Origin of the sequence: Enterococcus sp. AZ015 (assembly GCF_050499225.1) — a bacterium.
Taxonomy (GTDB): Bacteria; Bacillota; Bacilli; order Lactobacillales; family Enterococcaceae; genus Enterococcus_D; species Enterococcus_D entomosocium.
On the sequence record NZ_JBMHEX010000001.1, the window covers coordinates 1,685,343 to 1,743,013 of the forward strand.

At 42.0% G+C, this 57,671-nt stretch carries 61 protein-coding genes (2 of these 61 cut by a window edge); 48 read left to right on the top strand and 13 right to left on the bottom strand.

Going from position 1 to position 57,671, the window contains the following annotated elements; all coding sequences use genetic code 11:
- From alaS to cls, 3 genes are all read left to right on the top strand, one after another.
- Nucleotides 1-1,423, top strand: partial view of an alanine--tRNA ligase gene (alaS, locus tag IGK85_RS07865; RefSeq protein WP_005236010.1) — the 3' portion only. The gene continues 1,220 nt to the left of window position 1, outside the view; 1,423 of the gene's 2,643 nt are visible here — the last part of the coding sequence; its start codon lies beyond the left edge, outside the window; the stop codon is at nt 1,421-1,423.
- A 279-nt stretch (nt 1,424-1,702) separates the two neighbouring features.
- On the top strand, nt 1,703-2,845 hold the full coding sequence (locus IGK85_RS07870) for a cation diffusion facilitator family transporter (protein ID WP_008379852.1): 1,143 nt from the start codon (nt 1,703-1,705) through the stop codon (nt 2,843-2,845).
- Nucleotides 2,846-2,869: 24 nt separating this feature from the next.
- Nucleotides 2,870-4,336, top strand: a complete 1,467-nt coding sequence (gene cls / locus IGK85_RS07875; RefSeq protein ID WP_008379854.1) for a cardiolipin synthase — start codon at nt 2,870-2,872, stop codon at nt 4,334-4,336.
- Here cls and IGK85_RS07880 read toward each other — a convergent pair.
- Nucleotides 4,316-4,732: a ribonuclease HI family protein gene (locus IGK85_RS07880; RefSeq protein WP_005236004.1), complete on the bottom strand. Its 417-nt coding sequence runs from the start codon at nt 4,730-4,732 to the stop codon at nt 4,316-4,318. The genes cls and IGK85_RS07880 overlap by 21 nt on opposite strands.
- A 65-nt stretch (nt 4,733-4,797) precedes the next feature.
- On the opposite strand from IGK85_RS07880, the gene IGK85_RS07885 reads away from it, so the two are divergent.
- The 19 genes from IGK85_RS07885 to IGK85_RS07975 all read left to right on the top strand — a co-directional run bounded on the left by IGK85_RS07885 (nt 4,798) and on the right by IGK85_RS07975 (nt 24,079).
- Nucleotides 4,798-5,208 carry an EbsA family protein gene (locus tag IGK85_RS07885; RefSeq protein ID WP_008379857.1) on the top strand — a complete coding sequence of 137 codons (411 nt, stop codon included), beginning with the start codon at nt 4,798-4,800 and terminating at the stop codon, nt 5,206-5,208.
- A 209-nt stretch (nt 5,209-5,417) separates the two neighbouring features.
- Nucleotides 5,418-7,088 carry a formate--tetrahydrofolate ligase gene (locus tag IGK85_RS07890; protein WP_008379859.1) on the top strand — a complete coding sequence of 557 codons (1,671 nt, stop codon included), beginning with the start codon at nt 5,418-5,420 and terminating at the stop codon, nt 7,086-7,088.
- A gap of 228 nt (nt 7,089-7,316) precedes the next feature.
- Nucleotides 7,317-7,724: a hypothetical protein gene (locus IGK85_RS07895; protein ID WP_005235998.1), complete on the top strand. Its 408-nt coding sequence runs from the start codon at nt 7,317-7,319 to the stop codon at nt 7,722-7,724.
- Complete coding sequence (locus IGK85_RS07900; protein ID WP_005235996.1) at nt 7,717-8,424, top strand: CBS domain-containing protein; 708 nt, start codon at nt 7,717-7,719, stop codon at nt 8,422-8,424. The genes IGK85_RS07895 and IGK85_RS07900 overlap by 8 nt, the downstream gene beginning before the upstream one ends.
- Entirely contained in the window at nt 8,421-8,906 is a 486-nt protein-coding gene (gene lspA / locus IGK85_RS07905) for a signal peptidase II (protein ID WP_005226122.1), read from the top strand. The genes IGK85_RS07900 and lspA overlap by 4 nt, the downstream gene beginning before the upstream one ends.
- Nucleotides 8,890-9,798: an RluA family pseudouridine synthase gene (locus IGK85_RS07910; RefSeq protein ID WP_008379864.1), complete on the top strand. Its 909-nt coding sequence runs from the start codon at nt 8,890-8,892 to the stop codon at nt 9,796-9,798. Before lspA ends, IGK85_RS07910 begins: the two co-directional genes overlap by 17 nt.
- Nucleotides 9,799-10,041: 243 nt before the next feature.
- Entirely contained in the window at nt 10,042-10,578 is a 537-nt protein-coding gene (pyrR, locus tag IGK85_RS07915) for a bifunctional pyr operon transcriptional regulator/uracil phosphoribosyltransferase PyrR (protein WP_005231374.1), read from the top strand.
- A gap of 19 nt (nt 10,579-10,597) precedes the next feature.
- Nucleotides 10,598-11,878 (top strand): solute carrier family 23 protein, encoded by a 1,281-nt coding sequence (locus IGK85_RS07920; RefSeq protein ID WP_005235990.1) that lies wholly within the window; start codon nt 10,598-10,600, stop codon nt 11,876-11,878.
- A gap of 47 nt (nt 11,879-11,925) precedes the next feature.
- Entirely contained in the window at nt 11,926-12,852 is a 927-nt protein-coding gene (locus IGK85_RS07925; protein WP_005235988.1) for an aspartate carbamoyltransferase catalytic subunit, read from the top strand.
- Between the two features lie 36 nt (nt 12,853-12,888).
- Nucleotides 12,889-14,172 (top strand): dihydroorotase, encoded by a 1,284-nt coding sequence (locus tag IGK85_RS07930; RefSeq protein WP_008379867.1) that lies wholly within the window; start codon nt 12,889-12,891, stop codon nt 14,170-14,172.
- 1 nt (nt 14,173) lies between these two features.
- Nucleotides 14,174-15,253, top strand: coding sequence for a carbamoyl phosphate synthase small subunit (locus tag IGK85_RS07935; RefSeq protein ID WP_005235984.1), 1,080 nt, complete (start codon nt 14,174-14,176; stop codon nt 15,251-15,253).
- 1 nt (nt 15,254) lies between these two features.
- On the top strand, nt 15,255-18,440 hold the full coding sequence (gene carB, locus IGK85_RS07940; protein ID WP_008379870.1) for a carbamoyl-phosphate synthase large subunit: 3,186 nt from the start codon (nt 15,255-15,257) through the stop codon (nt 18,438-18,440).
- Nucleotides 18,441-18,461: 21 nt separating this feature from the next.
- Nucleotides 18,462-19,238, top strand: coding sequence for a dihydroorotate dehydrogenase electron transfer subunit (locus IGK85_RS07945; RefSeq protein WP_008379873.1), 777 nt, complete (start codon nt 18,462-18,464; stop codon nt 19,236-19,238).
- Nucleotides 19,238-20,161, top strand: a complete 924-nt coding sequence (locus tag IGK85_RS07950; RefSeq protein WP_008379876.1) for a dihydroorotate dehydrogenase — start codon at nt 19,238-19,240, stop codon at nt 20,159-20,161. Before IGK85_RS07945 ends, IGK85_RS07950 begins: the two co-directional genes overlap by 1 nt.
- Complete coding sequence (gene pyrF / locus IGK85_RS07955; protein WP_008379878.1) at nt 20,161-20,880, top strand: orotidine-5'-phosphate decarboxylase; 720 nt, start codon at nt 20,161-20,163, stop codon at nt 20,878-20,880. Before IGK85_RS07950 ends, pyrF begins: the two co-directional genes overlap by 1 nt.
- Complete coding sequence (gene pyrE, locus IGK85_RS07960) at nt 20,877-21,512, top strand: orotate phosphoribosyltransferase (RefSeq protein ID WP_005226111.1); 636 nt, start codon at nt 20,877-20,879, stop codon at nt 21,510-21,512. Before pyrF ends, pyrE begins: the two co-directional genes overlap by 4 nt.
- A 157-nt stretch (nt 21,513-21,669) precedes the next feature.
- Complete coding sequence (locus tag IGK85_RS07965) at nt 21,670-22,347, top strand: carbonic anhydrase family protein (RefSeq protein ID WP_016620153.1); 678 nt, start codon at nt 21,670-21,672, stop codon at nt 22,345-22,347.
- 323 nt (nt 22,348-22,670) lie between these two features.
- Nucleotides 22,671-23,588, top strand: a complete 918-nt coding sequence (locus tag IGK85_RS07970; RefSeq protein WP_008379882.1) for a helix-turn-helix domain-containing protein — start codon at nt 22,671-22,673, stop codon at nt 23,586-23,588.
- Nucleotides 23,588-24,079: a pyridoxamine 5'-phosphate oxidase family protein gene (locus IGK85_RS07975; RefSeq protein ID WP_005235973.1), complete on the top strand. Its 492-nt coding sequence runs from the start codon at nt 23,588-23,590 to the stop codon at nt 24,077-24,079. Before IGK85_RS07970 ends, IGK85_RS07975 begins: the two co-directional genes overlap by 1 nt.
- 254 nt (nt 24,080-24,333) lie before the next feature.
- Here the strand turns inward: IGK85_RS07975 and efbA are convergent, their stop codons facing one another.
- Nucleotides 24,334-26,034, bottom strand: a complete 1,701-nt coding sequence (gene efbA, locus IGK85_RS07980) for a fibronectin-binding protein EfbA (protein ID WP_005235971.1) — start codon at nt 26,032-26,034, stop codon at nt 24,334-24,336.
- Between the two features lie 108 nt (nt 26,035-26,142).
- On the bottom strand, nt 26,143-26,541 hold the full coding sequence (locus tag IGK85_RS07985; RefSeq protein WP_005235970.1) for a DUF1622 domain-containing protein: 399 nt from the start codon (nt 26,539-26,541) through the stop codon (nt 26,143-26,145).
- Nucleotides 26,542-26,667: 126 nt separating this feature from the next.
- Between IGK85_RS07985 and IGK85_RS07990 the strand changes: the two genes are divergently transcribed.
- The 23 genes from IGK85_RS07990 (at nt 26,668) to IGK85_RS08100 (ending at nt 48,206) form a co-directional block, all read left to right on the top strand.
- Nucleotides 26,668-27,243 carry a hypothetical protein gene (locus IGK85_RS07990; RefSeq protein WP_005235969.1) on the top strand — a complete coding sequence of 192 codons (576 nt, stop codon included), beginning with the start codon at nt 26,668-26,670 and terminating at the stop codon, nt 27,241-27,243.
- A 377-nt stretch (nt 27,244-27,620) separates the two neighbouring features.
- Entirely contained in the window at nt 27,621-28,673 is a 1,053-nt protein-coding gene (trpX, locus tag IGK85_RS07995) for a tryptophan ABC transporter substrate-binding protein (RefSeq protein WP_008379887.1), read from the top strand.
- 78 nt (nt 28,674-28,751) lie between these two features.
- Nucleotides 28,752-29,636 carry an ABC transporter permease gene (locus tag IGK85_RS08000; protein ID WP_008379889.1) on the top strand — a complete coding sequence of 295 codons (885 nt, stop codon included), beginning with the start codon at nt 28,752-28,754 and terminating at the stop codon, nt 29,634-29,636.
- Nucleotides 29,636-30,394, top strand: coding sequence for an ABC transporter ATP-binding protein (locus IGK85_RS08005; protein WP_008379891.1), 759 nt, complete (start codon nt 29,636-29,638; stop codon nt 30,392-30,394). The genes IGK85_RS08000 and IGK85_RS08005 overlap by 1 nt, the downstream gene beginning before the upstream one ends.
- A gap of 414 nt (nt 30,395-30,808) precedes the next feature.
- Complete coding sequence (locus IGK85_RS08010) at nt 30,809-31,678, top strand: shikimate dehydrogenase (protein WP_008379892.1); 870 nt, start codon at nt 30,809-30,811, stop codon at nt 31,676-31,678.
- A 40-nt stretch (nt 31,679-31,718) separates the two neighbouring features.
- The gene (gene aroF, locus IGK85_RS08015) at nt 31,719-32,744 is read left to right on the top strand and encodes a 3-deoxy-7-phosphoheptulonate synthase (protein WP_005226100.1); all 1,026 of its coding nucleotides are present in this window, start codon (nt 31,719-31,721) and stop codon (nt 32,742-32,744) included.
- A 36-nt stretch (nt 32,745-32,780) separates the two neighbouring features.
- Nucleotides 32,781-33,836, top strand: a complete 1,056-nt coding sequence (gene aroB / locus IGK85_RS08020) for a 3-dehydroquinate synthase (RefSeq protein WP_005235964.1) — start codon at nt 32,781-32,783, stop codon at nt 33,834-33,836.
- 19 nt (nt 33,837-33,855) lie between these two features.
- Nucleotides 33,856-35,022, top strand: coding sequence for a chorismate synthase (aroC, locus tag IGK85_RS08025; protein ID WP_005235960.1), 1,167 nt, complete (start codon nt 33,856-33,858; stop codon nt 35,020-35,022).
- 45 nt (nt 35,023-35,067) lie between these two features.
- Nucleotides 35,068-36,150, top strand: a complete 1,083-nt coding sequence (locus IGK85_RS08030) for a prephenate dehydrogenase (protein WP_008379898.1) — start codon at nt 35,068-35,070, stop codon at nt 36,148-36,150.
- A 9-nt stretch (nt 36,151-36,159) separates the two neighbouring features.
- Nucleotides 36,160-37,449: a 3-phosphoshikimate 1-carboxyvinyltransferase gene (gene aroA, locus IGK85_RS08035; RefSeq protein WP_008379900.1), complete on the top strand. Its 1,290-nt coding sequence runs from the start codon at nt 36,160-36,162 to the stop codon at nt 37,447-37,449.
- Nucleotides 37,446-37,952 (top strand): shikimate kinase, encoded by a 507-nt coding sequence (locus tag IGK85_RS08040; protein WP_008379901.1) that lies wholly within the window; start codon nt 37,446-37,448, stop codon nt 37,950-37,952. Before aroA ends, IGK85_RS08040 begins: the two co-directional genes overlap by 4 nt.
- Before the next feature lies 1 nt (nt 37,953).
- A complete protein-coding gene (gene pheA / locus IGK85_RS08045; protein WP_008379903.1) occupies nt 37,954-38,835 on the top strand; it encodes a prephenate dehydratase in 882 nt (293 codons plus the stop codon).
- On the top strand, nt 38,810-39,280 hold the full coding sequence (locus tag IGK85_RS08050) for a GNAT family N-acetyltransferase (protein WP_005235950.1): 471 nt from the start codon (nt 38,810-38,812) through the stop codon (nt 39,278-39,280). Before pheA ends, IGK85_RS08050 begins: the two co-directional genes overlap by 26 nt.
- 116 nt (nt 39,281-39,396) lie before the next feature.
- A complete protein-coding gene (locus IGK85_RS08055) occupies nt 39,397-40,671 on the top strand; it encodes an LCP family protein (protein WP_008379906.1) in 1,275 nt (424 codons plus the stop codon).
- Between the two features lie 93 nt (nt 40,672-40,764).
- Nucleotides 40,765-41,613, top strand: coding sequence for a DegV family protein (locus IGK85_RS08060; RefSeq protein ID WP_005235946.1), 849 nt, complete (start codon nt 40,765-40,767; stop codon nt 41,611-41,613).
- Between the two features lie 177 nt (nt 41,614-41,790).
- Nucleotides 41,791-42,333, top strand: coding sequence for a GNAT family N-acetyltransferase (locus IGK85_RS08065; RefSeq protein WP_008379907.1), 543 nt, complete (start codon nt 41,791-41,793; stop codon nt 42,331-42,333).
- The gene (locus tag IGK85_RS08070) at nt 42,326-42,583 is read left to right on the top strand and encodes a TfoX/Sxy family DNA transformation protein (protein ID WP_005235943.1); all 258 of its coding nucleotides are present in this window, start codon (nt 42,326-42,328) and stop codon (nt 42,581-42,583) included. The genes IGK85_RS08065 and IGK85_RS08070 overlap by 8 nt, the downstream gene beginning before the upstream one ends.
- Nucleotides 42,584-42,772: 189 nt before the next feature.
- Nucleotides 42,773-43,252, top strand: a complete 480-nt coding sequence (locus IGK85_RS08075; protein WP_005235941.1) for a DUF6530 family protein — start codon at nt 42,773-42,775, stop codon at nt 43,250-43,252.
- A gap of 18 nt (nt 43,253-43,270) precedes the next feature.
- A complete protein-coding gene (locus IGK85_RS08080) occupies nt 43,271-45,538 on the top strand; it encodes a VWA domain-containing protein (RefSeq protein WP_008379908.1) in 2,268 nt (755 codons plus the stop codon).
- Between the two features lie 136 nt (nt 45,539-45,674).
- Nucleotides 45,675-46,313 carry a hypothetical protein gene (locus tag IGK85_RS08085; protein ID WP_008379909.1) on the top strand — a complete coding sequence of 213 codons (639 nt, stop codon included), beginning with the start codon at nt 45,675-45,677 and terminating at the stop codon, nt 46,311-46,313.
- A gap of 87 nt (nt 46,314-46,400) precedes the next feature.
- Complete coding sequence (locus tag IGK85_RS08090) at nt 46,401-47,069, top strand: hypothetical protein (RefSeq protein WP_008379910.1); 669 nt, start codon at nt 46,401-46,403, stop codon at nt 47,067-47,069.
- Nucleotides 47,070-47,084: 15 nt separating this feature from the next.
- Entirely contained in the window at nt 47,085-47,933 is an 849-nt protein-coding gene (locus tag IGK85_RS08095; RefSeq protein ID WP_008379911.1) for a sce7725 family protein, read from the top strand.
- A gap of 120 nt (nt 47,934-48,053) precedes the next feature.
- On the top strand, nt 48,054-48,206 hold the full coding sequence (locus IGK85_RS08100; protein WP_008379912.1) for a hypothetical protein: 153 nt from the start codon (nt 48,054-48,056) through the stop codon (nt 48,204-48,206).
- A 667-nt stretch (nt 48,207-48,873) separates the two neighbouring features.
- Here IGK85_RS08100 and IGK85_RS08105 read toward each other — a convergent pair.
- Genes IGK85_RS08105 through IGK85_RS08115 form a run of 3 tightly spaced genes read right to left on the bottom strand, consistent with a single transcriptional unit; the run spans nt 48,874 to nt 50,495 of the window.
- Nucleotides 48,874-49,005, bottom strand: a complete 132-nt coding sequence (locus IGK85_RS08105; protein ID WP_256662331.1) for a hypothetical protein — start codon at nt 49,003-49,005, stop codon at nt 48,874-48,876.
- 40 nt (nt 49,006-49,045) lie between these two features.
- Complete coding sequence (locus IGK85_RS08110; RefSeq protein WP_429972217.1) at nt 49,046-50,227, bottom strand: replication initiation factor domain-containing protein; 1,182 nt, start codon at nt 50,225-50,227, stop codon at nt 49,046-49,048.
- Nucleotides 50,220-50,495 (bottom strand): hypothetical protein, encoded by a 276-nt coding sequence (locus tag IGK85_RS08115; RefSeq protein ID WP_142973005.1) that lies wholly within the window; start codon nt 50,493-50,495, stop codon nt 50,220-50,222. The genes IGK85_RS08110 and IGK85_RS08115 overlap by 8 nt, the downstream gene beginning before the upstream one ends.
- A 49-nt stretch (nt 50,496-50,544) precedes the next feature.
- On the opposite strand from IGK85_RS08115, the gene IGK85_RS08120 reads away from it, so the two are divergent.
- Nucleotides 50,545-50,805 carry a hypothetical protein gene (locus IGK85_RS08120; protein ID WP_142973004.1) on the top strand — a complete coding sequence of 87 codons (261 nt, stop codon included), beginning with the start codon at nt 50,545-50,547 and terminating at the stop codon, nt 50,803-50,805.
- Nucleotides 50,806-50,987: 182 nt separating this feature from the next.
- On the opposite strand, the gene IGK85_RS08125 is transcribed toward IGK85_RS08120, so the two are convergent.
- The 6 genes from IGK85_RS08125 to IGK85_RS08150 form a co-directional block, all read right to left on the bottom strand.
- Nucleotides 50,988-51,629: an ATPase gene (locus IGK85_RS08125; RefSeq protein WP_429972218.1), complete on the bottom strand. Its 642-nt coding sequence runs from the start codon at nt 51,627-51,629 to the stop codon at nt 50,988-50,990.
- 182 nt (nt 51,630-51,811) lie between these two features.
- Nucleotides 51,812-52,066 carry a hypothetical protein gene (locus IGK85_RS08130; RefSeq protein ID WP_008379919.1) on the bottom strand — a complete coding sequence of 85 codons (255 nt, stop codon included), beginning with the start codon at nt 52,064-52,066 and terminating at the stop codon, nt 51,812-51,814.
- Nucleotides 52,056-54,533, bottom strand: a complete 2,478-nt coding sequence (locus IGK85_RS08135; RefSeq protein ID WP_429972220.1) for a hypothetical protein — start codon at nt 54,531-54,533, stop codon at nt 52,056-52,058. The genes IGK85_RS08130 and IGK85_RS08135 overlap by 11 nt, the downstream gene beginning before the upstream one ends.
- Before the next feature lie 102 nt (nt 54,534-54,635).
- Entirely contained in the window at nt 54,636-54,785 is a 150-nt protein-coding gene (locus tag IGK85_RS08140) for a hypothetical protein (RefSeq protein WP_008379923.1), read from the bottom strand.
- 25 nt (nt 54,786-54,810) lie between these two features.
- A complete protein-coding gene (locus tag IGK85_RS08145) occupies nt 54,811-55,317 on the bottom strand; it encodes a hypothetical protein (RefSeq protein WP_375853394.1) in 507 nt (168 codons plus the stop codon).
- A gap of 1 nt (nt 55,318) precedes the next feature.
- Nucleotides 55,319-55,558, bottom strand: a complete 240-nt coding sequence (locus IGK85_RS08150) for a hypothetical protein (RefSeq protein WP_008379927.1) — start codon at nt 55,556-55,558, stop codon at nt 55,319-55,321.
- A 124-nt stretch (nt 55,559-55,682) separates the two neighbouring features.
- Between IGK85_RS08150 and IGK85_RS08155 the strand changes: the two genes are divergently transcribed.
- Both IGK85_RS08155 and IGK85_RS08160 read left to right on the top strand, forming a co-directional pair.
- Complete coding sequence (locus IGK85_RS08155; RefSeq protein WP_375853395.1) at nt 55,683-55,943, top strand: helix-turn-helix domain-containing protein; 261 nt, start codon at nt 55,683-55,685, stop codon at nt 55,941-55,943.
- Between the two features lie 926 nt (nt 55,944-56,869).
- A complete protein-coding gene (locus IGK85_RS08160) occupies nt 56,870-57,280 on the top strand; it encodes a hypothetical protein (protein ID WP_008379933.1) in 411 nt (136 codons plus the stop codon).
- Nucleotides 57,281-57,439: 159 nt separating this feature from the next.
- On the opposite strand, the gene IGK85_RS08165 is transcribed toward IGK85_RS08160, so the two are convergent.
- A protein-coding gene (locus IGK85_RS08165; protein ID WP_008379936.1) for a hypothetical protein crosses the window boundary here: on the bottom strand, nt 57,440-57,671 show its 3' portion. The gene runs 155 nt beyond the window's last position; 232 of the gene's 387 nt are visible here — the last part of the coding sequence; the start codon falls outside the window, past its right edge; the stop codon is at nt 57,440-57,442.

A 57,671-nucleotide genomic window follows, 5' to 3' on the forward strand; every position in this document is an offset into this window, starting at 1 on the left:
GACAGAAGAAGTGGCGGAAGACGAAGGGTTGAAAGTGGACCATCAAGGGTTTGAACAAGAAATGGATGCACAACGTGCCCGCGCTCGTGCGGCTCGACAAACGGAGCTTTCAATGGGCGTACAATCCGCTTTATTGACGGATATCAAAGTAGACAGCCGTTTCGTTGGCTATGATTCACTTGAAGCTAACAGTGAATTATTAGTGATCATCCAAGACGAAGCGTTACACGATTCTGTTTCGACAGGTGAAGCAAAACTGATTTTTGCTGAAACACCATTTTACGCAGAAATGGGTGGACAAGTTGCGGACACAGGCACGATCGTAGCAGAAGATGGTACGATCGTAGCGGAAGTGACGGATGTCAAAAAAGCACCGAACGGTCAGTTCTTGCATACTGCTACAGTCAAAGCGCCACTACAAGAAGGCGTGAACTATTTCTTACAAGTGGATCAGCATCGTCGCAATAAGATCATCAAAAATCATACGGCGACTCACTTATTGCATAAAGCGTTAAAAGAAGTATTAGGTAGCCATGCGAACCAAGCAGGTTCATTAGTTGCTCCAGGACATTTGCGCTTTGACTTTAGTCATTTCGGGCAAGTGACCAGCGAAGAACTGAGCCAAATGGAACAAATCGTCAACCAAAAAATTTGGGAAGCCCTCCCTGTTGTGACGATCGAAACGGATATCGATACCGCAAAAGGCATGGGAGCGATGGCACTCTTTGGTGAAAAATATGGGCATGACGTTCGCGTCGTCAATGTTGCCGATTGGTCGATCGAATTATGTGGGGGAACCCATGTGGCAAATACGGAGGATATCGGTATTTTCAAAATCGTTTCTGAATCAGGGATCGGTGCTGGTGTTCGTCGGATCGAAGCCGTGACTAGTCAAGAAGCCTATACGTTATTGCATGAAGAAGAAACGCAATTAAAAGCAATCGCAGGAATCGTTAAATCTGCCCAATTAAAAGAAGTCGTTGCCAAAACAGAACAACTGCAAGCGCAGCTACGTGAATTGCAAAAAGAAAACGAAGCTCTTGCCAGCAAGTTAGCAAATCAGCAAGCAGGGGATGTTTTCAAAGATGTCAAAGAAGTAAATGGTCTGCGTCTAATCACAGCGAAAGTGACTGTTAAGGACATGAACCAATTACGTCAACTAGCCGATCAATGGAAACAAAAAGACCATTCTGATATTTTAGTGTTAGCTACCGCGAATGATGGCAAAGTGAATCTTTTAGCTGCTATGAACAAAGTAGCCAATGAAAAAGGATTGAAAGCGGGCGATTTGATCAAAGAGATCGCACCTAAAGTTGGTGGCGGCGGTGGCGGCCGTCCTGATATGGCACAAGCCGGCGGGAAGAATCCTGAAGGAATCACAGCAGCACTTGAGACCGCAGCAGCGTGGTTAGCTGCCAAGTAAGCACACTATGGTTGAATCTGTACCCGCGAGTTCCTTTCCTTCTAAGAAGATAGGTGAAAGAGGAGCGCAGGTCTTTAGCACAGTCCTTTTTTGAACGAAGATGACGGAGGGGGGAGACCCTTCCGTTATCTTTTTCCTTTTTTCCTACGTGTTATCTGAAAATGCGTTCGATAATTGAAGGGAATTCGCTTTTTTTTCGAAAAAGCGATACGAATAGTTGTTTAATTGAATTCCTTCGGGGTAAAATAAGAAAGATGGTTTTTTTGAGAGGGTGATGATTTGCTAAACTTTTTTTTAAATCGTAGCAAAAAAAATGATGTCTACGAACGCACAGCCATTGGGAAGTTAGCGGGTAGCCTCGGGTTGCTTTCCAACCTCCTATTATTTGCCGGAAAATTTATCATTGGCTTATCTGCACAATCTGTTTCGATTATGGCCGATGCCATCAACAGTCTTTCAGATACAGCCTCGTCTATTTTAACATTGATCGGTTTTCGGATCTCGGCGAAACCAGCCGACAGTGAACATCCATATGGACATGAGCGATTTGAAGCCATCAGTGGGTTTGTGGTATCTTTGATCATCACGTTTGTTGGCGGTCAATTTCTCATCAGCTCTGTGCAACGCATCATGGAACCGACGAGTATCCGTCTTTCACCACTATTGTTTATCGTTTTGGTTTTATCGATTTTGATCAAAATCTGGCAGGGAGCGATGTACCGCAAACTGGCGAACCTGATTGGCTCTCAAACACTTAAAGCCAGTGGGCAAGACAGTCTCAACGATGTGTATACAACGGGTGCGGTTTTGTTTTCAGCGACGATCGAGTGGTTGACTGGCCTACGTATCGATGGCTTTGTCGGCTGTCTGATTGCCTTGTATATTTTGATTAGCGGAATCAAAATGATTCGTTCCTTTATCAACGAATTATTAGGGGCACGCCCAACGCAAGAAGAAGTAGCTGCCATGGAGCAGCGCTTGGATCACTATCCGACGATTCTCGGTTACCATGATTTACTGGTTCATAATTATGGACCGAAAAATCGCTTTGCCAGTGTGCATATCGAAGTGGATGAAACGTGGTCTTTACGAGAAGCGCATGAGGTGATTGATGCTATTGAACAAGATTTTCGCCAATCTTTAAAGGTCGACCTTGTCTGTCATCTTGATCCAGTACCAATTCAAGATCAGCAGTATCGGTATTTAAAAAAAGAAGTGTCAAAGATCATTCGCTTCGTTGATCCGCAGTTACGGATGCATGATTTTCAGGTCAAAGGAGATCTGTTGGCGTTTGATTTAGTGATTCCCGCAAAATCGGCGTATAGTGATCAAGAAATCGAAGAAATGCTGAAACAAAAAATCAAAGAAACACTAGGGGACTATGAATTGAAGCTTGCTTTCGATCATAGTTACCTATTATAGGGTTACAGGATATAGGAGGAAACTATGATAAAAATGGATATGAGCATGATTTCCACGGTATTATTGGCACTTTTGTTTATTAATACGATTGCTGCCTTTATTACTGTTTTTCGGAAACCACGCTCGATTGCAAGTGTCTTTGCTTGGATGATGACGTTGGTATTCATCCCCGGCATCGGGTTTTTGTTGTACTTGTTTTGTGGTCGGGGGATCGACGGAGAAATTATTTATAAATTTAGTGAGCACCACCAAAGTAGGATCAATGAGTTGAATCAAATCATCAAAGTGCACAATTATTCTTTTCCTGAACATCCTTACTCAGATGACAATCATCTATTAGAGCGCTATTTTAAGAACCTTGATGAATCGCCCTTGACTAAAGGAAACAAAGTAGAATTTTATACAGATGGAAAAGAAAAATTTGCAGCATTGTTTGAAGACATGAAGCAAGCAGAAGATAATCTGCATGTGGAATATTATTCGTTTTTTAATGATGAGATCGGTGGCCAATTTCTGTCTATCTTGATCGATAAAGCCCGTGAAGGTGTTGAAGTGCGTTTGGTCTATGATCCATGGGGGTCACCGAAAGCCAATCGGAAATTCTTTCAACCGTTGATTGATGCCGGTGGAAAAGTCGTGCCTTTCATCACTTCGAAGAACCTGATCCGTAACACACGATTGAACTATCATCTACATCGAAAAATCGTTGTGATCGATGGTCAAATTGGGTGGACTGGCGGCTTTAATGTCGGCGATCAATATTTAGGGAAAAAGGCCAAATTTGGCTATTGGCGAGACACCCATGCAAGAATCGTAGGTACTGCCAGTTTTACACTACAAGAGATTTTTATTCGTGACTGGAACGCATCTGTAAAAAAAGAAGAGGATCAACTGGAATACGAGGATCGCTACTTTATTCTACCGCCGAAAGAGCTCTCTGGAAATGTTGATTTGCAGATTGTCGCTGATGGTCCTGAAAGTGAGACCCAAATTCTCAAAGGCGGTTTTGTAAAAATGATCTTAGCTGCCAAAGAATCGATTTGGATCCAAACGCCTTATTTGATTCCTGATGACAGTATGATGAACGCATTGGAAATTGCCATCCACTCAGGTGTAGACGTCCGAATCATGATCCCATGTATGCCTGACCACCCATTCATTTACCGGGCAACACAGCATTATGCCAATTATTTGCATCGTCGTGGTGCAAAAATCTACATCTATAACAATGGTTTCCTCCATGCGAAGACGGTCATGATGGATGATACCATTAGTTCCTTTGGGACGACAAATCAAGACATTCGGAGTTATGCCTTGAATTTTGAAGTCAATGCTTTTGCCTACGATCACGATGTCACGCAAACGTTGAAAGGCTTCTTTGAAGAGGATATGGCGCAATCAACATTACTGACGGATGAAATTTTAGCTAAGCAGTCTTACTGGTTGCGCTTCAAACAAAACTTCTCTCGGTTATTGTCTCCGATCCTTTAATTTCAAAGCCTTTGCTAATCCTTGGCGTGCCAAATGGTCGGCACCTTTGTTTTGGCTCTCAGGGATCCATTGGATGATCGCTAAAGGGAACTGTTTCAACAAGCATTGAATTTCCGTTAAATAATCAGAAAAAGCAGGGTTTTTGGTATAATTCTTGTCGATAGTCTGCGCAACGACTTTGCTGTCGGTATAGAGCATAATCGTCTGTTCCTGTAACCCTTTGTCAATCAGCAGCTGCAACGCGTTTACCATCACAGCGAACTCTGCTTGGTGGTTGGTTGAATCAGGTAGCGGAAACGCAATTTGCTCATGCAGATCAGTACCGACAATGACGATTCCACCGCCACTAGGGCCGGGGTTGCCTTTCGTGGAAGCATCAAGATAAACTTTTAACATTGTCTCACCCTTTTTTGATATGATAAAGATAGTATACTAGAAATTTTATGTTGTGAGGAACTTTTATGAAGCGTAAATTGTATTGGCAACCGGAAGCTGCTACAGCGATCATTTATTGGTCGTTTACTATGATGATATTATTTATCAGTTTGATTCTTTCGTTGGAAAATACCAGACCTTATTGGAAAAGCAACCTCGTTTTAGCCGTCTTTTTCTTTTTTGTATGGTTAGGTATTCACCGAAGCATGCTCATCAGAAATGATTTGCTCCTTATTCGCTATGCCCGCTTATGGAAGAAACGCCTTATTTCTTTACCTGAGATAGAAAAATGGCAAATTAAAAACCGTTTAATCAGCATTACCGATCATCAAAAAACGTATACCTTCACGTTGCGTAAAAAAGATGTGGCATGGTTAGAAACTTTTTTTCAAGAAAAAATCCCTGAAAAAAGGGTGCAGGTCGAAACCAACGAGTAATTCATAGGAATCTAGAAAACAGCGATCACTCCTTTTGGCGGTACAGCCTTAGGAAGGACGTTGTTTTTTGTTTACATAGAGGATTCGGCAAACTTCTTGTAAAAGTGTGGAAAATCTCTCTTTCTTTCTGAATAAAATCAAGTATAATAAGAGCATAGCAAACAAAATACATTTTAAAGTGCTAAATAGTTCGTGAATTGAGGGTAAAAATGAAATCAGATATCGAAATTGCACAAGAATCAACGCCTAAACCGATTATTGAAATTGCTGAACCACTTGGTTTAACAGGGGATGACCTGGAACTTTATGGCAAATATAAAGCAAAAATCGAATGGTCGGCAATCAAAGAAAAAGCAAACAAGCCGTTAGGTAAGCTTATTTTAGTCACAGCCATCAGCCCGACACCAGCAGGGGAAGGTAAATCAACGGTGACCATCGGACTTGCGGATGCCCTGAATCAAATCGGGAAACAAACCGTCATTGCTTTGCGGGAGCCATCATTGGGCCCAGTAATGGGCATCAAAGGCGGCGCCACCGGCGGCGGCAAAGCACAAGTTCTACCGATGGAAGACATCAACTTACATTTCACAGGTGATATGCATGCGATCACGGCTGCCAATAACGCCTTGTCTGCGTTGATCGACAATCATATCCAACAAGGCAACGAATTAGGGATCGACGGACGTCGGGTCACATGGAAACGCGTTGTCGATTTGAATGATCGAGCGTTACGACAAGTGATCGTCGGTCTAGGGGGACCGTTACAAGGCGTTCCCCGAGAAGACGGTTTTGACATTACCGTTGCTAGTGAGATCATGGCGATTTTGTGCTTGGCAACAAGTATTGATAATTTAAAAGAGCGATTAGGAAAGATTTTAATTGGTTATTCTTTTGGGAAACAACCGATTTACGTAAAAGATCTGGCGGTCCAAGGTGCTTTAGCCTTACTTTTAAAAGATGCCCTCAAACCGAATCTCGTTCAAACGATTGAAGGAACCCCTGCGCTGATCCATGGCGGTCCTTTTGCGAATATCGCCCATGGGTGTAATAGTGTCATCGCAACCGAGACGGCTTTGCACGTAGGCGAATACACGGTGACCGAAGCTGGGTTTGGTGCTGACTTAGGCGCAGAGAAATTTCTTGATATCAAAACACCGAATTTATCAAAGGCACCAGATGCGATCGTAGTGGTAGCAACGATCAGAGCACTGAAGATGCATGGTGGGGTCGCTGTCGCTGATTTAGGGACAGAAAACTTAAAAGCATTAGAGCGAGGCTTCAGTAATTTAAAGCGTCATGTTGAAAACATGCGTAAATATGGTATTCCAGTTGTCGTTGCGCTTAATGAGTTCTCACAAGACACAGAAGCAGAGCGGAAATTAGTTGAAACCATGTGTCAGCAAATCGACGTCACCATCGCACGGACAGCCGTTTGGGCAGAAGGTGGCGCCGGTGGAACGGATCTAGCAAAAGCGCTGGTACAAGTAATTGAGGAAAAAACCGCCAACTATCATCGCTTGTATACCGACGATTTGCCTTTAGCGGATAAAGCTTCTTTGATTGTGCGTGAGATCTACGGCGGGGCAGAGGTTGAGTTTGCGCCTAAAGCCAAGGCACAGTTGCAAAGCTTCAAAGAGCAAGGCTGGGATCAGCTGCCGATTTGTATGGCAAAAACCCAGTATTCATTCAGTGATGATCCAAAGCGATTGGGCGCACCAGATGACTTCACAGTAACGATTCGCGAATTCGTGCCAAAATTAGGTGCTGGTTTTATCGTTGCCTTGACTGGTGCCGTGATGACAATGCCTGGATTACCGAAGAAACCTGCGGCTATCAATATGGACGTGACTTCTGATGGCCAAGCGATCGGTCTTTTCTAAAAGAGTGATCACAAGCAAAGAAGACATTCGCTGCATTTGAAACGAAAAAACGGAAAGAGATGATTTGAAAGGACGGATGCAAGCGGCATTCGTCTTTTTCTCGTTCATTAGACGTGATGGAAGATAAAAGTAGGGATTCTTGTTATAATAATCAAGGAAGCAAGCAAAAGTCTATTTTCTTTCTTTTGATAATCAAGTATACTTAACCAATTGAGGTGATCTTTGTCAATGGAGCTACAACTAACTAGGAGGACTGGTTTTTATGGAATGGGCAGTCCCTTAGAGGTCATGCAAGGGAAAAAAAGAATCGCTGCCATCAATCATCAGCAAACGATTTTTTTAGAGTTAGCTGAGCAGACACCGATTCGTGTGCGCATGTTTTTTTTAGAAAGTCAGCCTTTTCAGCTACCACAAGGCCAATCAGCGCTCAAGCTGGAGATCGTGATGAATCCTACGCTTAAAAGATTATATATCGGCTTTTATTTAAGCCTTTTTCTCATGATGGGGGTATTGGGCTTATTCTCTATCTCCCTTTACTCGTTGCTTTTTGTCGGGGTGTATTTGGTGGCATATTTTGTCTTTGTTTTGATTTATTTGAAAAAAGCGTATCTTATCAAGGAGGTTCCTCATGGCTAGTGGTGCAGATCAATTTTTGAGTAGTTTTAATCGAATCGAAAAGCGGCTTCGTGACGAATTGGATAATCCACGGAATATGGGTTTTTCTGAAATGGTTCGTCGCTTGTCAAAAAGCAAAAATATCAATGTTAGAAGAGCAGAAGATGATTTATTACAAATGGCTCAGCTGCGCAATGCCATCGTACATGAAAAAATCGGAGAAAACTTTGTCATTGCTGAACCGAATGAATGGGTCGTCAATCGCATTCAAGAAATTGAACGCTCTTTACTGGCACCTGAAAAAGTCATGCCGCGTTTTGCGAAACGAGTGACTGGTTTTGAAAAGCACCTGCCATTACCAGAGTTATTGAAAATCGTTGCCCAAAAGCGCTATTCACAATTTCCGATCTATGATAATGGTCGATTTTTGGGCTTGATCACTTTGCGGATGCTGGGATACTGGTTAGCGAAAGAAAGCCTCCATGGTGAAATCAAGTTGACAGGCAGAACGGCAGATGAATTATTAGCAGGAGATGGGAAACGATCAAATTATTGTTTCGTGTCGGCTGAAACGACCATCGTAGAAGTGGAAGAATTGTTTCAAAAAAATGCCCTGCTTGAGGCGGTTTTGATCACCAAGGATAAAAATCCGAATGGAAATCTCTTGGGCATCATCCGTCCACGAGATATTTTTAAAGAAGAAAGAGTGGAAAATTTATGATCGCGTTGTTTTTTTTGTTAAGTGCTGTTGTCATTGGCTTGGATCAATGGCTGAAAATTTGGATCGTTGCCAATTATCAACTAGGTGAAACACATTCTCTGATCGACAATGTGTTGTCCCTGACCTATCTTCAGAATACCGGTGCAGCTTGGAGTATTCTAGAAGGAAAAATCACTTTTTTTGCGATCATCACCGTTATCGCGGTTGCCGTCGTTGTTTACCTATTGTTTCGTTACCAAAAAAGCAGTTTGTGGTTTCGCTTTGGATTGGCATTTGTTCTAGGTGGCGCTATCGGAAACTTCATCGATCGCTTGCAGCATGGCTTTGTGGTGGACATGTTCCAGCTTGATTTTATCAATTTCCCAATTTTCAATATCGCTGATATGTCATTAGTGTTTGGGGTAATCTTGATTTTTATTTATGCACTGGTAGATGACGAAGCAAAAGGGAAACAAGGAGAATCAAATGGAAAAGCAAATTGAAGTAATCATTAAAGAAGAAAAAGGGCGGGTCGACAAAGTGTTGGCTGAACGCTTGCCTGACCATAGCCGTTCACAAGTTCAACAATGGCTGAAAGAAGATGCCGTTACTTTAGAAGGTGAAACGGTTCGGGCTAATTATAAAGTAAAAGCAGGCGATCACTTGGTCATCCAAGTGCCAGAGCCGGAAGTAGTAGATTTAGAGCCAGAAAATATTCCTTTGACGATCGTCTATCAAGATGCTGATGTGGCAGTCATCAACAAGCCGCAAGGGATGGTGGTTCATCCATCCGCTGGGCATCCAAATGGCACCTTGGTCAATGCGTTATTGTACCATATGGATGATTTATCCACGATCAATGATGTTGTTCGGCCAGGAATCGTTCATCGAATCGACAAAGATACGTCGGGTCTGTTAATGATCGCCAAAAATGATCAGGCACATGAGTCGTTAGCGAAACAATTGAAAGACAAAACATCGTTACGCAAGTACGTAGCATTGGTTCATGGTACGATCAGCCACGAAAAAGGCACCATCAATGCACCAATCGGTCGATCAAAAGTCAATCGCAAAATGCAAGCCGTGATCGAAAATGGCAAACCCGCTGTCACTCACTTCACCGTGTTGGAGCGCTTCGAGCAGTTCACCTTAGTAGAACTACAGCTGGAAACAGGAAGAACCCATCAAATAAGAGTCCACATGCAGTACATCGGTTTTCCGCTAGCTGGCGATCCGCTATATGGACCTAAACGCACGCTAAAAGGCAATGGGCAGTTTTTACATGCCAAGCTTCTAGGCTTCACCCACCCAACAACAGGCGAGTCGCTGGTCTTTGAAGCGCCATTACCAGAGCTGTTCACGGACACGTTAAAAAAATTGCGAAAAAATGATTGATTTTTTTGTGTGAGAACTGTATAGTAATTGTAACAACTAAATAGCTCCTTTAAATGTAGTCCCGTGAGGCTAAGAAGGAATGAGTAAGCAGACGACTCCCGCGTTGGAGATTCGAACCCTTACTAGATGATAACGTGTACCCAAAATCCACAGAATGGGATTTTAGGCAACGATCGGAAAACATGACTCCTACCTCAAGCAGGTAGGAGTTTTTTTATGTTCAAAATTAGGAGGGAATAACATATGGCAGCGAAAGAAGTAGTAGATGCAGTAACAATGAAACGAGCGTTAACGCGGATCACCTATGAAATTATAGAAAGAAATCGCGGCATTGATAACTTGGTGCTGGTAGGGATCAAAACCCGCGGCATCTATATCGCGCAACGAATAGCAGAACGTTTAAAACAACTAGAAGGCGTAGAAGTACCTGTCGGTGAATTGGACATCACCTTGTACCGAGATGACAAAAAGACAGAAGATGATCCAGAGATCCATTCATCAGACATCCCGACTGCCATTGATGGCAAAGAAGTCATCTTGATCGATGATGTCTTGTTTACAGGACGGACGATTCGGGCAGCTTTGGATGCCATCATGGATATTGGTCGACCAAAAAGAATCTCACTCGCCGTTTTAGTTGACCGCGGTCATCGTGAACTGCCGATTCGGGCAGATTTTGTTGGAAAAAATATTCCAACTGCTTTAAGTGAAGAAATTATCGTGGAGATGGAAGAATCCGATGGTTCTGACCGGATCATGATCAATAAAGAAAACGACTAGGAAGAAGAGTGACAGCAACATGCAGAAGCAAGAATTTCGTAATCCAGACGCAGTTTTAGACATCAAAGATCGGCCCAAAGCACTGCCTTGGTTAGGTCTAAGCTTACAACATCTTTTCACGATGTTTGGGGCAACCGTTTTAGTTCCGATCCTCGTTGGGATCAACCCAAGCATCGCTTTAGTTAGTTCAGGTATTGGAACATTGGTTTACTTGGTCACGACGAAAGGGAAGATTCCAGCGTATCTAGGCAGCAGCTTTGCGTTTATCGCAGCGATGCAGATGCTGATGAAATCTGATGGCTACCCAGCTATCGCACAAGGCGCCATCACGACTGGGTTGGTTTACGTGATCGTTTCGATGATCATTAAACGTGCCGGTGCAGCTTGGTTGGATAAAATTTTACCACCGATCATTGTCGGTCCTGTGATTATGGTGATTGGATTAGGGTTAGCCGCTAACGCCGCCCAGAATGCAATGTACAATGACTCAGTCTACGATTTCAAGTACATTCTGGTAGCTTTGGCTACCTTAGGATTAACGATTTTCTTCAATATGTTTCTGCGAGGGTTTTTAGGATTGATCCCGATCCTTCTGGGGATCGTGGGCGGCTACTTGATCGCCTTAGCAGCGGGGATCGTCGATGTGCAGCCCATCATTGACGCCAACTGGTTTGGCATGCCAAGCTTCGAGATTCCCTTCATTAACTATGAACCAAAACTGTATCTGAATGCAATCACTACGATGGCGCCGATCGCTTTTGTTACCATGACCGAACACATCGGTCATCTGATGGTCTTGAACAAATTAACCAAGCGGAACTTTTTTGAAGAGCCAGGCTTGAACCGAACACTATTGGGAGATGGGTTTGCTCAAATTGCAGCCGGTCTCGTTGGGGGCCCCCCAGTGACAAGTTACGGAGAAAACATTGGGGTTTTAGCAATTACACGGGTCCACAGTGTGTTCGTCATCGGTGGAGCAGCAGTTCTAGCCATCGTACTAGGCTTCGTTGGAAAACTAAGCGCATTGATCTTAAGTATTCCTGGTCCAGTCATCTCAGGGATCAGCTTCCTGCTCTTTGGCGTCATCGCTGCCAGCGGGTTGAAAATTTTGATCGACAACAAAATCGATTTTGATCGTAAGAAGAATTTGATCATTGCGTCAGTGATCCTTGTGGTAGGAATCGGCGGTCTTGTATTCACGGTCGGTACCTTCACATTATCCGCAATGGCGTTAGCAACTGTCCTAGGAATCTTCTTGAATCTTATTTTACCTGACAGCTCTCGCAGCGAAGAAAAATAACTTGTGCCAACTCATCGTTTAAACAGAATCAAAGGAGGAATTCATTCATGATTATTCAATCCGAAAGAATCAGCTTAAAGCATCTTTTGACGGTAGAAGCATTGACGGACCGTGAAGTGATGGGACTCATCCGCAGAGGACAAGAATTCAAAAGAGGGGCGAAATGGATGCCCCAAAAAGAACAATATTTCGCAACAAATCTCTTTTTTGAGAACAGTACCAGAACCCACAAAAGCTTCGATGTTGCTGAGAAAAAACTAGGGATCGAAGTCATCGAATTTGAAGCCTCCACCAGCTCTGTTCAAAAAGGCGAGACCTTGTATGACACGGTCTTGACGATGTCAGCTTTAGGTGTAGACGTTGCGGTCATTCGCCACGGCGATGAAAACTACTACGACGCTTTGATCCAAAGCAAAACGATCCAGTGCAGTATCATCAATGGCGGGGACGGCAGCGGCCAACACCCAACGCAATGCTTGCTAGATTTGATGACGATCTATGAAGAGTTTGGGCATTTTGACGACTTGAAAGTCGCAATCGTAGGTGACATCACCCACTCACGGGTCGCAAAATCAAACATGCAAATGTTGAAGCGTCTCGGAGCGAAAGTCTTCTTCTCAGGTCCAAAGGAATGGTATGACGAAGAATTTGAAGTATACGGTCATTGGCTACCATTAGACGAATTGGTTGCAGAAGTCGATGTTATGATGATGCTTCGTGTCCAGCACGAGCGCCATGATGGAACGGAAAGCTTTTCCAAAGAAGAATACTTAAAAAATCACGGGTTGACCGTCGAACGGGCCGCAAGAATGAAAGAGCATGCGATCATAATGCACCCAGCGCCGGTCAATCGCGATGTGGAATTGGCTGATGCGCTAGTTGAAAGCTTACGCTCACGAATCATCACACAGATGTCCAATGGCGTCTTTGTTCGAATGGCGATTCTTGAAGCGGTGTTGAACGGTAAGGCCTAACAGGCAAAAAGGAAAGAATTAGAGGAGGAAGTTTACATGAAAACACTCATTAAAAACGGTAAAATCATCAAAAAAGACAATCACTGTGTTCCTGCAGCAATTTGGATCGAAGAAGGAATCATTCGTGGGATCGGTACAGCATTTCCCGAAACAGATTTTGACGAAGTCATCGATGCCAAAGAGCAATTGATCACGCCAGGTTTAGTGGATGTTCATGTACACTTCAGAGAACCAGGCTTTGAATACAAAGAAACAATTGAAACGGGCAGCATCGCAGCAGCTCGCGGTGGGTTCACGACAGTTTGCGCAATGCCAAACCTTGACCCAGTTCCCGATACACCGGAAAAATTAACAGCTGTTTACGAAAAAATCAACGCAGATGCGTCAATCAATGTCTTACAATACGCCCCGATCACAGAAAACTTACGCAGTGAAACGTTGACGGATGCAGCTGGAATGAAAGCTGCTGGCGCTTTCGCCTTGACGAACGATGGCGTGGGTGTTCAGACTGCTGGCACAATGTATCTGGCCATGAAGCAAGCAGCCGAAAATGACTTGGCCTTGGTTGCCCATACAGAAGATGACTCCTTACTCTTTGGCGGCGTGATGCATGCTGGTAAAAAAGCAGAAGAACTTGGACTACCGGGGATCTTGAGTGTAACGGAAGCTTCTCAAATCGCTCGTGATGTACTTTTGGCGGAAGCAACAGGTGCTCATTACCATGTCTGCCATGTCTCGACCAAAGAAAGTGTTCGAGTGATCCGAGATGCCAAAAAAGCTGGTATCCATGTGACAGCTGAAGTTTCTCCTCATCATTTGCTTCTAATCGATGAAGATATTCCTGCCGATGAAGGCTTTTGGAAAATGAACCCACCGTTACGTGGGCAAGAAGACCGTGAAGCGTTGATCAAAGGTCTGCTGGATGGCACGATCGATTGTATTGCGACGGATCATGCACCACATGGCTATGAAGAAAAAATGCAAAGCTTTTTAAAAGCACCATTTGGCATCGTCGGATCAGAATATGCCTTCCAATTGTTGTACACTCATTTTGTCAAAACAGGACGCTTTACCTTGCAGCAACTAGTGGATTGGATGACCGTGAAACCAGCATCAATCTTTGGTCTAAGCGCCGGAACGATGATGGTCGGAGACAAAGCCGATCTCGCGATTTTTGACTTAGAATCAGCTTATAACGTGGATCCTAAGCAATTTCTATCAAAAGGAGTCAATACGCCTTTCGGTGGATGGACGTTATATGGGGATACAAGTTATACATTTGTAAATGGAAAATTAGTATGGCAAAAAGGTGGGCAATAATATGAAACGTTGGCTTATTTTAGAAGATGGAACATACTTTGAAGGCGAAGGCTTTGGTGCCAGTATCAATGTTTTTGGTGAGATTGTTTTTACCACCAGCATGACGGGCTATCAAGAAGCCATTACGGATCAAAGCTTTAACGGACAAATCATTACGTTTACGTATCCGATGGTTGGAAATTACGGCGTCAACCGAGACGACTACGAATCAATTTCACCGACTTGTAAAGGGGTTGTTGTGAAAGAACACGCGCGTCTAGCGAGCAATTGGCGGAAACAGCTGACGTTAGATGAATTTTTAAAACGCAAAAATATTCCAGGGATCGCAGGAATCGATACACGCGCGCTGACAAGAAAGATCCGTCAACATGGGACCATGAAAGCGAGTATCGTTGATGCAGGAGATGTCTTTGACCATGCCTTTGATCAATTAAAAGCGGCGGTTTTACCAACCAATCAAGTGGCACAAGTTTCTACCTCAAAACCTTATCCAAGTCCTGGAACGGGTCGCAATATCGTGGTCATCGACTTCGGCTTGAAGCACAGTATTTTACGGGAGTTGTCACGCCGTAATTGCAATCTAACGATTTTGCCATACAATACGACAGCGCAAGAAATTTTAGACCTCGCACCAGATGGTGTAATGCTGACAAATGGACCGGGTGATCCTAAAAGCTTGCCAGAAGCAATTAAAATGATACAAGGGATTCAAGGCAAGGTACCGATCTTCGGGATTTGTTTAGGCCATCAGCTCTTCTCATTAGCGAATGGGGCAGATACCTATAAAATGAAGTTCGGTCACCGCGGATTGAACCATCCGGTAAGAGAGATCGCCACTGGTCGGATCGATTTTACCTCACAAAACCATGGCTTTGCTGTGGATGAAGCATCCATCGATCCTGAAAAACTAATGGTGACACACGTCGAAGTGAACGATGGCACAATCGAAGGGGTTCGTCATCGCCGCTACCCAGCATTCAGTGTCCAATACCACCCAGATGCGGCACCGGGCCCGCATGATGCGGTCCACTTATTTGACGAATTTTTAGAGATGATCGATGCATGGAAGGAGCAGAACTAATATGCCAAAACGTACAGATATCAAGAAAATCATGGTAATCGGTTCTGGACCGATTATTATAGGACAAGCGGCAGAATTTGATTATGCCGGTACACAAGCTTGTTTAGCTTTACGAGAAGAAGGCTACGAAGTGGTGTTAGTCAATTCGAATCCCGCAACGATCATGACGGACAAAGAAATTGCTGACAAAGTCTACATTGAACCAATCACATTTGAGTTTGTCTCACGGATTTTACGTAAAGAACAGCCTGATGCAATTTTACCGACATTAGGCGGACAAACGGGCTTGAATATGGCGATGGAATTAGCCAACTCAGGTATTTTGGATGAATTAGGAATTGAGTTGCTAGGAACCAAATTAGCGGCAATCGATCAGGCAGAAGATCGAGATTTATTCAAACAATTAATGGAAGAATTGGATCAACCGATCCCAGAATCCGAAATCGTATCAACGGTGGAAGCAGCAGTTGAATTTGCGAAAAAAATCGGCTTTCCAATCATTGTTCGTCCAGCATTTACGCTAGGAGGAACGGGCGGTGGCATGTGTAACAATGAAGAAGAATTACGCCAAATCGCTGAAAACGGCTTGAAGCTCTCGCCCGTGACCCAATGCTTGATTGAACGTAGTATTGCTGGGTTTAAAGAGATCGAATATGAAGTGATGCGGGATTCTGCAGACAACGCGATCGTTGTTTGTAATATGGAAAACTTCGATCCAGTCGGCATCCACACCGGCGATTCCATCGTCTTTGCCCCTAGTCAAACACTGTCAGACCATGAATACCAAATGTTGCGAGATGCGTCATTAAAAATTATTCGCGCATTAAAAATAGAAGGTGGTTGTAACGTTCAGTTGGCACTTGATCCACATAGCTTTAATTACTATGTGATTGAAGTAAATCCAAGGGTTTCTCGTTCGTCTGCACTAGCAAGTAAAGCAACAGGTTATCCAATTGCCAAACTGGCAGCGAAAATTGCCGTCGGTTTAACATTGGATGAAATGAAAAATCCAGTCACAGAAACCACCTATGCAGAATTTGAACCCGCCCTTGACTATGTTGTGGCAAAAATTCCTCGCTGGCCGTTTGACAAGTTTGAAACGGGGGAACGTCGATTAGGAACACAAATGAAAGCAACTGGAGAAGTGATGGCCATTGGTCGTAATATTGAAGAGTCATTACTGAAAGCTGTTCGTTCATTGGAAATCGGCACACATCATATCGAAATGAAAGAACTAGAAGCTCTTTCTGACAATGATCTGATGGAGAAGGTCATCAAGGCCCAAGATGATCGCCTGTTCTACGTCATGGAAGCCATCCGAAGAGGGTATACTATCGAAGATTTGAATGAAATGACGAAAATCGATTTATTCTTCTTAGATAAAATGCTTCACATCTTTGAGATCGAACAAGCATTAGCAAACGAACCACATTCCCTTGATGTGTTGAAAAAAGCCAAGCAAAACGGCTTTACGGATAAAAAGATCGCTGAGCTGTGGGAAACCACGGAAGCTGAGATCCGCACGCTGCGTCATGAGCAAAAGATTTTGCCCGTCTACAAAATGGTAGATACATGTGCCGCAGAATTTGAATCAGCAACACCTTATTTCTATAGCACCTATGAGTTTGAGAATGAAAGCAAGCGCAGTGAAAAAGAATCTGTTCTTGTCCTAGGTTCTGGACCGATCCGAATCGGACAAGGGGTGGAGTTCGACTATGCAACAGTGCACTCGGTGAAAGCGATCCAAGCTGCTGGCTATGAAGCGATCATCATGAACAGTAATCCTGAAACGGTTTCGACTGATTTTTCTATCTCCGACAAGCTGTATTTTGAACCGTTGACCTTAGAAGATGTCTTGCATGTGATCGATTTGGAACAGCCAATTGGGGTCATCGTCCAATTTGGCGGGCAAACGGCGATCAATTTAGCCGAACCTTTGGTGAAAGCCGGAGTCAAAATCCTAGGCACCAGCATTAAAGATCTTGATCGTGCCGAAAACCGCGATCTCTTTGAGCAAGCATTACAAGCACTAGATATTCCGCAACCACCAGGCGACACGGCGACGAACGAACAAGAAGCGATCGCCATCGCACAAAAAATCGGCTATCCTGTTTTAGTCCGCCCAAGTTATGTCTTAGGGGGACGTGCGATGGAAATCGTGGAAAACCAAGCCGATTTAGAAGATTATATGCGTCATGCAGTGAAAGCATCACCAGAACATCCTGTCTTGGTCGATCGTTACTTGGTTGGTAAAGAATGTGAAGTCGATGCTATCTGTGACGGCAAAACTGTTTTGATTCCTGGAATCATGGAACATATCGAGCGTGCAGGGGTCCATTCAGGAGATTCAATGGCGGTCTATCCACCGCAAAATCTTTCGGATGAACTAATTGCTACGATCGAAGAATATACCAAACGCTTGGCATTAGGTTTAAATTGTATCGGTATGATGAATATCCAATTTGTCATCCATGAGAACAAAGTGTATGTCATTGAAGTAAATCCTCGTGCTAGCCGAACCGTGCCATTTTTAAGCAAGGTAACAGAGATCCCAATGGCACAAATTGCCACGAAGGCGATTCTCGGGGAAGAGATCACAGCGTTAGGTTATCAAGACGGACTTGCTCCAACACCAAATGAAGTACACATCAAAGCACCTGTCTTCTCCTTTACAAAACTTTTAAAAGTCGATACTTACTTAGGCCCTGAAATGAAATCAACGGGTGAAGTAATGGGATCAGACAAAGATTTGGCAAAAGCACTTTATAAAGCTTTTGAGGCATCAGGCCTGCATATTCCTGAATTTGGAAAAGCACTTTTCACCGTTGCAGACGAAAGCAAAGAAGAGGCAGCAGCACTGGCGGCGCGTTTCGTAGAGGTCGGCTTCACCTTAATGGCTACCAATGGAACCGCTGATTACTTTGAAGAAAAAGGCCTGCAAGTGACACGAGTTGCTAAAATCTCTGATCAACAAGCAGAAGAAACGGTTGTTGATTTGATCCGTAAAGGAACGACCCAAGTAGTAGTCAATACCATGGACAAAGATCGCCAAAATGCAACGGAAGACGGATTTATCATTCGCCGAGAAGCAGTGGAGCATGGTGTACCGACCTTTACTTCTCTTGATACAGCGGATGCAATTCTAAAAGTGATGGAATCCCGCAGTTTTTCAACAAAAGCAATTTAACGCAGATAAAGGAGTTTTTTGATGAAGCAAGAAATCATGACCATCAGCAAACAGCGTCAACTGGCACCACGGATTTTTGAAATGACATTGACTGGTGAATTAGTCAATGAGATGAGGACCCCAGGGCAGTTTCTGCACCTGCGGGTTCCTCAAAATGCCTTTCTTCTTCGCCGACCGATCAGTATCAATCATATCGATGCTGAGAAAAAAGAATGCCGAATCATTTACCGGGTCGAAGGAGATGGCACACGAATTTTTTCAGAAATGACCGTTGGTGATCCAATCGATGTGATGGGGCCGTTAGGAAATGGGTTTCGCTATCATCATTTAAACCAAGGGGACACTGCATTTATCGTAGGTGGCGGTATCGGTGTACCGCCGCTCTACGAACTATCGAAACGTCTGACGCAACAAGGGATCCACGTCATTCACTTTTTGGGCTTTGCCAGCAAAGACGTCATGTATTATGAAGAGGAATTTCGCGCACTGGGAGATACGAGGATCGCTACCGATGATGGCAGCGCTGGTTTACAAGGAAATGTTGGCAACCTGTTATTAGCTGCAGAGCAAACACCTGCGGCAGTCTTTGCCTGCGGAAATAACGGTCTTTTAAAAACCACCGCCCAGCTTTTCGAAGACCTTTCAGATGTTCAATTATCCATGGAAGCGCGAATGGCTTGCGGGATGGGTGCCTGTTATGCCTGTGTTTGCCATACGAAAGATGACGAACAAGGTACAAAAAGTGTCAAAGTTTGTGACGAAGGGCCTGTATTTCAGGCGAGAAAGGTGGTCATTTAATGTCGATCAACGTCGAGCTACCCGGATTGAGTCTAAAAAATCCGATCATGCCTGCCAGCGGCTGTTTTGGGTTTGGTGCAGAATATGATAAATATTATGACATCAGTCAATTAGGTGCGGTGATGATCAAAGCGACCACACCTGAACCACGTTTCGGCAATCCAACCCCAAGGGTAGCGGAAACGCCTAGTGGTATGTTAAATGCCATCGGGTTGCAAAATCCTGGGTTAGAAACGGTCATGAATCAAATATTGCCGGACTTAGCTCAAAAACATCCAGAGTTACCGATCATTGCAAACGTTGCTGGTTCGACCGTCGAAGATTACGTTCTTGTGTGTCAGGAAATCAGTCAGGCAGAAAATGTCAAAGCGATCGAACTGAATATCTCTTGCCCTAACGTCAAACATGGCGGTATCACTTTCGGAACCGATCCTGCGGTTGCTGGTGCATTGACTGAATCGGTCAAAAAAGTCTCGCAAGTGCCGATCTATGTCAAACTTTCGCCGAATGTGACGGATATTGTCCCAATTGCAAAAGCGATCGAAGCAGGCGGCGCCGACGGGTTTACGATGATCAATACGCTTTTGGGCATGCGGATCGATTTAAAAACACGAAAACCGATTTTAGCCAACCAAACCGGGGGCTTGTCTGGTCCATCAATCAAACCAGTGGCGATCCGCCTAATCAAACAAGTGGCGCAAGTTTCTCAATTACCAATTATTGGCATGGGGGGCGTGATGTCAGTGGATGATGTACTTGAAATGTATCTGGCAGGTGCAAGTGCAGTTGCAGTAGGAACTGCAAACTTTACCGATCCTTACATTTGCCCAAAATTGATTGAAGAATTGCCTATCCGAATGGCAGAATTAGGGATCACTTCTTTGGAACAGTTGATAAAAGAAGTGAGAGAGGAGCACGTGTGATGAGTGAACGACCAATTATTGCCTTAGATTTCCCCAACAAACAGGCTATTGAAACATTTTTAGCGCAATTTCCTGCGGGAGAAAAATTATTTGTAAAAGTTGGAATGGAGATTTTCTACCAAGAAGGACCAGCGATCGTCACTTGGTTGAAATCCTTTGGCCATGACATTTTTTTAGATTTAAAATTACATGATATCCCTAATACTGTTGGACGAGCAATGGAGCGCTTAGCTTCTTTAGGTGTTGCTTTGACGAATGTTCATGCAGCCGGCGGGATTGAAATGATGACTGCTGCTAAAAAAGGTCTGCAACAAGGAACCCCCGCTGGAGACAAAGTCCCTGATTTGATTGCAGTTACCCAATTGACCTCCACTAGTGAGGCACAAATGCATCATGATCAGCAGATCATGACGTCACTGCAAGAAAGTGTTATCCATTACGCCACCTGTGCCCAAAAAGCTGGATTAGACGGTGTTGTTTGCTCCGCACACGAAGCAAAACAGATCAAGCAAAGAACAACCGATGCCTTCATACGCTTGACGCCTGGTATCCGACCAGCTGGCAGTGAAGTTGGCGATCAAAAACGAATCATGACACCTGCACAAGCTCGCAATGCGGGGGCTACCATGATCGTTGTGGGACGTCCAATCACCCAGTCTAAGACACCGTATGAAAGTTATCTGCAAATAAAACAAGAATGGAAGGAAGCTAGCCAATGAAAGAACAATCCAATCAAATTGCCAAAGATCTTTTAGACATCGAGGCGATTTTTTTACGACCGAATGAACCATTTACTTGGGCAAGCGGCATCAAAAGCCCTATTTACTGCGACAATCGAATCACTATGAGTTATCCTCATGTACGTCGCGCCATTGCGAAAGGCTTAGCTGCAGTCATCAAAACGACTTATCCCGAAGCAGAAGTGATTGCAGGGACCGCAACAGCCGGGATTCCCCATGCTGCTTGGGTCGCTGAATTGTTAGATTTGCCAATGGTTTATATTCGCAGCAAAGCAAAAGAACATGGCAAAGGCAATCAAATTGAAGGTCGTATTCAGCCAAATCAAAAAATGGTCGTCATTGAAGATTTATTGTCAACAGGTGGCAGTGTCTTAGAAGCTTGTGAAGCAGCCAAAAGAGAAGGAGCCGACGTATTAGGCGTCGCTGCGATCTTTACTTACGAGCTGCCTCAAGTCCAAGAGAATTTTGACCAAGCAGGTCTATCCTATGTGACTTTGACAAACTATACAGCGTTGATCGAGTCGGCTTTAGAAACGGGTGCTATTCAAGAGTCTGATGTTGCCCTGTTACAAGAGTGGCGAAAAGATCCTGCTGCTTGGTTGAGTGAATAAGGAATTGAAATAAGAAACGGATATGTGAGGGAATGACCAAGCATATTCGTTTTATTTTCACCTATTTTCTGATAGCATTGGGAGAAAGTTTTTTTGATAGGAAGGGCTATTCCTTGCTGTCAACTTGAATTAGGAGGCTGTTTTTTTGAAAAGAAATATGGATGTTCCCTGGAGTTATTCCGGAGACAATGGACCTGAACATTGGCACACTTTGTGCGATTGGTATGCACAAGGCGCCGAATTTCCTTACCAATCCCCAATTGCTTTAGTTCACGATGAAACCGAAGAACCTATCGATCAGGACTTGGCTTTTCACTATAAACGAGAGCGGTTCACGGAAAAAGAATTCAAAAATACGATTCACTTCGTTCCATATAACAAAGAAAGTTATGTCACATTTAAAGGGATCAACTACTATTTGACGGATATTCATTTCCACATGCCGTCTGAACATATTATCGATGATGAACAGCAAGAATTAGAGTTTCATCTCGTCCATATGAATGAGGACGGAGAAAACTTGGTTGTGGGCATCTTATTCAAATTGACGGATAAGCTCAACTGGATCTGCAATCAGCAAGACGACAGCATCTGGGACTTTGAAAACCATACGCAATGGTTTGATCCGACTATGTTCTTACCAGAACGCACCCACCATTTCCATTATGTGGGTTCGTTGACGACACCGCCAACCAAAGGGCCAATCAATTGGTTCGTCTTTGACTGGATCGGGGAGATGAGCCGCCGCTTCATTTTGGAATTCCGGGAAGAAGTGTTAGAAAACAATAATCGCCCATTACAAGACCGCAAAGATCGACCTATTTATTTCTATTAATTTATAAAAATAGATCCTTTTACGTAGTGTTTCTCACTGACTTCATTTGATGGTCAGTATAGAAACCACTTCGTAAGGGTAATCAATAAAAATGATGTTAGAATTTTTAGAATGTCATTGACTAGAAAAAGACGAAAACTCTTCGTCTTTTTTTATTTTTATATTCTAGGACCATGAAGGCTATGCTAAAATATTAAATAAGCTGATTCTCGGCAGTTAATGCATTGTGAAAATAAATACAAATATAGTTTTTTTTAGAAAAAGAGCAGACACGGTAAAGCTTTTTTGGCTGAGTATTTTATAGTGAAAGAAAGGAAATCCATATGCATGCATGGGAAGCAATCCAAAAATCCATCGATTTTATCGAAGACAATCTTGCTGAGTCGCTAGAGATCGAAACGTTAGCACAAGTCGCATCACTTTCTGTATTTTATTATCAACGCTTATTTACTCGCTTAGTTAAAATTTCTGTTAGGGAATATATAAAACTGCGTCGTCTGGCCAGAGCCGCTGTTTTATTAAAAGACAGAAAAAGTCGAGTCATTGAGGTCGCTTTTGAGGTTGGTTTTAGCAGCCATGCAGTATTTTCAAGAACCTTTAAGACCGTTTATGGACTTTCACCTTCTCTTTACCAAAAAGCGCCGATCGGCTTGCAAAATTTTGATAAGCCGGATCTATCTTTAGGGTATATTGTCACAGAAGAAGGCAATCCATTGATCAGCGAAGGAGTCGTTTTGGAGATTCAGAAGAAGCAAAATCAGCAACCGCTGGTTTTTTGTGGCGTTGTTGGTTACTATCCATTTAAGTATGGAAAAATGCTGGGCCAACGAACAGGGATTGATCCGATTGATGATATTTGGCATGATTTTTATCAAAAGACTGCCAATCAGCCTCGCACCGATCATTGCCTGATCGGTGTTTCATTTCCGGGAGATGCGCCTGAAGGCTATTCAAGTTATTTTGTTGGTCAAATATCTGATGGTTCGCAATTTCTCAACTGCACTGAATGGACTTTACCAGAACGTGAGTATATTGTTTGCAGTTTTGATACGGTCTCAGAGCAACTGATCATCAATATGGGAAAGGCGATGCGTTATACCCGTTTTTGGCTCAAGAAAAATGGCTGGATTGCTGAGAATTTTTTTCCTGAGCTTTATCGAAAAGGGGAAAATCATGTGGTTCATGTCGAATTATGGATTCCTTTTAAAAAAAGAATTATGATGCAAGGAGGAACAGAATAATGACCCACCAGTATGAAGAAGGAATAAAGCTGCTTGAAGAAAAATTCGGACATTTTAAAGACAATGTGATTGCCCTTGCGACGACAGCTTGTGACAAAACTGTAGAGGGACACATACAACCAGTCGTTCGAGAAGTTGATGCTTTTTATGAAGAGGGCGTTTTTTACGTGTCGACACACGAGCAATCCAATAAAATCAAGCAAATCAAAAAGAACCCAGCAGTTTCCATTGCTGTTAGCGGTGAATGGTTTACTGCGGTCGGTCAAGGGGAGAATTTAGGTTGGGTGCTAGACCCTAAAAATGCAGAATTAAGATGCAAAATTCGCAAAGCCTTTGTCTGGTACGACGAAGTCAACAATGAGAATGATAAAGGCTGTTGCTTTCTAGCAATCCATTTGACCAAAGGAACGTTGAATATCAATCACTGGGAAAAGCTGTATCATTTTGATTTCGAGAAGAAAGTCACTATGGAGGATGGTGGAATTTATTAGCTAGCAGAAGCTACTTTCTCACGGTGATTTTCGAATGCCATTCTATCGGATCTAGCAGATACGTCGATGGCTAAATTCTGAGAAGGCTTGCCTTTTGTGTTTCAAGCTAAGCAAAATTTTCGCTGAAAGAGCAGTAGATAGAAGGAAAAAGCATAAAAACCGATCACAAGCGCGTGTAGTTTCGCAGCGCTTGTGTGGTCGGTTCTTTTATTGATTACACTATGATTTTTTGATCCGAATAGGCTGAGGAGCAGCTAGGACTGTTTTAATCTCAAAATTCCCTCATCAGGTGTCACAAAAAGCGTTTTTTGATTCTCATAAATGACGAATCCAGGTTTGGCACCATTCGGTTTCCGAATATGTTTGACTTGCACATAGTCCACCGGTACTTGGGCAGATTGACGATATTTTGAGAAATATGCGGCAAGCTCTGCAGCTTCCATTAAGGTTGTCTCACTAGGATCATCCGAACGAATGATGACATGAGAGCCAGGAATATTTTTGGTATGCAGCCAGATATCACTCTTACGAGCTGTTTTTAAGGTCAGTTGGTCATTTTGTAAATTGTTTTTTCCAACGAAAATTTCTGTTCCGTCTGAAGAAAGAAATCGTTCTGGTTGCGAAGGAGCGGCTTTTTTACGCTGTTTCGTCCGATTTTTGACATAGCCTTGTGCAATCAGTTCTTCCCGAATAACCGCCAGATCCATTGGAGAGGCGATTTCTAATTGGGCTAACACGGATTCGAGATACGCGATTTCTTCTTTCGTTTCGGCAATCTGCTGATGGACCAATTTGACTGCATTTTTTAATTTCTGATAACGTTGAAAATATTTCTGAGCATTTTGATTGGGAGAAAGAGCGGGATCTAATTTGATCGTCAAAAGCCGATTCTCATCATAGTAATTTTCCAAATCAACTGAAGCAGCACCACGGGGGACTTGATTCATAAAGGTCGTCAAAAGCTCACCTTTTTGACGAAATTCTTCGGCGTTTTCTGAATCGATTAACGTTTGTTGGCGTTTCTTTAACTTCAATTGGTTCCGTTTCAGTTCATTCTCAATCTTCTTTAGTAATTCGCCACCTTGTTGTTTGACCCGATCTCTTTCCGCCTTGTCGTGATAAAACGCATCTAAAAGCTCGCTCAGACTCTGATAAGAGGTGACAGTGGTGGTCGCATCGATCAATGATGGATAGGGAATTGGTGTAAAATATTCCTTTTTCTCTGACTGGAGATAACTTGGTGCTAGCTCCTGGGTAAGCTCTGTAAAGAAAGCTTCCCACTGACGCAGTTTTTCATTGGGATTGGCATTGATTCGAGCGATTAATTCTTCTGCTGTATCGCGGCCTAAGCCTTGGAATCGTTGTTGAAGTTCTTTTGCCGTCAAGGGATCGATGGTCGATAATTCTTCAAAAATTTTGGTGCGAGAGGCTGTAAAAGGATTAAGTGTTGTTTGCTTTGGTGGTGCAATATAAGTAGCACCCGGTAATAAAGTACGATACGTATTTTGTGAATGACCAATGTGTTTGATTGTATCGACAATTTTTCCGCTCGTCTTATTCATTAATAAAATCGTGCTGTGACGGCCCATCAATTCGACAATCAAGACGAGGGATTGTAAATCACCTAGTTCATCTCGTCGAGTAAAATGAAAATGGATCACACGGTCATTGTCGATTTGTTCGATTGATTCTAAGATCGCCCCTTCTAAATATTTCCGCAGCATCATCAAGAAATTCGGTGGGGTTTCTGGATTGCTATAGGCGATCGTTGTGCATTGCACACGAGCATAGGTGGGATGTGCGGATAGCAAAAGTTTATGATTTTTCCCTTGGGCACGGATCACAAATACGACCTCATTTTCATAAGGTTGATGAATTTTGTTCACACGTCCACTGGTTAATTGATTTTGTAATTCTTTGACCATTAAATGGGTAAAAACACCATCAAAAGACATATTGTTTCCCTCTTTTCTTATAAGGATAGTTTGACTGAGGGATTGATCCTTCCAATGTCAAATATTCCTATCTATTATACCGAAGAATCCAAAGAAAAGCCATGGCAGCTAGCTTTCCTTTTTCTTGTTAGGTTGGTGATCGGTGGTTTGCAGTGCACGCTCAATTTCTTTGTTCAAGAAATAAGAGATGACTGTTCGAATAATAACGACTGCAGCTAGACGTACGATGTCTTCGAAAGTAGGGTGGATGATCGTCTCAATAATATCTGCTGCAATCAAGATCTCAAGACCTAATAAGACATAACTCCCTAAATAATTGCGGATAAAATTATTTTCTCTGGCTGCCACCAAACGGTCCTTTTCTGTTAATTCGTAGCGCACGAAATCAATGCCTGCGATCAATACACCCCAAACGATGACGAAAATGGAGAGAAAGTTTAAACAGACAACAATGAAATCGAAGATTGGGTTGGCTCCAGTCATCAAAGAACTAGCTAGATTATGCATAATGACTCCTTTACCGTTTTCTTTTATCTTACCGAATTATCGAAGAAATGTGAAGTTTCTTGACGTTCTAGAAGGGAATTGATAGTATGAATTAATAGTAGGATTTTTAAAAAAGGTGGGCAAATTATGGAACAAGTTAGGAACTTTGTTCATTACACGAAAGAAAAAACAGTGGAAAGCTGGCAGGCTTTGTTAGATGATCTATACCGAGATCAGAAAAAAACGATTTTCACGCTGATCGGAGGCATTCTTTTCGCGCTGGTTTTTGCAGGCTTGATCGTTTTTTCTCAAAATCGCATCAACGCCTCTTTAGTGGATCGAATCGCTTTCGACAAGTTACCTTCGGAAAAAGTACAGCCATTACCATATTTGACAGCTGATAAGACGATTCGCGAAACAAGAGCGATTTCTGTGATGTACAGTAAACCAAATGGCCCACAGCTGGATCAAGTGTTTGATCTGATCCAAGCACAGGAAGACGAAATGAATCGAACATTTTTTTATTATCCGATCGTCTATGACGTGGCATTTTTCTCCAATGAATATGACATTGATCCTGATAAAGTGACCTTTGTCTTCTATGAAGAAGGAGTCGAGAAAAATCGCTTTACTTTTGATTCATTTGAGCAGCCAACGACGGAATTCATCCCAGAATTGAATCGTTTACCCATGTGGACGATTCGTTCTTCTGCCAATGATTGATAAAAAAATCTGACAATTTGACAGAAAATTGTTGACGTTTTTTTATCAATAGGCTAAACTGAATTCAATCAAGAAAGAAAACAAGTTGAGAAGGAGGAACAATCATGAAACTATTTATTCCATTGCAAGTGAAATCATGGCAAAACTGGCGTAGATAGTTGTATTGATGGGACCTCATTCCATAGATACAACTTTTTAGAGAACCTTCTAAAGTGCTGTATCTATGCTGGTAGTTGAATTTATCGCCGCATAGGACAACCTTCTATGCGGCTTTTGCTTACTTGCAATTGCCGTCACATAGGCAGTTGCTTTTTTTGTTCTCAAAAACCGTAAAAACGAAAACACGAAAAACGTAAGCAGAAAAAGGAGAATGAAAAATGAAAAACAAGGGATTAATTGCATCGGTTGCCGTTATTTTATTATTTTTAGGAGCGACCTTTGTCTATCAGTTAGGAATGAGAAGTGGGACCAATCAAGCCAGTGAGACTTCGGAACCAGTAGAAAAAGCTGAAAAAACAGTTGGAATCCTGCAGTTTGTCAGTCATGAAGCGTTAGATGCGATCACCGAGGGGATCAAAGAAGGCCTTAAAGAATCAGGCTATACCGAAGGGGACAACTTGACGATTGTATTCCAAAACGGCCAAGCGGATCAAAGCAAATTGGCAACGATGAGTCAGCAGCTGCTAAATAAAGATGCCGACGTTTTGGTTGGGGTAGCAACACCCGCAGCACAAGCGTTGGCGAATGTCACTCAGGATGTACCAATCGTTTTAGGAGCGGTCACTGATCCAGTTGGGGCAAATCTCGTGGCAGATATGGATCAACCCGGCGGAAATATCACTGGTGTTTCAGATAAAGCACCCGTCGCTGCGCAAATCAAACTAGCAAAAGATTTGCTACCGGAGGCAAAAACAGTCGGCATTTTGTATTCTTCGACCGAAGACAATTCGAAATACCAAGTGGCAGAAGCAGAAGCTGCTGCCGAAGAAAATGGCTTGACCAGCAAATCGTATGCCGTTCCTTCAAGTAACGAAATTGCTCAAATGGTGCAAGTGATGGCACGAGAAGTCGACTTTATCTATATTCCGTTAGATAATACGATTGCAAACGCAATGCAGACGGTAGTACAAGAAGCCAATAAATCAAAAACGCCCATCATCACGTCTGTTGATACGATGGTGGAACAAGGCGGCTTAGCAACGGTTGGGCAAGATCAATTTACGATTGGGGTCGAAACTGGGAAGATGGTGGCAGCAATTCTTGACGGGACGGCCGAACCTGCGACAACGCCGATCTATACATTCAGCGATGGCGAAACGATCATTAATGAAACACAAGCGCAGTTATTGGGAATCACTATCCCAGAAAACCTCAAAGACGAGGCAAAATTGATTACAACGACACCGGAAAGTGAAGCAAGTGATGAGTAACAATTAGGAACAGCAATCACCTGCGATCACCGAGAGAGTCTTGAAAGAGAAAACTTGTAAGAATATGGAGGAAGAATGATGATTGTTTCAGCAATAGGGCAAGGGCTACTTTGGGGAATCCTGGGATTAGGGATTTTTATGACCTATCGTATTTTGAATTTCCCGGATATGACGACGGAAGGGTCCTTTCCGTTAGGCGGTGCTGTCTGTGTGACAGCGATCACCCATGGGGTGTCGCCCGTCTTAGCGACTTTGTTAGGAGTATTGGCTGGGATGTGTGCGGGCTGTGTGACAGGACTTCTTTATACAAAAGGCAAAATTCCCGTGATTTTAGCAGGTATTTTGGTGATGTCTTCATTGAACTCGGTCATGCTGTTTGTGATGCGCTCACCAAACCTCTCTTTATTAAACCAACCGAAAATTCAAGATTTTTTTACTAGAATGAATTTACCGAATTATTATGATACGGTGATTATCGGATTGATCATGGTCTTGTTGATTGGGGGCGTCTTGGTTTACTTTTTCCATACCAACTTGGGTCAAGCTTATATTGCTACCGGGGATAATGAACACATGGCCAAGTCAATGGGGATCAATACGGATCGAATGAAAATCATTGGACTGATCGTCTCCAATGGCGTGATCGCACTCTCAGGCGCATTGATCGCTCAAAACGACGGCTACGCCGACATAAGCAAGGGAATCGGTGTGATCGTTATCGGACTGGCGTCAATCATCATTGGTGAGGTATTATATGGTGAATTGACCTTGCTGGAACGTCTGATCGCTATCGTGATCGGCAGCATTATCTACCAATTATTGATCCTATTTGTGATCAAAGCTGGATTTGATACGACTTACTTGAAGATCTTCTCTGCAATCGTCTTGACGATCTGCCTGTTGATCCCTCAATTTAAACAAGCCTTGCATCTACGCACTGGTTTTGAAACGGAGGATGAATAATGTTAGCCTTAAAAAAAGCCTTTAAAGTTGTCGGCAACGGACCGAATGAGAAAAAAGTGCTCTTGAATAAAATCGATCTTTCTTTAAAACCAGGAGAATTTGTCACGGTCGTCGGAGGAAATGGCGCCGGCAAAAGTACGTTATTCAACTGCATCTCAGGCACCATGCCCTTGACGAGTGGGCAAGTGATGATCGATGATCAAAACGTGACCGCACTTTCGGAAGAAAAACGCGCCCGCTTTTTGGCACGTGTCTTCCAAGACCCGAAAATGGGGACGGCTCCCCGTATGACAGTGGCAGAAAATCTTCTATTAGCACAAAAAAGAGGGGAAAAACGGTCACTAGGTCTTCGACAACTCCAAGGGCAAAGAGAAACGTTCTATGCCCTTTGTAAAGAAATCGGCAATGGGTTGGAAAATCATTTGGATACGCCAACGGGCAGTTTATCTGGTGGTCAACGACAGGCACTAAGTTTATTGATGGCAACGATTCAAACACCAAAACTGTTGTTGCTAGATGAACATACGGCTGCGTTAGACCCAAAGACCTCCAAACAACTGATGCAAATCACAGCAAAACGCGTGGAAGAACAAAATCTAACTTGTCTCATGATCACCCATCGGATGGAAGATGCATTAAAATACGGAGACCGCCTGATCCTGCTCAGAAAAGGGGAAATCGTCAAGGATCTTTCAGCAGATGAAAAAGCTCGCTTAAGTTTACCAGAACTGTTACTGTTCTTTGAAGACGACTTATAAACCCTTGATAGAACAGTGTTTTCAAAAAAAATAATCAAATAAATGAAAAAAATAAGAAAAAATCATTGACATCTTTCAAAGTTAAACCTATACTTAGGTCAATCTTACATCAGTTTGGAGCGAAGGACTATGCAAAAATTATTGCTAACGAACCCCACACAACTGAATAAATATTACTTTAGCTATTTTAGATAGGTTTGTATTCATGAAGGCATGGGTACAAACGCTAAGTTTGTATCTATGATGGCTAGAGCATTTCGTAATGAATTCGCAGCCACGTAGATCGTAAAATCTATAGTGGCTATTTTTTATATTCACATATCTAGCTTTGCCGATATGTAATGTTTGAAGGTGTTCACTGTAGATTCTTAAATTTACGGTGGACATCTTTTTTTGTTGAAAGGAATGAACCAGATGAAACAAATGATAACCGGTCACACACGGTTGGCGGCGCTATTTGCCAAACCAGCCAAACACAGCATCTCTCCAGCGATGCACAATCTTTCTTTTGAAGAACAAGGGATCGACGCCGTGTATCTGGCCTTTGATGTTGAGCCGGATGATTTAGCCGCTAGTATCCAAAGCATCCGTCAGTTGGATCTCTTAGGTGTCAATCTATCAATGCCCCATAAAATGGCAGCAGTACCGTTGATGGATGAATGCTCACCAGCAGCCGAGCTGATCGGCGCAATCAATACAATCGTCAATCAAGAGGGGCGATTGATTGGTCACAATACAGATGGTATCGGCTTTATGCGCGCACTTGAAGACATTCAAGTGTCGATCATTGGAAAAACGATGACTGTGATCGGTGCAGGTGGAGCAGCGACAGCAATCATTAGTCAAGCTGCACTAGATGGTGTCAAAACGATCCGTGTCTTTAACCGCAAGGATGAGTTTTATCCAATCATCCAGGAAAAATTGACACAGATCGCAGAAAAGACCGCCTCTGAGATCACATTAACGGATTTAGAAGATCAGACGGCTCTAAAAACAGCCATCGATCAAAGCAGTCTTTTAGTTAATGCTACTGGCGTGGGGATGAAGCCGAATGATACGGTAAGTCCTCTAAAAGACAAAACACTCTTGCGGGAATCATTAGCTGTCTATGATGTCATCTATAATCCAAGAGAATCGCAGCTTTTGAAAGATGCGAAAGAAGTCGGTGCCAAAACTGCAAACGGCTTAAGCATGTTGCTGTATCAAGGTGCAGCTGCATTTAAACTTTGGACAGGCCAAGAAATGCCTGTTGAAAAAGTAAAAGCACTTATTGAATCCATGTAAAAAATAAAAAAATTAGAAAAAACGAAAGTAGGAAGAAAAAATGATCGTAATTATGAAACCAGGCGCTACGCCAGAACAAGTTGAAGTTGTTGTAACTAGAATCAAAAAAGAAGGCTTAGATGTTCAAGTCAACCAAGGAAAAGAACAGGTCGTTATCGGGTTAAAAGGGGATACACGCCGCATCCAAGATGTTGCTTTTCGCAGCTACGAAGGTGTCGAAGATGCCATTCGGATCTCAAATACTTACAAATTGACCTCTCGTGAGTTCCATCCGCAAGATACGGTTGTGGATGTAGATGGTGTGAAAATCGGTGACGGCAACTTTGTTACGATGGCTGGTCCATGTTCGATTGAAGGATTAGACCAAATTCGTGAATGTGCCCGAATCGCCAAAGCTGGTGGTGCACAAATCTTACGTGGTGGTGCCTTCAAACCCCGCACGTCGCCTTACGCATTCCAAGGGCTTGAAGAAGAAGGGCTAAAATACATTCGCCAAGCAGCTGATGAAACTGGCATGAAAGTCATCACAGAAGTCATGGACGAAGGGCATATCGATATGGTGGCGGAATACAGTGATATTTTACAGATTGGTGCTCGGAACATGCAAAACTTCAAATTGCTAGCTGCCGTTGGAAAAACCGGGAAACCAATTGGCCTTAAACGAGGCATCTCAGGCACGATCGACGAATGGTTGAATGCTGCGGAATACATCGCCGTTCAAGATAAAAGTGAAGTGATTTTCATTGAACGTGGGATCCGAACTTACGAAACAGCAACCCGTAATACCTTTGATCTAAGTGCAGTACCAATCATCAAAAAATTGAGCCACTTCCCAATCATCGTTGATCCTAGTCATGGAACAGGTATTTGGGATCTTGTACCACCAATGGCAAGAGCGGGTGTTGCTGCTGGCGCCGATGGGATGATCGTTGAGATCCATCCAGATCCAGCCAATGCTTGGTCTGATGGTCCTCAATCACTTAACGAAAAAACGTACATGAACATGATGAAAGAAGTCCATATCATGGAAAAAGCGATGAAAGAAATCAAAGCGTTGCAAGACTAAGCGTGAAGACAACCAATAAAAGAGGTGCAAAAATCAATGTTACACATTCACTTAGAAGACCATTCCTATGATATCCTCATTAAACGAGGGGCGTTTCGAAAAGTCGGAACCTGGGTACAACAGTTGTGGGACAAACAGCGCATTGCCGTCATTACAGACAGCAATGTCGCACCCCTGTATGGCGGACAAATCGTTGATTCCATAACCGCTGCCGGGTTTGAAGCGACACTGTTAATCGTACCAGCCGGCGAAAAAAGCAAATCACTAGAGCAAGCAGCTAGTTTATATGATGGTCTTGCCCAATTCGGAATGACCAGAAGCGATGGGATCATTGCCCTTGGTGGCGGTGTGATCGGTGATCTCGGAGGATTTGTTGCTTCTACTTATATGCGCGGCATTGATTTCTTGCAGATTCCGACGACGTTATTGGCACAGGTCGATTCAAGTATCGGCGGAAAAACAGCTGTAAATACTGGCAGTGCCAAGAATCTCGTTGGCACGTTTGCCCAACCAGCCGGTGTGATGATCGATCCAGATTTACTTGAAACTTTGCCGCTTAAACGCGTCCAAGAAGGCATTGCTGAAATCATCAAGTCAGCCGCTATTGCAGATCCTGAACTTTGGCAAACGTTAGCAGGTTTGAAAGATGAAGCCGATTTGTTGGCCCACGCTGAAAATGTGATCACAGCTTCTTTAAAGGTTAAACAAAAAGTAGTGGAAGAAGACCCCTTTGATCATGGTAGTCGTCTGACACTGAACTTCGGTCATACGATCGGTCATGGCTTAGAAAGAACGGCTGCTTTTGAGACTAGTCACGGAGAAGGCGTTGCGATGGGGATGATTATGATTACCCGACATGCAGAAGCCACCGGATTAACACCAAAAGGTACGACCCAGCAGCTTACAGAAATGGTTGAGAAGTTTCACTTGCCGATTACACCAAGGGAAATAGATAAAGAGCAATTATACCAAGCAATCACTCATGATAAAAAAGCCCGCGGGCAACAATTGAAGATTATTCTATTAGAAGCGATCGGACAGGCGAAAATCGTGACGATCCCGACTGAAAAAATCAAAGACTACCTAGTATAAGAAAGGAAGGTAACGGATCATGCGTTATATTACAGCAGGCGAATCACATGGACCAGAGTTGACCGCCATTATCGAAGGGTTACCGGCAGGATTGCCATTAACAGCAGAAGACATCAATTTTGAATTAGCGAGACGACAAACCGGCTATGGTCGTGGGGGACGGATGTTGATTGAAAAAGACCAAGTCCGTATCACTTCCGGTATCCGTCATGGAAAAACATTAGGCTCTCCTGTGACTTTAGTGGTCGAGAACAAAGATTGGAAAAATTGGACCAAGGTCATGGCAATCGAAGAGGTACCAGAAAAAGACCGCAAACTACGACGAGTGGCACGACCAAGACCTGGTCATGCTGACTTGGTCGGCGGTATGAAATACCACCATCAAGATCTACGAAACGTCCTGGAACGTTCATCTGCCCGGGAAACGACTATGCGGGTAGCCATCGGCGCAATCGCGAAGAAAATTTTGAAGGAGCTTGGCATCGATGTGGCAGGTCATGTAACGATGTTAGGCGGCATCAAAGCAGAAATTCCAGAAGGGTTGACCGTTAAAGAAATCGCAAAACGTTCTGAAGCTTCAGAAGTAAGGGTGTTAGATCCGTCAGTCGAAGAAGAAATCAAGCAGTTGATCGATCAAACGAAGAAAAATGGTGATACGATCGGCGGCGTAGTGGAAGTGCTTGTTGGCGGCGTTCCTGCTGGTCTTGGCAGTTACGTGCAATGGGACAAAAAACTTGATGCGAAGATTGCCCAAGCCGTGGTCAGTATCAACGCCTTTAAAGGTGCTGAGTTCGGTGTTGGCTTTGAGGCAGGTGTTTTACCGGGTTCAAAAGTCATGGATGAGATTTTATGGGACGAACAACGGGGCTACACCCGTCGCAGCAACAACCTAGGTGGTTTTGAAGGCGGCATGACGAACGGGGAACCAATTGTGGTTCGCGGGGTTATGAAGCCGATCCCGACCTTGTACAAGCCGTTGCAAAGTGTTGATATCGACAGCAAAGAACCGTATAAAGCAAGCGTCGAACGCTCAGATAGCACCGCTGTACCAGCAGCTAGTGTTGTTTGTGAGAGTGTGGTGGCAACAGTGGTGGCCAATGAACTATTAGAAAAGTTTCCAAGTGATTCTTTCGAAGAATTGACCGCATCTGTTCAGGCGTATCGAGAATACTTGTTAACCTACTGATTAAAGAAACAGCAAAAAATTCCAGTAGAAATGAGGATTCTTTTCATGAGCCAAAATATCTTCGTCGCCGGTCTAGGATTGATCGGCGCTTCCTTAGCAACATGTATCAAAAAGGCACATCCGCAAGTGCATTTGATGGGGTGGGATTGTCAGGAAACCAATGAGATCGCATTAGCAACAAATTTAGTAGACGAAGTGCCCCCTTCATTTTCTGAAGGTGCTGTCCGTGCCGACGTGATTTTGTTGGCATTGCCGGTAGAGATCACCAAAAACTATCTTGCCGAACTGGGGGCACTTTCATTAAAGCCTTCGGTCCTGGTAACAGACACCGGCAGTACCAAAGCGGAAATCACGCAATTTGCCGAGTCCTTTTCCTTTGATTTTATTGGGGGCCATCCGATGGCTGGCTCTCATAAATCAGGGATCACAGCAGCCGATGAGAACCTTTTCGAGAATGCTTACTATATCTTCACACCGACGAAAAGTCAGCGGGTGGAAGAACTACAAGAGCTTTTTCGCGGCACTAGAGCCAAATATGTGGCACTTGCTCCCCAAGAGCATGATCAAATCACAGGGATGTTGAGCCATCTGCCTCATATTATTGCTTCGGGATTAGTCAATCAGGCAGATGCCTTCAACCACGAACACCCTAGAGCACAGCAACTTGCAGCAGGCGGTTTTCGCGATATCACTCGCATTGCTTCTTCAGATCCTCGTATGTGGACCGATATCTTATTGAGTAATCGACAGGAGCTGCTGCAGCTGATCGATGAGTGGCAAAAACAAATGACGACCATGGCTCACTGGTTGCAGAAAAAAGACGAACGGGCGATCTTTCGGTTTTTTGAATCCGCGAAGGAAACACGGGATCAATTGCCGGTTCATCAAAATGGGGCGATCCCAGCATTCTATGATCTATTCATCGATGTACCGGATCATCCCGGCGTTGTCGCTGAAGTGACGGGGCTATTGAGCGAACATCAGCTCTCTTTGATCAACTTGAAAATTCTTGAAACTCGAGAAGATATTATTGGTGTTTTACAGATTTCATTCAAAACGCAAAATGATTTGCTGCAAGCAGAGCAGCTGATTCAAAAAAAGACGACCTATTCATGTCGAAAAAAATAGGAGGCCGTTATGAAACTAAAAAAAGCAACACATCTAAAAGGGACGATAGCAGTCCCTGCTGACAAATCAATCTCGCATCGTAGTATCATGTTCGGGGCGTTAGCCGAAGGGACAACGATTGTCCGTAATTTCTTGCGTGGAGAAGACTGCTATAGCACCCTTCATGCATTTCAATCATTAGGCGTTCCAATCCATGATGACGGTCAGACGATCACGATTGAAGGACAGGGCTTTAATGGCCTTAAGCCTGCCCAAGACCCAATTGATATCGGCAATTCTGGTACAACGATTCGCTTAATGATGGGGATTTTGGCTGGACAGCCATTTACAACCACCTTATTCGGCGATAACTCTTTGAATAAACGTCCGATGAACCGAGTGATGCTGCCATTAAGAGAAATGGGTGCCAATGTGAGAGGGCATGAGCAGACGGAGTTCCCACCGATCACCGTTAATGGTACTGCTTCTTTACAGCCCATCAATTATCAGATGCCCGTAGCAAGTGCCCAAGTAAAATCGGCGCTGATTTTTGCGGCATTGCAAGCACAAGGTACCTCGACGATTATTGAAAAAGAGACAAGTCGCAACCATACCGAAGAAATGATTCGTCAATTCGGTGGTGTCATTACAACACAAGGCAAAACGATCACTGTGACGGGACCTCAAACACTCCAAGGACAAGAAGTAATTGTTCCTGGTGATATTTCCTCCGCTGCTTTTTTCCTAACAGCCGGCGCGATTATGCCAGAAAGTGAGATCGTTTTAAAAAATGTCGGGATCAACCCCACTCGTACAGGAATTCTTGACGTACTAGAGGAGATGGGTGCTTCAATTGCTTTTTCTAATCAAGACGATCAGAATCAATCAGCTGACCTTACCGTTCGAAGTTCTACCTTGCAGGCAGTGACCATCGCTGGCGATATTATCCCACGTTTGATCGATGAATTGCCGATCATTGCGTTGTTAGCCACGCAGGCTCATGGCAAAACGGTGATCAAAGATGCGGAAGAACTAAAAGTAAAAGAAACCAACCGAATTGATGCAACTGCCGAAGAGTTGACAAAACTTGGAGCGGACATCACTCCCACCGAGGACGGGTTGATCATCAACGGTCCAACCCCTTTGCATGGCGGACGTGTGTCAAGTCGGGGGGACCATCGCATCGGCATGATGCTGCAAATTGCCGCCTTATTGACAGATGAAGAGGTAGAATTAGAAAAAGCCGAAGCCGTAGCAGTTTCTTATCCTGATTTTTTTGAGGATGTCGCACGTTTGGCTAAAGGAGGAAACAGCGAGTGAAAAAAGTGATATTAATTGGCTTTATGGGTGCTGGAAAAACCACGATTGGTCGTCTTTTGGCTGAAGAAACGAAACAGTCTCATGTGGATTTTGATGACTTGATCGTTGCTGAGATCGGCATGACCATTCAAGAATTTTTCGACCAACACGGTGAGGAAGCCTTTCGCAAAATCGAAACGGATATTTTAGCTAAAACTTTGGCAAAGGAACAAATTATTTCCACTGGTGGGGGCATCGTATTAAAAGAAGAAAATCGTCAACTTTTAAAAGAGATGCCGCTCGTCGTGTATTTAAAAACAGATCCCGAGGAGCTGATTCATCGCTTAAAGGCGGATAATGGCAGCATTCGTCCCTTAGTCGTCTCAAAATCACCAGAAGAAATATTGGCTGTTTACCGTCCTCGGATCCCTCTTTATGAAGAAACTGCTTCATTGATCGTTGAAACGACGAACAAAGCACCAGAAGAAATCGTACAGGAAATTTTGATCAAAGCGGGTGCATAAAATGAAGATTGGTTATTTAGGACCGAAAAGTTCCTTTACGCATATAGCTGCGCAAGAAGCTTATCCGGAAAATACCTGTATCCCCTATGGATCGATTCCGCTTTGTATTCAAGCGCTAGCTAACGGCGTGATCGATCGCGCGGTCGTTCCGAACGAGAACTCATTAGAAGGGTCTGTTCATGCCACGATTGATACGCTCTTTCGTCAAAATCAGTTGAGCATCGAACAGGAAGTTATTTTACCGATCAATCATCAATTGTTAGTTTCTCAGCAAACAGCAAAAGACAACCGTCCCATCACTAAGATTATTTCTCATCCGCAAGCCTTAGCGCAATGTGCCGACTTCATCGAAGCCCGATTTGCTGGAGCTACTGTTGAGGCGGTTGCTTCCACAACGACTGCAGCAGCCTACGTAGCAAAACATCCAGAAGAAGCAGTTGCGGCGATTGCTTCCAAAGAAGCGGCATTGGCCTATCAATTAACGATCAAAGAAACCAATATTCAAGATGTTGCCTTTAATCAAACCCGTTTTTGGGTTTTGACGAAGAAAGCAGCAAACACCCAGTTACCAGAGCAGACTGCTGAGAAAGCAACGATTTTTGTGACGCTCCCAGCAAACCGACCGGGGATCTTGCACAAAATCTTAGCAACCTTTGGCTGGCGAGAAATTGATTTAAGCAAAATTGAATCGCGGCCTTCAAAAACCACCTTAGGGGAATACTTTTTCGTGATCGATCTGGTGATGGACAAGCCGTGGCAACTGATTGTAAATGCTTTTGAAGAGATTCAGTTGTTGGGTGGTCAAGTCCATCTTCTCGGCGTGTATTCCGTAAATGTTGTTGAGGAAGTGACAAAAAATGACTCAAGTCAAAATAAAATTTAGCCAAGATGAAACCCTTTTAGCAACGTTTCATAAAGAGATCCAAACACAGCACCATCAATGGTACCCAACGATTTTTAAGCCCTTTGATCAGTCAAGATTTGAACAAGCAATCACACAGCAGCTGCAAGAGCCAAGCCACCACTTTTTTATCGCTTGGTTGGCGGACCAGCCTTGTGGCTTTGTGCATCTTCAAGAGGTCTGTTTGCCACAAAATGCGATGATGCATGAACGAAAGTGGCTGGAAATTGCAGCGATCGCTGTTGACCCTCGGTACCAAGGGATGCATATTGGAAAACAATTGTTGGCATTTGCTGAAAACGTTGCGCTGGAAAAAGGCTTCGATGATCTCTCACTAAACTTTTGGTCGGCAAACCAAGTGAAATCATTTTATGAGCAAGCAGGATTTGTGAGCATACGACAAGGTGCATCAAAGCATCTAAGGTAAAATATGAAGAAATTTCCTAGAAAAAGGTTAAAATTTCAGAAAATAGCTTTCTTTCTATAAGGTCTAGGGTATCCTTATAGACAGAGAGCTATTTTTTAGTTGGAGGATCAGAAGCAATGAGCAGGATGGAAAAAAATAAAAAACTGCATGAGCGGCTAGAAAAGGAATCCAGTGAGGCAGCCAAAGAAAGTATCTTTGCCCGCAGAGAAGCCAAAAGAAGAAACCAGCGCGTCAGACCGAGCGATTCTACTCCGTCTGCTGATGAGCGGGTAGGAGACATTTCTTATCAAAACACCCAGCAGTCTAGGGCAAGCGACCCTCGTGTGGCCCAAAGTTTCCGAGAACAGTCACAAGTAGGAGCAAAAAAATCTGAGGGACGAAAAAGCGCAATCCCCCCGCTATCTGCTCAGGGGCCTGCGATGCATCAAAGCCAGGAACAAAGCAAACAAAAACCGCCAAAGCTTAAGAAGACCAAGCAACCCAAACAAAAGAAAAAGCGGAAGCACCCAGTTCTGCGTATTGTGGTTCGGGTACTATTGGTGCTTTTTGCCTATTCATTGATTGCGTTTCTTGTCGGTCAGCAAGTCGCAAGAAGTGACGCTGCTTTTGCTACGACTGATGAAGAGACCTTTAATGGTACGGCCGCTGCAAATGGTGCTCGGAATATATTGCTCATTGGTAGTGATAGTCGTGAAGGAGAAGCTGGACGAGCAGACACTATTATGGTTTTGCAATTAGATGGTCCCAGTAAGCAACCGAAGCTACTTTCCTTTATGCGGGATACTTTAGTTACGATTCCCGGTTATGGCGAAAACAAGATCAATGCGGCTTATGCCTTTGGTGGTGCTGATTTGGTTAGACAAACGTTAGCGGAGAACTTCGGGCTAGAAACCAACTATTATGCAAAAGTTGACTTTCGTTCCTTTGAAAAAGTGATCGACACATTGTTTCCCTCAGGCGTTGCTATCAACGCGGAAAAAGATATGAGTAAAAATCTTGAAGTTGCCATCAAGCAAGGGCAACAACAAATGAATGGGCTTGAGCTGTTGCAATACGCACGCTTTCGGATGGACGAAGAAGGTGACTTCGGTCGTGTAAGACGACAGCAGCAAGTAATGGATGCGATCTTTAGCGAAATGAAAAATCCTTTAGCTATTTTAAAATTGCCTTATGCAGCTGGAAAAGTCTTAGGCTATGCTTCCACCAACCTGCCAATGTCTTTCCTATTAAAAAATACCTTCTCGATTGCTCGAGGGGCGGGAGGAGTCGACAGCTTGACTGTCCCAGTCGCTGACTCTTGGCAATACGGTTCAAGTGCGAGTGCCGGAAGTGTGTTAGTCGTCAATCTTGAAACCAATCAACAAGCGATCAGGAATTTTCTTAATGAGTAAGCAGAATGAAAAGTTCTGAAAACCATTTGAAAGTAAGTAAATTTATGCTATATTATTAATGACGTTTGAAATTTGTTGAAACGAGGAAAAAGAATGAAATTAGCCGTTGTTACTGACAGTACAGCTTATCTGCCGGAACGGATCAAAAACCATGAAGATTTGTTTATCATACCGATCCCTGTTATTTTAGATGGAAAAGTCTACAATGAGGGCATCGACATTGAAGCTGATGAGTATTACGCTTTGTTGAAAAACAGCAAAGAATTCCCAACCACTTCTCAACCGGTATTAGGAGAAGTGTTAGCCTTATATGAGTCATTGAAAGATCGCGGTTACGACACGATCATTAGTATCCACTTATCAAGCGGTATCTCTGGATTTATCGGAACGCTTTATGGAATTACCGATGAAATCGAAGGCGTTCAAATCATTCCTTACGATTCGAAAATCACAAGTATGCCGATGGGGCACATGGTAGAAACCGCTCTTGATCTGTCAAGTCAAGGCAAAACCGTAGAAGAGATCATTTCCCATCTGGACACTATCAGAGACAATACCTATGCCTATTTGATCGTTGACGACTTGAATAACTTGGTTCGTGGCGGTCGCTTAACCAATGGAGCAGCCTTGATTGGCGGATTATTAAAAATCAAACCGATTTTGACCTTTGATCAAGGAAAAATTGTGCTTTACGAGCGCATTCGTTCCAGCAAAAAAGCATTCAATCGCGCGGAAGATATCATTGGTCAACGGGAGCAAGAAATCGCATTGCCTGTTAAATTTTATGTAATCCACGCCAATAATTTAGAAGTAGCGAAAGAAGAAAAAGCGAAGCTACAAGCGAAATACCCAAATGCAGAAATTGAGATTGGTCACTTCGGACCAGTTATCGGCACGCATTTAGGGGAAAAAGCCATTGGCATCGCTATTTCAGCGCAATAATTTTTATTTTTTCTATGTTTATTCACGCCATTATCTCCTCAAGACAATGTATGTAAGAATCAGTTAGACGTTCGTCTAGCTGGTTCTTTTTTCTGCTTTTTTGAGATTCGCTTGTAAAAAATCACACAAACTCGTACAATAGGATCAAAATGAAGGACTGGCAAAGGAGGAATTGCTATGAAGTGTTCCTTAAGAAGGTGGCAAATGAGCGATGCGCAAGATTTAGCCCATGCGTTAAATAATCAATCCATCCACGATTATTTACGGGAGGGGTTGCCATTCCCGTATACGGTCGCAGATGCACAAGCCTATATTCGATCTGTGGAAGAAGCAGAATTTGCCTTTGCAATCACTGTGGATGACCGAGCAGTCGGCAGTATCCGTGCTGTTCGCAAAGAAAATATCCATTATAGAACGGCTGAGATTGGCTACTCTATTGCACAAGAGTACTGGGGAAAAGGTTTGATGACACAAGCCGTTCAACAACTATGTGACTATATATTTACTACTTCAACTATCGTTCGTATTTCTGCTGAATCTTTTGCGAAGAATCATTCCTCTTGTCGTGTGTTGGAAAAGGCAGGTTTTACATTAGAAGGCGTTTTGCGAAAGCATGCGGAGAAAAACCATCAGCTGTTAGATATGAAACTCTATGCGTTGATTCGTCAAGAGGAAGACGGGCAGGATGACAACAATCAAAAAGGAGAAACCTATGAATGAACTGCAAAAGTTACCAAATGTAGGCCAAGTTTTAGCGGATCACCTGGTTCGTATCGGCATCAGTACCCCTGAACAATTGCGCACAAAAACGGCCGAAGCCATTTTTGTGACGATCCGCCAACAATGTGATGCGGGCGCTTGCCTCCATATGCTCTATGGTATTGAAGGGGCGATCCAAGGCATTCCCAAAGCCCAACTTGCAAGTCAGAGAAAGCAAGAATTGCGCCTTTTTTTCAATCAATTGAGCTAGTGAAGTAATGCGTCATAAAAAAGCACTTTTTAAGAGCGTTTGTTTTTAGATACTTCTTATCAAGTGCTTTTTCTATAGACATCTGTCCCTAGCTACTAGAAAAGACCTTTTGCTTGTCCCAAACTAGCTTCCTCATTATACTTACTCTATCTAGTAAATTAGTAATTTACTAAACAAGGAGTGAGAACAATGAAAATACCAGAAAACTTGAAACATAAGCCCGTCATTAAAGTGGAAGACTATGATACTGTTGACGGAAAAAATGCGTTACATACGGATGCAAAAGGCCTTTCCCTCGGATTGGCACAATGGAACGACCGGGGAAAAGTCGATATCTCAGGCAAGGTTTGGCGCCACACAGGTGAAAAATGGTCTCGTCAGTCAGAAGAACTACCGCTCACTAGAATCTTAGATCTAGCAATCTTAGTGGCGCAATCCAGTTTGTATTTTCAAGAGGCTTATCGCCATGAAAAGTTTTACGATCCTGAAAATCCGTTGATCGAGATCATTGGCTTACAAGGAAATCGTATGACCGTTGAAGTAGACACCGAAAATCCTAAGATCGATGAAGACATTCTACTTTTTTATGATTCCTTGCAAAAAGATGGCGAGCTATACGGCGAACGCTTCAAAATCCTAAAGCGGCTTTTAGATGAGCTAGGTTATTAAGAAAAGGAGCAGATTGCCATGACACAAAATCAACCGTCTTTTGTCGTAACGAAAGGACGCGCTTTTAGCAAATTAGAACAAACCATGATTTGGAAAAAACCACAAAGTCATCAGACCAGTGCTGAAGAACTACGAATCGCTTCAGAGATCGCGTTGAATTGGGCGGATCCAGAGATGAAGATTTTCAATGTGTTGCTGGAAGGCGATGCTGGGTCGGGTAAGACTCAGTTGGCAAAGGCACTTTCTGCCGACTTGCAACTGCCCTACACCAAAATCACCTGCTTTGCGGATATGGATAAGTCAGATGTATTTGGTGCTTTATTACCAGTGATCAACACCGACCAAGAAGAGGACAAGGACTTGCTGGATGCGATTTATCAAAGTGATTGTTTTGAAGATGTCTTGGCTTTGATCCAGCGGCATTTTTCCTTGACTCGTGAGCGGGCACGGGCGAAATTTGCGGAACTGATCGAACGGATTGAAACCAGTGATCAGCAACCGACGATTCAATACAAATTTTATCCCTCCGAAATCGTACGGGCGCTGGAAAAAGGCTATTTGCTTGAGATTCAAGAGCCAACGGTCATTCGTGATGCTTCGGTACTAGTGGCACTAAACTCGGCCCTTGAACAAAACGGGATGCTGAATATCCCAACTGGCTTTGTTCGGCGACACCCTGACTGTGTGGTAATCATCACAACGAATCGGAATTACCAAGGCAACCGACCATTGAACGAATCCTTGCGAGATCGGATGCAGCATGCTGAAAAAATGGATTTACCTGAGCTAGCAGTCATGGTGCAGCGAGGCATTGCCAAAACCAATTATCCGGACAAAACGACTGCGGAGAAAATGGCTGAGATCATACGCTTGCTAGACGTGACCGCCAAAGCCAATGCCATCAAAGGAGTGGCGGGCATGCGTTCCTATTTTTATTGGCTAAATGCAGTCAAGCAAGGACAAGATCCCTTTACAGCAATTGATAGCAAAGTGCTATACAAAATCACCACCGATCCGAATGAGCTTTCTCTTTTACAACAGGCGCTAGAAGCTTCAGGGTTATTGGCGCAATTGCGGCTTTTGTTTTCTGGACAACCGCTAAATGCCTTTAAAGAACAAATCAAAGGACGCCGAATCAGCAGCGAAGAGGCGGACCAGCGCAATGTAGTGGAAGAAGGCACGCCCGTCCTAAAAAATGAGCAAGTCCTTGAGACCGCCAATCAAGAAACTGAGGCGGAAACGATGGAAACCAGTGATTCTGACAAACAAGAAGCGAAAAGCGCAGCAACTGAGGCGACGTTTTCAGAAGAACTAGAACGCAATAGTCATGATGGCCAAGCAAAAGCTGGGAGTGAGGCACAAGAGGCAGCTCCTGCTGCTCATTCTTTGTCGATCGAAGCGTATGAAGCCCAGGAGAAAGAAAAGAAAACTACGGCATCAAAGGCAGCACGACAAGCATTGAAAGAATCAATCCATGCCAAAGAAGGGCTGATCGTTCATCGACCACCCGTCGATTTAGAAAAAGCGACTGAAGCCCAACAGCGTTTGCAGCCGTTGCTGCCGATCGTAGAGTCATTGATCAAGCAAACCCAAGAAGTATTGGAAAATGAACAAGCTTCGGCATACAGTAAAGGTAAGTACAGCGGCACACGCTTTGATGCCAGCAAGGTTGCGTATCAAGATTTCCGGACCTTTGACAAGAAGAATCCACCTCATGAACAGCCTTCCTTAGCTCTTGCTTTGCGCATCGATGAATCGGGTTCGATGATTCGAGAAGATCGGATATTGTATGCGCAACAGGCGGTCTTAGCGGTGAATGCTTTTGCCGAACGTTTATCTTTGCCATTGATGATCTATGGCGATACAGCAGACGTGACCGCTCGTGAAAAAACCTCGCTTTTTGCATACAAAGAATTTAATGAAGGCTTTGAATTTGTGCCAGAGAAACTCATGACAATGAAGCCTCGGCAAAATAACCGTGATGGGGCTGTCTTGCGCGTGCTAGCTGAAAAGCTCGCTCATCAGCCGGCAACCACTAAATTACTCTTGAATATCAGTGATGGCCAGCCAAAAGCTCTTCCTGATTATACAGGGGTAAAAGCCAAAGAAGATATTCAGCAGGTGATCGCTGACTATGAACGACAAGGGGTGCTGTTTCTGGCAGCTGCCATTGGCCAAGACAAAGAGGTGATCAAAGCGATTTATGGGGAAGAACGCTTTATTGATCTTTCCAATCTAACAGAATTTCCGCAGCGCTTGTTGCAGCTGCTGACAAGGTATTTGTAGACGTCGATAGCTAAAGGGAAAAGAGTGTGGGCTACGTGCCGCACTCTTTTTTGATCATAATTATATTATGTAAACAAGAAGATGTTTGTCTAAATTTGAAAAGTTCTGTAAAATAGGCGCCAAAAGGAGGGATATCATGAACAAATGGCGGTACTTCTACTATCCTTGCCAATTCGGCTGGCACGCAGCACTTCGTAGGCGCAGTTTGCTGATGAGTGGGGTATTGGCGATTCTTCTACTGATCATTGCCATCTTTGCAGAGCATTGGCTAGTGTTTTTTCATCAATGGCTACAATATGAAACAAATAGCAGTGAGAATCAGATGGATCTCACATATGCCAGTTGGCTTTTCTTTTTGCAATTGCTGCGCTTCGTACTTAGCATTCTAGCTATAGGATTGATCGCCGCCTTTTTATGGCACTGCAATCACATGTATCGTTTTCATTTGATGGGGGAGGAGCAGCAATCTCTGAGTATTCGGTTGTTGTTAGGACAGTCTCCGTTGGTGGTCACCTTAGAAGAGCTTTTCTTTGTAGGCATTCAAAGCATTGTTATTGGTTTGATAGGGCTTGTCAGCGGTTTGTGGCTTAGTCAAAAAGCACTGCAGGATTTTTTTCATTTCTTTCATCTTCCCGCAGGCTTTACTTTTGAATTTCCCTTTAAAGGTCTATTAATCACGCAACTTGGTGTGCTCTTGCTGCTTTTTTTGTTACGATTCCGCGGTACAAAGAGGACGGTTGAAGAGATTCTCGGTAACGGATGCCCGAATGAGTGAGGGGATGATAGGTTGCTTTTATTTCCCTCTTTTAAAATGCGAACATATGTTTTATAATAGGTGAAACAAGATAAAGGTCGTGAATTTGTGAAGACATCCTTAACTTTAGAAATGGAAGAGGCACTTTATTATTATTGTCGTGAAAACAGTGATATTGTGGTAGAAGAGGTAGTCATGCCAGATGATCACGGCATCGTGGATACTTTGAGTTGTCGCTTGACGACTGAAAATACATTTGAATGGCGTTGCTACGAACTCAAAGTTAGTTTGGCAGATTTTCGCTCAAAAGCAAAACTATCCTTTATTGGGAATTATAATTATTTTGTCTTACCCAAGTCATTGTATGAAAAAGTCAAAGATCAGATTGCACCTACAATTGGTGTTTTGGTCTATCATGCATTTCTTGAAAAAGAAACGGGCAGCAAAGGGTATTTCAGTGTCGAAAAGAAACCCCAACGGCAAGAGCTGCAGGTTCCAGAAAATGGCTTATTGTTTCGGTTGATTTCGGCACAAGCGAGAGAAGTCGGCAAAGCAAAACAGACTGCTCGAGGATTGCGGGTATTTTCAACAGAACGTTTGTACCAAGAACTGAAGAAACGCCAGCCTGAGTATGACTTGTTCGGTGGTGGAGTCAATTACTATGATCGATTTATTGAAGATACTCAGCTGCAAGCGATCGAAGCCTTGAAAGAAGAATTGGCCGCTACGAGAGCAGCCTATGAAGCGCTGGAAAAACGTTTTTTATCAGGCGAGTAAGAAGGAGAGAAGAAGATGTACTTCCCGTATATTCGTGGAAAACAATTTGATTTATTGGCATTGAAAGCACTGTTGGAACAAGATCGCTTGTCAGAAGCGATCCAGCCGATCATTGAACCGGTCAAGCAATCAAAAACGTTTTGGACGACCATTGACCTGTTTCAAAGGAAGCAGCATCCTTTTTATCTTGTTCGCAATCCACAGGCTGGGGCTTTTCTGACTGCAGAGGGGTTAGCAGAGTTGCAAAATGTTGCTGCCCCTAAAGCAATGATCGTAGATCGACCCATTGAAACAGTGGAAGAAACGCCTGATCTTTGGATCGTTCATCAAGCGGACCCAGCACTCGCTAGTGATTGGCGGGAAAATACACTGCCGGTGCTGGTAGGCAAAGAGTTTCGTTTGTTAAATAAAATCAACGGCCCGAAACTACTGATGGAAGATCCGTTTACACGTTTACCTAAAAATAGTTTTTATACAGAATGTCCGGACGAAGGGTTTTCAAAAACCCATCATCTTTATCAAAAATTGGGTTATGCTGGGTTTAGTGATTTTTCTGTCGATAGCAAAATTTATTATGAGCACAGTTATCCCTCAAAGCGGTTGGTTTTGCATTGGATCTATCCGACAACTGAGCAAGATTTGCGAATCGTTCACTTATTTTCTGAGGAAGAATTACCAAATCAGAAAGAAAAATTTTTCGAAGTCATGGAAGCTTTGTTACAGCATGAAGAAGAGTATTCTACACAAACAGCTGGGCTGCAGCTATTAATTGCTGCCTATCAGCAAAGGTCGTTTCCAGGTATGGGCGTTATTCGGAAAGCTGCGGTTATGAATCACTTGGAACTCGTCAGTCGTCTTATTTAGTCTCTATACGTATACGATGGTAAGCTCTAACAAAATACTGCCATTTATTGTACAAAACACCTTGATTGCACCCATTGTTTTCAGGATAGTGATAAAATCAGGGAAAAGGAGTTGGCGCTCGTGGGAACAAAAGATAGAGAATATTATCGAAATGAAGGAAAAGAATTTGAAAAAAATAAGAAAAACCTGCTTATTCGACGTTTAAATCAACTAATCATTGTTTTGGTCGTTTTGATCATTGTCTTTTCGGCGATCCTGTATTACATAGTTTGAAACTTTCCGTAGCTGTCATTGCTTTATTAGCAGCAACAAAAAGAAAATTGTACTTAGATGACTGTGATCCCTTGATTAGGACTCGCTATGGGAATTGGATCCGTTTAGGTGAAAACTGAACGCAACTCAACTTTTCTTGTTTATCGTTGCTGGTTTGCCTGTGATCAAGATTCCCATTAGGCTATTTAGTTAGCACAAATTTGGCTGGGTTATGTACGAATCATTACTGATAAAATCGTGAACAGCGATTCATTAAGCACTGAGTGATTCATTGAGATTGGCCAGCAGTTGCAAGCAATGTTTGAATTCAAAGATTCAAGGATCAACAAGATCAAATACAGACAAAGGTACAGATATAATTTGTCAATTGATTTTCTTGTCAGTCGTAAAATAAACAAAAATCTTAAACTATCGCTTAAATAACCGTTTTTTTTGGATTATGCTGGTATTTAGGTTAATTTGAAGGAAATAATCATGAATAAGAGAGAGGAGAGTCGCACAATTACTAGCTAAATACGGTGTTCAAAAAATTTTTTATTTTAGTTTACATAATATATATTATACAAAGTTTATAGTTAAAATCTAAAGGCTAATAAGCTTATTTTTTTTGCTCTTTTTAGCCCTCTCTACGTTATTTAATATATTTGTAACATTTCAAACCCTTTTTTTAGTGCCGATTAATCCAATTTCTGATATTTTCCCACCAATACAAATCAGGATCTTCTTCACTGACTTCCAGTATTTTTTTTAATCCAGCCAAACAACCAAGTATAAATAATCCAATAATTAATGAAACCATGAAATTCCCTCCGCAAAATCATTTACACTAATTATATCAATTAAAAAGTCATTTGTTGCTTTTTTTCATTGTTATATTGAATTATTGTTCCAGCTGTCTGCAACCATTGATTAGTTGCTTGTTGCTTGCTAAAGGATTTCTTTTCTTGGATATAAGAAACCATATCAGCTTTGAGTTGATTTCTAAAATCATCCTTGTTTGCGAACTCTAGAGCCATTTGCAACTGGTGGTCACTCATTTGTGATTTGCCTTTCTCGATGATATAATCATTAAAGAGTTTATCATCTGAACCGAGCGAGATATACAGAGTTGCTAATGAAGCAAGCACTTGCTTGTCAATCCAGTCCTTTGTACGAAGAACACTTTTATCGGGAGCTTGTAGAGAGAGCTTAATTTTGCCAATATTATTGAGAAATTTATCCCACCATCTAGTGTTTTTCCATCTTGCTCTGTTCGTATCATTCCCCTTAACTTTAAACGCAATATAGCGATTTAACAAACCTCTAAGAAAATCACCTAAATCCATATCGTTATTAACAATTACATCTAAAGCGGCTTTTGCGCGATCGCCACGAAGCTGAACCTCAGAACGAACCCATGTTTTAATATCCTCATGAAAGTATTTACCTCTTTGCAACCGTTCATAGTACTTATCATAAAAACGAAATATCACTTCTGATTGCCCAAAATATAATGTTTGCCCCTCAGTCTTACCAGTTTCAAGATTTATCTTTTCAAAATTTCTGCCATGCTTAAATCGACTTGCTACACACCCATTTCTCATACATAATTCTAACTGGTGTATCGTAAATATGTTGTTAAAATCATCAATCGCAATATCTAATCGAGTTACATTTGCTTTTTCTTCAAGTACAAACTCAAAAACTTCTATCCATGTCCATTTAGTGTGTTCAAACAATTCCTCGAATTGACGACAACCTTGTCCCCCTAAATTTAACCAAATACCCATAGAATCGTTATGACCTTCAAAATAAAACTCAATATTATCCCATATTGCCGATTTTAAATAACCATTTATTCCCTTTTCTTCTACTGTAAACTTCTCTAAAGGAAACCGAAAAAGCGCTGCAAGTTCTTGCCAATTTCTTGCAGAGAAAAAAGTGCAACTAAACCAGTCTACGCAAGCGATTGGGGATTTTGGGCATGTATTGACAACCCCCCTGTTAGAAACGGGGGTTGTTTTTTCTTTACCATCATACATGAGCTATTACCTCATTTTTTAAGATAACACGTTCGACGGATTTTATAAAATAGTAAGGAACACTTGAAGCCCCTTTACAGCTAACACCAAGCTTCACTCTAACTTTATCATTCTTTTTAAATTTTGATAAATTAATTTTAAAATTCACAAGATAGTGAAGTTCTGTATTTGATTCAGGATCACTCAAAACTAACAGCTGTACTTTTCTCTTGTACATTTCTTGAATAGAAATCCGCTTAATAATCATAAAATCATGTTCAACAAACATAGAAATACCTCTTCCCATTTGATATATTTTTAAGAAAGGTGGTGAAAAAATGAATTCAGCAAACGATATAAATCTAGGAATCTATCCAACGCTTACTATCTACTACTTAATATTTTTGATTTTAGGAGTTTGCCTAGTAGCTTTTTCGGCTAAACTTTTGGCAGATGCAATCATTAAGAGGAATGCTTTGAAGGATAGAGAGCTAAAGAAAATAGTCGTAACTTGTATTGTTCTTTTAAGTTTAGGAATATCTTTAATTGCTCCAATAATAGGAATGCTTTTAGAAAAACTGTCCTTTGTTCTATTTTGATTAGAAAGAGAATCAACTCCCCACCCCCTCACTCTGGAGGGGCACCCCTCGGCGGGAGCCAGCTTCTCCGGTATGGTAATACCGAAGAAGACACTCAAGGGTTTGGGGTTCTGTTTATAGTAGTCAAGGCATAAATTCCCTACGGTCAGACATTTATACTTGACTACGCTATACCTACGTTTCTATTTGTTAACAAGCATTAGATTCGTGTTTGGATTACTTTTTTCTTCTAATGCTTGTTGAGATAAAGTCTTGATAACAGCATAAGAATCGTAAAGCATTCTTAAATCGTCTGTCTGAATGAATGACGTTGTGCGTAAGCGGTGTAATTGTTTCTTATCATCTGGTTTATCTATGTTATGAGAAAACTCGTCAGCGTCATAGAATCGCCCTCTAGTGTAACGCCCCATAATTGTATTGCAAACACAAACCTCAAAAGTCTGCTCACGTAGTGCCTTAGAAACACGTGTAAAGACTTGAGACGTTCCTAGTATCTTGATATGCTGCTTTCTTTGTTGAGTAACAACTGCAAGGACATCACGAGAAACTTTTGAAAAGCTGTCAAAATCATTCTGGATCTCGTCCCACAAAATAAGAACACCACTCGCTTCTGCTTCTTTCGCCTTAAGTACAGCATTCGCAATATCAGCTAAACTTTTCAAAGGCTCATTCTCATAAACATATCCAAAATTGCTACAAATATATAAATCAGGATATTCCTCACGGTATCGCTCAGCTTCATGAACTAAGGTCATCGTTTTCCCTGCACCTTGACGACCAGTGAATAAAGTCAACCCATACTCTTTAAAAGGTTTAATTCCCATTTTCCGTAACTCCCTATAATGTTTATAGTCAATTCCCTTATACTTGATAAACTCGAACATTTTCATACTTTTAAACCCTCCAATGGTTTCAACTTCTTAATTTGACAACTAATATCCTATTGTCGATAAAGGTGCAGAAATGCTTGCCACGCTAAAGCGTGGACTGCATTTCCTGCCCCTCTTTATCCGCCTATAAAAGGAATCTTCTTGTATACAAAATTAAATATCTTCAAAATAAATTGAACGTTTTGAACAGCAATTAAAACGCCAAGAGCTGCTATCAAAGTACCAATAGGGAAAAAATAATTTGCTAAACCTAACATTTCCCTAAAAGCAGTAGTATCAGGCAATGAAATATCGAATTTGATTTCAGGAATTAACGAAATCAACAAGTCAACGGCCCCGAAAATCAGTTTGAAAAGTAACTCAATTATCATTGATTAAATCTCCATTCCCAGTTATTTTCCGATAAATGTAGATTGCAACTGACATCCAAATACTAAGCGCCATAACGGTTCTAAAACGAACAACTACCCAATCAATGGTAGAAAAATCAGGGTTAAATTTAGCACCCAGTATATCTATCGAAATCACCTTTTTAAAATCTTGGTCAATCGGTTGAACTACTTCCTTAACTTGATTCCCCAATGACAAGAAACTACCAAATTTGATATCAATTTTAGATTTAACTGTTCCAAACCCAGTATCAAGAAAATCGAGATTTTCAGGAACAATTAGTTTAATAATTTGATTGATTAAGTCACCAAGTAAATCTAAAATCTCCCCTACAACATCTGTTAAACCAGTTATAGCTGTACTGATAATTTCACCCAATGTTTTGATTAATTGACTTAGAAAATCCCAAATGTTCGTACCAGCTTCATTGACAATGTTCCCGAAATTCAAGCCATTGAGAATCTGTTGTAACCTATCAAAATCAAACGGTGGAATTGAAACATTTACAATATCTGGTGGTTTGCTATAAATCATTCTCAACCAATCAACGATAATTAATAGAGAATCATTGGCAATTAATAAATTATCATTAATCTCTATTACAAAATCTCTGGTTTTAGTCATTTCATCGATAAAGAAATAAACAAGACGATAGAGCAACGAATCTTTATTTTCCATATTATATATATTGTCGAAATAGTTATTCAGTAAGCCTTGGAGCCAAAGCGGGAAGTTATTCCATCGTTTATCATATTCCACCCAGTAAGTTCCGTCTTTTCCAAAAACATCTCTCAATAAGCTAATATTAGTCGATACACTAGACCCAATTTTATTTGCCACAGACTTCATAAGTTTTACAGCGTCCCCATCATCAGGAAGTATCGAAGCGTTATAGTCCTTTGATTTCCATGTATCGTGCAGTCCTATAATTGCAGCAATTATGCCCGCATCAGACCAATTAAATCCCGATATCTCATTTTGTAAACTCGTGATTTGTTGATCCATAGTATTCATTCTTGTCCAATGTGAAGTAGAATCAGATTTTGCCCATGTGATATGATTATCTATTTTAGTGTTAGTAGCAGTATCAGCATTTCTCAAGGCTAAAACCGAAGCTGTTGCCCAAGTGACATGGTTATCGACTTTAGTAGTTAAATCAGTATCTGCTTTTCTCAATGCTACGATTGAATCCGTTGCCCAAGTGGCATGATTATCAATTTTCGTATTTAAATCAGTATCTGCTTTTCTTAAAGAAACAATCGAATCTGTTGCCCAAGTTTTATGACTTTCAAATTTTGTATCAATATCCGTAGCACGTTCTCTTAACTTAACAATAGCTTCTTCAGACCAAGACATATGTTTTACTAATTTAGTATCAATATCTGTGGCACGTTCTCTCAGCTTAACAACGGCATCTTCTGCCCATGCCATATGTTTTACCAGTTTAGTATCAATATCTGTGGCACGTTCTCTCAGCTTAACAACGGCATCTTCTGCCCATGCCATATGTTTTACCAGTTTAGTATCAATATCCGTAGCACGTTCTCTTAACTTAACAACAGCATCGTTTGCCCATGACATATGATTTACTAACTTTGTATCAATGTCAGTAGCACGAGACCTTAAAGCAACGATTGCATCGGTAGCCCACGACTTATGAGAACTTAAATCAGAATTGATAGTGTTAGTTTTCGTATTAATGTAATCAGTAGTTGATCTTAAATCGGCAATAGCATTAGTCGCCCAAACCTCATGATTTTCTAGTGAAGTTGCCCTATTCCTTAGAGCGACAATAGCATTAGTTGCCCAAGTTTCATGTGAACTAAAGCTACTAGTCATAGAACTTTTCCAATTTTCAAGACCATTTAATCTTGAATTAACATAAGAAAAGCTATTTCTAGCTTGATTAACTATCATATCTATATTATTAGCGATCATAGTAGCATTTAATGTGCCATCAAGACGCCAGGAAACAAAATATCCTGTAATATTCCAACCGTTATTCGGACCAGCGTATACTGTACTAGGTCCAGTACTTGCAAATGTAGTAAATGATCTATTACTAAAATCAGGATAAACAGTTTGATTTGTACCTTCATCAGTATTGCCAAATACAAAAGGATTACTTAAATCATAATAATCATAGATATCATTTTCACTAACTTGATTATTGTCTTCTGTAACATATTCATTTGTATCATTTGTTTCTAAGCTATCCGAAACATTTTCTTGGCTACTTTCTTGAGTGTTATAGGTACCTGAACTTTCTTCTTGTTGAATACTACTAGAACTATCCATAGTGCTAGTTTGAGAATCAGAAGTGCTACTGCTACTTGAATTGTTAATAGAGCTACTTGTATCAAGTAATACGTCAGAACTTGAACTATCGGCATAAACGTAATAACCACGATAGCAAAAGCTAAGAATAAAAAAACTATACCTACCCATTTACCAATTTTCTTTGCATTAATCATTTGTTTTCCTCCTTAGTAGAAATAAAAAAGACTGGCTAACTAAGCCAGCCTCTACGCCGTTAAATCGATATAACTATTAACCCTTGTTCATCATTGATTTGACAAGTCCAAAGCCTTTTTTCGCTACCCAAGTAACAGAAAAGACACCCACACCAGCACCAATTGCAACTGGGACAACCGCAGTAACCGCAGTGATTACTGGTTCAAACATTTCAGCTGTAAACATCTTCATTCCTCCATTTTTTAATTTTTTAAGCAAATGCACTATCGAATAATTTCGTTAAACCTTTGTAGGCTAGAAAAGCGGGAACAAAAGCAAGAAAAAATACGATTAATGTTAAATCGGTAAAATGACTAACTTCTTGTTCCTGTTGTTGCTCCTCACTAACTTCCGAACTTTCGACAAGTACATTTAACTTATTACTGATTTCAGAAAGAGAAGACTTTTGCTCAGTCTGGTCTAATTCGTCAAGTGCAGTCTTTATTTGAGTTCTAAACTCATTAGATACTGTACTTTCCCGATTTTGTGATTCAAAGAATGATTCAATTTTTGAAAATCTTTCTTCTGCCAGTTTTTCCGAAGCAATTTCTTTCTCTTTGGCTTGTTGCTCTTTGAGAGCGACTTCTTCTTGATTCTTAGCTTCTTGTAAAGCTTGCGCTTCACGCTCCTTAGACTGCCTTTCTTGTTCGTCAGAAAGCGTCTTATTCAAGGTTTTCAATTCAACTAGAATCGCTTGTAAGGCTTCCTGCTCGTTCATATTAGGCAGCAGTAACAGATAAGCAATTTAAGTTAGTGCTATAACCACGACGGTCAGCTTTTAAAACAACTTTGCATTTTGCACCTTCACCACAACCGATTGTAAGATTTTCATCTGCAAAAAATTCTAAACGCTGAAAATTTTTCGTATCGATCAAGTGAATAACAGTATAAGGATTACCTGATTTTGAAACTTTTTCTTCTTTTTTCTCAAAAATTAAATCTGAATTACTGACAAACATTTGACATCCTCCTTTTTAGCCCTAAAGGGTTATGAGTTAAGTATATCTTAATAATTCAAAGTTTCAACTTTATTGGGTTAACTTAAAATGTTATAATATGTAAAACACTTTTGGAGGTATTATTATGAATAAAGAAAAACAAAATTTACTTATTGGAGATAGAATAAAGTATCTTGCAAATGAAAATAATTACTCAATAAATCAGCTAGCAAAAGCTTCAAAAATAAGACAATCGACTATCAGCGGTATTTTAAATGAGGGTAAAATCCCTACTGTATCAACTCTTTTGTCTATTTGCGAAGCGTTAAATATAACATTATCAGAGTTTTTTGATTTTCCTCCATACAACAAAAAAGAAGCCCTTTTACAGGCTTCTGATAGATAACACTTTATATATTATACAAAGTTGCATTCAAAAAAGGGTTCGTGCCATTCCAAATAGTTCAAGACAATTTTGTATCATTTTACCTCCCTCCGAATGACTTTTATCAGTAGATTGTCGCTAATGCACCTAAAATTCAATTAAAACTAAGAATTTCTTGTTTTACATGTTCTTCAGATTCTTTTTTTGATTTGCTGATTAACAGATTGTTCATTGTTAACTGTCTTGTAGCAAGTTACTTGCGGATTCGTCTTTTTTATCTCAGCAAATACAGATTCAAGCTATCAGCCTTGATTCACGAACCAATCGGTTTGATTGTATGCTATAATCATTTTGAAAATCTTTGAGCTTTTTTCTCAAATTTTATTCATATACAGCCAATCCGTTTCAAAGTTCTTACACTAGTGCTTAGATGTTGCAAATACTGACAAATATCCGTTACATGATTCTATAAAAAAGAACCCTAAAATTATGTAGATAACTTAGGGCATTTCGTTATTTAATATAATTGTAATGTTCGTAGGTCACCATAAACGTCCATATTCTGCTAAAAAAGCCTGAATAAAGCGCCGTTGATCATTCCTTGGAATACTAGAACCATGGCAAGTAAAATCAAACCAGCAGCTATCCATAAGCTCATTTTTCCTTTTTGTCGACTTGTGAACGGGTTTTGCTTCAAATTGCCACTCGTCAGGATGAAATACATAATCATGCTGAATGATATGAGCAAAATAATTTCTATCCCTATGCCTAACCATAATCGCTGATTGTTTATTATTGTCATTTTATCACCTCACCTCATTTTACCATTAATGAGGTGCAGACTACTGACTTGCCTAGTTTGCAGCTTGTTTTTCCATTTGTGTAATTAATGCCCGATAAAAGCAATTCCATCAGTATAGCTGATAATTCCTAAAAGGAGAATAAAAATGAAAAAGAATACGCAACTAAAGCTAGTCTTTTTACCAAAAATATGGGCGTCACTCCTCTACTTGCTTTTCGTGTTCACAGCCCTCTTCCTCTACTTATCAAAGTACTTGAACATTTCTTTCTTTACTTCGAGGTATGCTGACTTTTATCTTCATATCTCCAATTTTTCGATTAGTTTGATTATTGGCTTACTGGGGTACTTTTGGCTTCTGGTAGGTGCGCCATTTAAAGCCGTCACGCTATTGACCCTGCTTTTGCTCATTGCCAATCTATTGAGTGAGACTGTCTTTGGCTTTATGAACACCCCTGATCGAATCGATTTACTTTTTGGTATTGCAGGAACGCTCATCGCATATTTTACTTTGGCAATGATCAAAAGACACGGTTTAGTCAAGAATCTATCGTTTTGATTTAAACAGTCATGACTTCTCCTTATATGATCCCCTCGTTACTTAGGTCCAACCCATTTTTTAGGAAAAGAAACACCTTGCTGCAGTTATTTAGCCGAAAAAAGCACTCAATAAAGGGAGTGCTTTTTTTGCGTTTCCATTGGCGATACTTTCGTATGGCTAGTCACTTGGCAGCCAATACAATGGACTTAGCTGTAGATTTTCCCAATACGGGTTGTGAAACCCTATCAAATAGTGCAAAGCTAAATACCCGAAAATCATAAAGCCAAATGACAAAGTCACGATCCGTCCCCAACGTGGTATTTCTTTGATAAATAAACCTAGCATACATATCAATAAGGGAAACGAATAATTAAACAGTAAATCACTTCTAATATTTTGGTTCTGAGGA

Excerpts from the sequence above, each read along its gene's own strand:
- cls (WP_008379854.1), top strand. The coding sequence starts at position 2,870 with ATGATAAAAATGGATATGAGCATGATTTCCACGGTATTATTGGCACTT.
- IGK85_RS07880 (WP_005236004.1), bottom strand. The coding sequence starts at position 4,732 with ATGTTAAAAGTTTATCTTGATGCTTCCACGAAAGGCAACCCCGGCCCT.
- IGK85_RS07885 (WP_008379857.1), top strand. The coding sequence starts at position 4,798 with ATGAAGCGTAAATTGTATTGGCAACCGGAAGCTGCTACAGCGATCATT.
- IGK85_RS07890 (WP_008379859.1), top strand. The coding sequence starts at position 5,418 with ATGAAATCAGATATCGAAATTGCACAAGAATCAACGCCTAAACCGATT.
- IGK85_RS07895 (WP_005235998.1), top strand. The coding sequence starts at position 7,317 with ATGGAGCTACAACTAACTAGGAGGACTGGTTTTTATGGAATGGGCAGT.
- IGK85_RS07900 (WP_005235996.1), top strand. The coding sequence starts at position 7,717 with ATGGCTAGTGGTGCAGATCAATTTTTGAGTAGTTTTAATCGAATCGAA.
- lspA (WP_005226122.1), top strand. The coding sequence starts at position 8,421 with ATGATCGCGTTGTTTTTTTTGTTAAGTGCTGTTGTCATTGGCTTGGAT.
- IGK85_RS07910 (WP_008379864.1), top strand. The coding sequence starts at position 8,890 with ATGGAAAAGCAAATTGAAGTAATCATTAAAGAAGAAAAAGGGCGGGTC.
- pyrR (WP_005231374.1), top strand. The coding sequence starts at position 10,042 with ATGGCAGCGAAAGAAGTAGTAGATGCAGTAACAATGAAACGAGCGTTA.
- IGK85_RS07920 (WP_005235990.1), top strand. The coding sequence starts at position 10,598 with ATGCAGAAGCAAGAATTTCGTAATCCAGACGCAGTTTTAGACATCAAA.
- IGK85_RS07925 (WP_005235988.1), top strand. The coding sequence starts at position 11,926 with ATGATTATTCAATCCGAAAGAATCAGCTTAAAGCATCTTTTGACGGTA.
- IGK85_RS07930 (WP_008379867.1), top strand. The coding sequence starts at position 12,889 with ATGAAAACACTCATTAAAAACGGTAAAATCATCAAAAAAGACAATCAC.
- IGK85_RS07935 (WP_005235984.1), top strand. The coding sequence starts at position 14,174 with ATGAAACGTTGGCTTATTTTAGAAGATGGAACATACTTTGAAGGCGAA.
- carB (WP_008379870.1), top strand. The coding sequence starts at position 15,255 with ATGCCAAAACGTACAGATATCAAGAAAATCATGGTAATCGGTTCTGGA.
- IGK85_RS07945 (WP_008379873.1), top strand. The coding sequence starts at position 18,462 with ATGAAGCAAGAAATCATGACCATCAGCAAACAGCGTCAACTGGCACCA.
- IGK85_RS07950 (WP_008379876.1), top strand. The coding sequence starts at position 19,238 with ATGTCGATCAACGTCGAGCTACCCGGATTGAGTCTAAAAAATCCGATC.
- pyrF (WP_008379878.1), top strand. The coding sequence starts at position 20,161 with ATGAGTGAACGACCAATTATTGCCTTAGATTTCCCCAACAAACAGGCT.
- pyrE (WP_005226111.1), top strand. The coding sequence starts at position 20,877 with ATGAAAGAACAATCCAATCAAATTGCCAAAGATCTTTTAGACATCGAG.
- IGK85_RS07965 (WP_016620153.1), top strand. The coding sequence starts at position 21,670 with ATGGATGTTCCCTGGAGTTATTCCGGAGACAATGGACCTGAACATTGG.
- IGK85_RS07970 (WP_008379882.1), top strand. The coding sequence starts at position 22,671 with ATGCATGCATGGGAAGCAATCCAAAAATCCATCGATTTTATCGAAGAC.
- IGK85_RS07975 (WP_005235973.1), top strand. The coding sequence starts at position 23,588 with ATGACCCACCAGTATGAAGAAGGAATAAAGCTGCTTGAAGAAAAATTC.
- efbA (WP_005235971.1), bottom strand. The coding sequence starts at position 26,034 with ATGTCTTTTGATGGTGTTTTTACCCATTTAATGGTCAAAGAATTACAA.
- IGK85_RS07985 (WP_005235970.1), bottom strand. The coding sequence starts at position 26,541 with ATGCATAATCTAGCTAGTTCTTTGATGACTGGAGCCAACCCAATCTTC.
- IGK85_RS07990 (WP_005235969.1), top strand. The coding sequence starts at position 26,668 with ATGGAACAAGTTAGGAACTTTGTTCATTACACGAAAGAAAAAACAGTG.
- trpX (WP_008379887.1), top strand. The coding sequence starts at position 27,621 with ATGAAAAACAAGGGATTAATTGCATCGGTTGCCGTTATTTTATTATTT.
- IGK85_RS08000 (WP_008379889.1), top strand. The coding sequence starts at position 28,752 with ATGATTGTTTCAGCAATAGGGCAAGGGCTACTTTGGGGAATCCTGGGA.
- IGK85_RS08005 (WP_008379891.1), top strand. The coding sequence starts at position 29,636 with ATGTTAGCCTTAAAAAAAGCCTTTAAAGTTGTCGGCAACGGACCGAAT.
- IGK85_RS08010 (WP_008379892.1), top strand. The coding sequence starts at position 30,809 with ATGAAACAAATGATAACCGGTCACACACGGTTGGCGGCGCTATTTGCC.
- aroF (WP_005226100.1), top strand. The coding sequence starts at position 31,719 with ATGATCGTAATTATGAAACCAGGCGCTACGCCAGAACAAGTTGAAGTT.
- aroB (WP_005235964.1), top strand. The coding sequence starts at position 32,781 with ATGTTACACATTCACTTAGAAGACCATTCCTATGATATCCTCATTAAA.
- aroC (WP_005235960.1), top strand. The coding sequence starts at position 33,856 with ATGCGTTATATTACAGCAGGCGAATCACATGGACCAGAGTTGACCGCC.
- IGK85_RS08030 (WP_008379898.1), top strand. The coding sequence starts at position 35,068 with ATGAGCCAAAATATCTTCGTCGCCGGTCTAGGATTGATCGGCGCTTCC.
- aroA (WP_008379900.1), top strand. The coding sequence starts at position 36,160 with ATGAAACTAAAAAAAGCAACACATCTAAAAGGGACGATAGCAGTCCCT.
- pheA (WP_008379903.1), top strand. The coding sequence starts at position 37,954 with ATGAAGATTGGTTATTTAGGACCGAAAAGTTCCTTTACGCATATAGCT.
- IGK85_RS08050 (WP_005235950.1), top strand. The coding sequence starts at position 38,810 with ATGACTCAAGTCAAAATAAAATTTAGCCAAGATGAAACCCTTTTAGCA.
- IGK85_RS08055 (WP_008379906.1), top strand. The coding sequence starts at position 39,397 with ATGAGCAGGATGGAAAAAAATAAAAAACTGCATGAGCGGCTAGAAAAG.
- IGK85_RS08060 (WP_005235946.1), top strand. The coding sequence starts at position 40,765 with ATGAAATTAGCCGTTGTTACTGACAGTACAGCTTATCTGCCGGAACGG.
- IGK85_RS08065 (WP_008379907.1), top strand. The coding sequence starts at position 41,791 with ATGAAGTGTTCCTTAAGAAGGTGGCAAATGAGCGATGCGCAAGATTTA.
- IGK85_RS08070 (WP_005235943.1), top strand. The coding sequence starts at position 42,326 with ATGAATGAACTGCAAAAGTTACCAAATGTAGGCCAAGTTTTAGCGGAT.
- IGK85_RS08075 (WP_005235941.1), top strand. The coding sequence starts at position 42,773 with ATGAAAATACCAGAAAACTTGAAACATAAGCCCGTCATTAAAGTGGAA.
- IGK85_RS08080 (WP_008379908.1), top strand. The coding sequence starts at position 43,271 with ATGACACAAAATCAACCGTCTTTTGTCGTAACGAAAGGACGCGCTTTT.
- IGK85_RS08085 (WP_008379909.1), top strand. The coding sequence starts at position 45,675 with ATGAACAAATGGCGGTACTTCTACTATCCTTGCCAATTCGGCTGGCAC.
- IGK85_RS08095 (WP_008379911.1), top strand. The coding sequence starts at position 47,085 with ATGTACTTCCCGTATATTCGTGGAAAACAATTTGATTTATTGGCATTG.
- IGK85_RS08105 (WP_256662331.1), bottom strand. The coding sequence starts at position 49,005 with ATGGTTTCATTAATTATTGGATTATTTATACTTGGTTGTTTGGCTGGA.
- IGK85_RS08110 (WP_429972217.1), bottom strand. The coding sequence starts at position 50,227 with ATGTATGATGGTAAAGAAAAAACAACCCCCGTTTCTAACAGGGGGGTT.
- IGK85_RS08115 (WP_142973005.1), bottom strand. The coding sequence starts at position 50,495 with ATGTTTGTTGAACATGATTTTATGATTATTAAGCGGATTTCTATTCAA.
- IGK85_RS08120 (WP_142973004.1), top strand. The coding sequence starts at position 50,545 with ATGAATTCAGCAAACGATATAAATCTAGGAATCTATCCAACGCTTACT.
- IGK85_RS08125 (WP_429972218.1), bottom strand. The coding sequence starts at position 51,629 with ATGGGAATTAAACCTTTTAAAGAGTATGGGTTGACTTTATTCACTGGT.
- IGK85_RS08130 (WP_008379919.1), bottom strand. The coding sequence starts at position 52,066 with ATGATAATTGAGTTACTTTTCAAACTGATTTTCGGGGCCGTTGACTTG.
- IGK85_RS08135 (WP_429972220.1), bottom strand. The coding sequence starts at position 54,533 with ATGGGTAGGTATAGTTTTTTTATTCTTAGCTTTTGCTATCGTGGTTAT.
- IGK85_RS08140 (WP_008379923.1), bottom strand. The coding sequence starts at position 54,785 with ATGTTTACAGCTGAAATGTTTGAACCAGTAATCACTGCGGTTACTGCG.
- IGK85_RS08145 (WP_375853394.1), bottom strand. The coding sequence starts at position 55,317 with ATGAACGAGCAGGAAGCCTTACAAGCGATTCTAGTTGAATTGAAAACC.
- IGK85_RS08150 (WP_008379927.1), bottom strand. The coding sequence starts at position 55,558 with ATGTTTGTCAGTAATTCAGATTTAATTTTTGAGAAAAAAGAAGAAAAA.
- IGK85_RS08155 (WP_375853395.1), top strand. The coding sequence starts at position 55,683 with ATGAATAAAGAAAAACAAAATTTACTTATTGGAGATAGAATAAAGTAT.
- IGK85_RS08160 (WP_008379933.1), top strand. The coding sequence starts at position 56,870 with ATGAAAAAGAATACGCAACTAAAGCTAGTCTTTTTACCAAAAATATGG.